The following is a 54,526-nucleotide window of genomic DNA, read 5'->3' on the forward strand; positions in this document are numbered from 1 at the left end:
AGGACCAACGCCGCGACGGGCACGCCGACGGCAAGACCGACCACCAGCCGAGCGCGCCGGTCAGCAGCCCGCCCAGCAGGACCCCCGGCCGCGCCGCCCGCCGCCGAGACCGAACCCCCACACGCCGAGCGCCCGGCCGCGTGCGGCGCCGGCGGGATACAGCGCGAGCAGGACGCCAGCGCGGCCGGGGAGAGCACCGCGGCCCCGACGCCCTGCACGGCCCGCGCCGCGATCAGCGCCCCGGCGCCGGGGGAGAGCGCGGCCCCGGCCGAGCCGGCCGTGAACAGGGCCAGTCCCGCGGCGAGGGCGCGCCGCCCGCCGTACAGGTCGGCGAGCCTGCCGCCCGCGGGCAGCAGCGCCCCGAAGGCGATCAGGTACGCGTTGACCACCCACGACAACCCGGCGGGCGACAGGCTCAGGTCGTCGCCGATGGCGGGCAGCGCCACGTTGACGATCGAGGTGTTCAGCACCACCAGGAACTGCGACGACGCCAGCAGCGCGAGCGAGACACCGCGGGCGCGGACCGACACGGGCATGACACCTCGTTCCGTTGGTTAGAAGCTATAACTGGAGTATGTTCTCCTAACCTGAGAGGCGTCAAGTCGAGGCCGTCCGCCTGCGCGGCAGGTCCGTGCACGAAAAAGGCCGGACCTCCGCGAAACGGGAAGTCCGGCCCTGTGCCGAGAGGTGCCGGGTGACCGGCGGTTCTTCAGGGGGTGTAGATCTCCTGGACCTTGACGATCTTGCCGCGATAGACGGTGATGAGCGCCGGATGATGGACGTTCTTCATCCGGGAGATCAGCTCGCTCCGGGAGCACCGCTTCGATCCCAGACCGCCGTTCGTCGCCGTCACCGTGGTGCCCTTGCACCCGATGGCGCTGTAGAACACGACGTTCTTCGCCACAGGGGAGGCGTAGGCCGTGACGTCACCCTCGGGCGGGCCCTCGAAGTGCCCCTCCGTGTGGCCGGTCTTGTCCTTCACCCACCTGATCGGCTCGTATTCCGCCACCCCGGACCGGTAGTGCGTGACCCAGCCCCGCAGGATGCCGTCGTGCCGCGGCGAGATGTGCTTGGTGAAGTCGTGGTGGGGGTCGCTCTGGAACGACGTGCCGTACGCCTTGGGCGCGGCGAACTTCGGCATGGTCGCGGCGCCGGCCGGGAGCGCCGCGGCGGAGAGCAACGCGGCGGCCGCGGCGGCGGGGAGGACGACGCGGAGCGAGGTCGTGAACTTCATGTCCTGTTGGAGTACGGGCCCCGCGGAAAGGTTCACGCGGCCGGGAGCGAATCCCTGCCCGGGTCACCCTCGCTCCAGTCGGCCGGGGGGGATGCGTCAGCGGACCTCGGGCTCGTCCCGCCGCGCGCCGTCCGCCGCGGCCCTGAGCCGGGCGTTCTCCTCTTCGAGCGCCCGCAGCCGCTCCTCGACGTCCGGTGAGGCCGGTGCCGTACGGGCCCGGGCGGCCGGGGCGTCGTCCTCGTCGCCGAGCTTGCCGGTCTCCCTCTTGAGGATCCGCAGCGACTGCCCGACGGCCTTCGCGGTGTCCGGCAGCCTCTTCGCGCCGAAGAGCAGCACGAGAACCACGAACACGATCATCCAGTGAACGGGGCTGAGCGAACCCATGGCGGGGTTCTCCTCCGGTCGTCGTTTTGCCTGCTCACAGGCTATGTCATGGGTGCGCGGCCCGGCGTGCGGCGTCCGGTCGGACGACGCGCCCCAGCGCGAGCCGGACGCCGATGTGGCGTGGGCGGCCGGCGTCGCCCGCGTCGTGCCGGGCAGTGGAGATCACCACCGGAATGCGGCGGACAGGCGAAACGCGAAGGGAGGAAGCGCGGAACACCCGCCTGCTGACGCAGTGGGTCCCCCGTGTGACTGTGATGGGCAAGATCTTGGTCGGTACGGCCTCCTGGACGGACAAGTCGCTGCTCGCCTCGGGCTGGTATCCGCCCGAGCGTCCACACCCGAGGCCAGGCTCGGCCACTACGCGAACCGGTTCCCCCTGGTCGAAGTGGACGCCACCTACTACAACCCGCCGGCCCGGCGTACGGCCGAGCTGTGGCGTGACCGTACGCCGAAGGACTTCACCTTCAACGTGAAGGCGTTCTCCCTGCTCACCGGGCACCAGACCCGGCCGGCCGCGCTCTACAGGGACCTGCGGGCCGTGCTGGGGGAGCCGAAGCGCACGCTCTACCGGCGCGACCTCCCACCGGAGGTCGTCGAGGAGGTGTGGCGCCGGTTCCTCGGCGCGCTGGAGCCGTTGCACGAGTCGGGGAAACTCGGCGCGGTGCTGTTCCAGTTCCCGCAGTGGTTCCCGCCAGGCGGTGCGAACCGCCGCTACATCCTCGAATGCCGCGACCGCTGCCTGCCGATGCGCGTGTGCGTCGAGTTCCGCAACGCGGCCTGGATGGACGAGGCCACCCGGGGGGACACCCTCGACTTCCTGCGTGCCAACGACGTGCCGTACGTCGGGGTGGACATGCCGCAGGGGCATCCCTCATCGGTCCCGCCGGTGCTCGCGGCCACATCCGACCTCGCCGTCGTCCGCCTGCACGGCCACTCGGAGAAGTGGACGAGCCGCGTCATCGAGGAGCGGTTCGGCTACCTCTACTCGGAGGAGGAGCTTCGGCACTGGGCCGGCCGGATAGCGGACCTCGCCGCCCGTACGGCGACCACGCACGTGCTGACCAACAACTGCTGCGCCGACAACTCCCAGCGCAACGCCGCACGCCTGGCCGATCTGCTCGAAGAGCGGGGCGCCGACGTCGTCCGGCCGTCCGCCGGGGCGCCCTGAGACACCCGTGGTGCCCGGTGACCTGCCCGGACGGCGCAGCGGATGCGGCGCTTATTTCGATGGCACCGGGGCGACGCATGTCGTTAGTGTCGATCCGGTGATCTACGAGCACCCTCTGGCGTACCTGCTCGGTCTCGAGGGCGTCGCCTTGTTGCGTTCCTTCACCGGCCGGTTCGACCGCGGTTTCGTGGACTCGCGGATCGCGGAGATCCGCAGGCTGCTCGACGACGAGGCACTGGCGGAGGCGGCCGTGGAGGTCGCGCGCGTGGACACGACGGAGGGCTACCGCATCTGGTCCGGCTCCTATGACGGCCCGAACGGCCTGTTCGACATCGACGAGCCCATCATCGGCGCGATCGTCGGCACCCTGTCCCCGGGCGTCGCCCTGGACGCCGCCTGCGGAACCGGCCGGGTCGCGGCGTTGCTGGCCGAACGGGATCACCGGGTGCTGGGCGTGGACAGCTCGCCCGACATGCTGGCACACGCGCGTGCCCGGGCACCGCTCGGCCGGTTCCTGCTCGGGGATCTGCATGACCTGCCGGTGCCGGACGACGCCGTGGACCTGGTGGTGTGCTCTCTGGCGCTGACCCATGTCCCCGCGCTGCGGCCGGCGATGACCGAGTTCGCCAGAGTCCTGCGTCCGGGCGGGCACCTGATCATTTCCGACATGCACCCCGAAGGGGTCCGGCGAGGCTTCGTCCCGCCCGTACGGCGAGCGGACGGCGGGCCGGGACGGATCTCCACTCATCAGCACTCGATAGGCGATTACCTGCGCGCCGCGCTGTCGGCCGGATTGCAGGTGCGACGCTGCGAGGAACCCAAGGCGGAGCGTCGCCGGCCGAGCGGGGCACCGTCCACGGCGGAGGCGGTGGGCGTCTGGGAGCTCTGGCCCTGGTGCCTAGCCGACCTGGTGCCCGAGGCGGCGGAAGCCGCCAACGGCGACGTGCCGACGATGGTCGTCTGGCACTTCCAGCTTCCCGGGTGACCCTGACAGGGCCCGATGCGGGCCGCCCGGGCGTTCGGGCGGCCCGCGAGGAGCGTCAGGCGGGGTTCAGATACCAGATCTGGTCACCGGCGACGATGCCGAGGCTGCCGTCGGTGTTGCCGGTGATCGTCTGCTGCTCCAGGGTGGTGCCGCTGCCCTGCGGGCTGTCGAGCACCTTCCCGCTGAAGCGGTTGACCAGGTAGAACGTGCCGTCGGCGACCCGCCGCAACGTCCATTGCTGGCTGGTCGCGGTGCCGCAGGTCGCCTGCCTGATCTGCACGCCGTTCGCGGTGCCGGCCGAGACCAGGTCCAGGCACTTGGCGCTGTTGACGTTCACCAGGTTCCAGTACGACCCGGTGGCCTGCAGCCGCCACTGCTGGCTGGTCGCCCCCGACGGCGGGTTGTGGGTGACCAGCGTGCCGGAGGCGGTCGAGCCGCCGACCGGCTCGGCGTTGTCGCGGCTGCCCAGACCCTGCAGGTAGTAGACGCTGTTGTTGACCGGGGCGATGCCGGTGACCTGGTTGAACACCCACTGCTGGTTGGTGGCGCCGGTGTAGGTCTGCTGGGTGACCGGCGAGGGGTACGAGCCGCTCGCGGTCAGCGCCAGGCCCGACAGCCAGTCGAAGATGGCGTACGTGTTGGTGCCGACCGGCAGGTAGGCGAAGCGCATGCCGTCCTGGCCGTTGCAGATGTACTGCAGCAGCGTCGTGCCGGGGGTGGTGCCGCTGTAGGAGCTGTCGGCGCACAGGCGGCTGCCGACGTTGATGAACTGCAGTCCGGTCGTGTAGCCCATGAGCCACTTCTGGCTGGGAGTGTCGACGCGGGCGCGCTGGCTCAGCTCGGTCAGCGCCCCGGTGGACGCGCCGATGGGCTCGAGCGCCCCTCCCGTGGCCACGTTGGTGACGACGTAGGTGTTGCCGACCTTGAGATGGGGATCGCTGTCGGCCGTGCTCCCGGCGATGAGGTAGGCGCTGTTGGCGGTGTTCCAGTGCGTGGCCAGGTAGCTGCCGGCGGCCGGGGCCGCGTTGTAGTAGTCGTCCCGGTTGCAGTCGGGCAGGCGGTAGTCGTTCCACTGGAGACAGTTCCACGACGGCGTGCCGCCGTAGCACATGAGGTCCCACTGGTCCAGGCAGTGCCAGCTGCCGTCGGAGTGCGCGGCGCTCATCTGTACGGCGCCGAAGGTGTGCCCGAGTTCGTGGGCGATGGCGTTGGCGCCGAAACAGCCGGGGATGGCGTCCACGCGGGCGTAGGCCAGGCCGTTGTTGAGATTGGCGGCCCCGGTCGTCAGGTCGTCACCCTTGATCTCGCCCATGCCGCAGATCACGGTGGCCTCGGTGAGCATGAGGTAGTGCCGGTCCGTGCTGGTGTAGCCGAGGGCCTTCACGGCGTTGACGCCCGAGTCGAAGTCCGTCAGCGAACCGGCCGGGACCACGAGGTTGCGCACGACGGGAGCGCAGCCGCCTGCCACCGACGTGGTCGCGTAGCGGATGTGCCGGCTGCGGCTGGAGGTCGCCGCGGCGTCGTTGAACTGGTCGTCCGCGTCGGCCAGCCAGGCCCGGATCATGGGCAGCAGCTGCGTGTAGCGGTCGGGCATCGACGGCTCGCGTACGTACAGCACCTCCACACGCTTCCCGCTGGTGCCGTCGCCGTCGCAGGCCACCAGCTGCGGGGCCGACTGTGCCTCGGCCGCCGAGGCGGACGCGAGCGCGGCCGGGCCGGCCCGATGGCCGATCTTGGCGCCGGGGAACACGTCTGACGCGACGCGGGAGGGGCCGTCGTCCGGCGGCGCGGCGGCCGACACCCGCGAAGGTAAGACGATCAGGACGGCCGCGAGCGCCCACATTGCCGCCAGGGAGAGGGTTCGCCTGAGCTGCATTCCGATGAACTCCCATCGGTACGGATACGCCCTCTTGGGGGCGGGTTCACCGAAATGATCACATCGGCCAGGCGGACTTTTCGATCTTTGTAAGATATCTCTCAAAAGATTGACAGACACAGTCAATTCATCAACTGGTATTTCGGTTACACCGTTTTCGGTGATTCGCGAAGGCGAGGGGAGGCGAGAGGTGTCGACCCCGCGAACTGACACGGTTCAAAAATCAGACACGACTCAAGAGCTGGACAGGCTCCGCACCGCCAGGAAAAACGAGAAGTGTACGCGCGAAACCCCGGCCGTCCTGTGCCGAATCTTCGTGTCCGGGATCGGCGTTCTGCTGCTCCTCGACGGGCCCTGCATGCGCCGTTTCAGCCGCCCAGCTCGACCGCACGGCGTACGTCGCCGGCGTAGGCCTCCGGCTGTTCCCAGGCTGCGAAATGGCCCCCAGCGCGGTGTTCCACATAATCGCAAACGTTCAGGAACGCCTCGGCGTAGCTTCGCGGTTCCGGTTTGGTGTCGCGCGGAAACACGGAGAGTACGGTCGGCGTGTCGATCCGGTCAGGGAGGGCGACCGGTTCGACATAGGTGGCGAAAGAGGTGCCGATCGTGCCGGTGACCCAGTAGGCGGTGACCCAGGTGAGAAGCTCGTCCGTGGTGAAGGCCGGCCCGTCGGACCAGGACTCCAGTTTCTCGACGATCCAGGCCGCGAGGCCGGCGGGTGAGTCGCCGAGGGCGACCGCGAGCGTGTTCGGCCGCGTCGACTGCTCCGCGATGTACCCGCCCTCGGCCCGGAACCACTGCGCCGACCGGCCGAGGTAGGCCGCCGCGTCGGGCGCGAGCTTGGCCGGGTCCGCCGTGAGCGCACGCTCGCGCAACGCGGCCGCGACCAGGCAGCGGATCCTGGAGCACGCGCAACGCCAGTTCGCCCAGCACGGGTACGCGGCGACCACGGTCAAAGGCGTGGCCGACGCGGCCGGCGTGTCGCCCAACCTGATCACGCGCTATTTCGGCGGCAAGGACGGCCTCTTCCTGGCGGCGACCCGGGTGGAGATCCCGGTCTCCGCCTCCTTCGACGGCGACCGTTCCGCCCTGGGTTCGCGCCTCGCGGCGAGCATCGTCCAGCGCTGGTTCGGTGCACCCGGGGAGGATCCGCTGCTCGTGCTGCAACGCGCGTCCGGCGAACGCCCGGAGGCTGCGGAGGCGCTGGCCGCCTTCCTCGACACGAACTCGCTGGAGCCGCTGCACCGCTACCTGCGCGACACCGGCCTGGACGATGCGGACGCCCGCAGCCGAGCGGCGGCGATCGACGCCTTCGTGCTCGGCGTCTCGACCCGCCGCCGGGTCCTGCGTTCCGAACTCGGCGACCCCGCTGATCTCCAGGCCTGGCTGAGCGCCACCATCCAACGCCTCGCCGACGGGTGATGCGCGACGGCGATCCAGTCATCCGCACCCGCCCGGCCAAAGCGATCCCGGCATGGCTCGAGAGCCGTGCTGCGACCGCCCGGTGGCTGTCGGTGAGCCGCGGCGGCTGGTCGCCGGCTGAGGCCGGGCTGTCCTGAAAGTTTCGTTGCTTTTTCGGAAAAACCTGTGCGGCAGTGGCGGTCGTTCTGTCGTGAACAGCGCTGTCGTCATGCGCTCCCGATGCGGCGGATATCCCCTGCAATTTGGGTCTTGCGGTCGCCGCAATTTTTCGGTGAAGCTTCGAAAACATTCGCCTCCCGCTCGATCTGCGGATCTCTCCGGACCTGGGACAGGTCCGGGACCTCAGGAGGAAGGACGCACTGCCTTGAAAGGTCTCAAGGTCTCGGCGGCAACACTGGCGAGCCCGGTGCAGGCCGGGCCCGCACTCTCCATCCATGCCGGTCGGCCCTCCGGCGGAGGCGCCCGATGATCGGCAACGTCACTTCCCGCGGCAGGGGCCGCACCCCGGGCGGCAGCCGCGCGCTCGTCATCGGTGCCGTCGCGGTGCTTTCGCTGGGTCTCGCGGTGTTCGAGATCCCCGGTGCGAACGCCGGTGTCGGCGCGCTCGTGGGGACCGGAACGGTGCAGGCGGCCGCCGCCGGCGTCGAGGACGAGGGCGCCGACTGCGCGGTGTCCGATCCGGGAACTCTGACGGCCAACTCCAGGCTTCCCGATCCCTTCAAGAAGATCAACGGTCAGCGCATCACCGCCAAGTCGGAGTGGCGGTGCCGCCGCGAAGAGATCAAGAAACTGGCCGAACGGTATGTCTACGGCGAGAAGCACGGCAAGCCGGCCGGCGTCACCGGGACGGTTTCGAGAACCGGCATCACGGTCAACGTGTCGGACGGCGGCAGGAGCGCCTCCTTCTCGGCGAGCGTGGACCTGCCGAGTGGCACCGGGCCGTTCCCGGCCGTCATCGTCTACGGAGGGTTCGGCGCAGACACGGCCACCATCAAGGCGAGCGGCGCCGCCGTCATCAGCTACGACCCCTATATGGTCGGCAAGGAGGGCACGGCCCGCAACAACAAGCAGGGTGCCTACTACAGCATCTACGGCTCTTCGAGCAGCACCGGGCTGCTCGCCGCCTGGGCCTGGGGCGTGAGCCGCATCATCGACGTCATCGAACAGTCGGGCGGCGGCATCCTCAAGGCGGACGCGACCGGCGTCACGGGATGCTCGCGGTTCGGCAAGGGCGCCTTCACGGCCGGAGTGTTCGATCAGCGCATCGCCCTGACCATGCCGATCGAGTCGGGCAGCGCCGGTGTTCCCATCTTCCGCGGTATCGCCCAGGAGTCCGGTGCGCAGCCGCTGAGCAGCGCCTACTCCGAGCAGCCGTGGCTGGGAGACGCGTTCGGCTCCTTCACCGGCAACCCCGGTCAGCTGCCGGTGGACACCCACGAGATGGTGGGGATGATCGCCCCGCGTGGGCTGTTCATCATGGAGAACCCGCACGTCGACTGGCTGGGCGCCCAGTCGGGCAGTGTGGCCGCGCTGGCCGGGGCCGAGATCTACAAGGCGCTCGGCGCGGGAGACAACATCAGCTACTGGTCCGACGTACAGGACGGCACCCACTGCGCCACCCGGTCCGAATGGCGCACCCCTCTGCAGCAGAACATCCAGAAGTTCCTGCTGAAGACGGGCAACGCCCCCGCCGTGTTCCGGATCTCGTCCAAGAAGTCCGGCAACCTGTCGCAGTGGAGAGACTGGACGACCCCGGTCCTGACCGACTCCAGCCCGTCTCCCAGCCCGAGCCCGAGCCGCTCGCCCAGCCCCAGCCCGTCACCCAGCCCCAGCTCTTCGCCCAGTGCCAGTCCGTCACCCAGCGTGAGCCCGAGCCCCTCGCCGTCCGGCGGGGTGTCCGGAGCGTGTTCGGCGACGTTCCGGGTGGTCAACTCCTGGTCCGGCGGCTGGCAGGGTGAGGTCACGGTGCGCGCGGGGAACTCCGCCGTCAACGGCTGGACCGTGAACTGGACCTGGCCCGGTTCGCAGACCATCACCCAGATCTGGGGAGGCGTACGCTCGGGCTCCGGTGCGAACGTGACGGTGCGCAACGAGGCGTGGAACGGCTCGCTCGCGGCCAACGCGACCACGACCTTCGGCTTCATCGCCGGAGGGTCCTCGGCCACCCCGGCGGCCACCTGCACCAGCCCGTGACCCCCCTGGTCACGAGCTTGTCACGAGCGATCGAACCCCGATGATCGAGGCCCGCGGCGGCCGCGCCGCGGGCCCTCGGCATGTCCGCGCCGCGCACGACGTTCACGATCCCCGCCCGGGATCGTCCCCGCGTCGCGTGCGCTGTGCCGGGGGTGGGGCGCCGCCTCGATCACTGGCCGAAGAGCATGACGAGGCCGACGATGACGAAGTGGATGAGCACCGCGAACACCAGCACACTGGCGAAGATCCACTTGGCGGGGCCGTGCTCGAAGTGCTTGCTCTCCTTCATCGGCGGGCGCTTGGCGACGCGGTCGGCGATGCGCTCTTCGAGACTCTTCCTACGGGCCATGACACTTCCTGTGTTCTCGGTGCTGCTTAGTGCACTAACAGTTAGTGTACTAATCCAGTAGCATGGTGGCGGAGGTGCGTATGAGTGACATTGGCGACATCGCCGACCCGCTGGCGTTGGAGAACCAGGTCTGCTTCGCCCTGGCGGTCGCCTCACGATCGGTCATCGGCCTCTATCGGCCCCTGCTCGAACCGATGGGTCTGACCCACCCGCAATATCTGGTGATGCTGGCCCTGTGGCAGTACGCGCCACTGTCGGTCAAGGACCTCAGCCGGCTGCTGCAGTTGGAGCCGGCCACGCTGTCGCCGCTGCTCAAGCGCCTCGAAGCCGCCGGCCTCGTCGAGCGCCGCCGCGCCAGCGACAACGAGCGTTCCCTGGCGATCGTGCTGACCGGCGAGGGACGCGCACTGCGTCAGCAGGCCGAGAAGGTCCCGGTGGCGATCGTCGAGCGGCTGGGGATGGAGCTGACCGAACTGCAGAGTCTGCACCAGGCGCTGACCCGGGTGATCGCCGCCGCCAACGGCGTCCACCCCGCCGGACAGCGATAGAACCCGCACCTCCGGGTTCATTCCTGCGGTATGACCCGCTCTCCTTCACCCACGGGCTCCTCGAATCCCGCCAGGTACGACCGCAGGAGATCCTCGGACACCGTGACGCGGTTCGGCCCGTGCAGAGTATTGCGCGCCGCGAGCCGCCGGCGCAGGGTCTCCGGGTTCGCTTTCAGGTAGACGAGCTCCCACCGATAGCCGTGACTCTCGATCAGGGACTTGTACCGGTCGCGTGTCGCGCGCCGCCAGAAGCTGTAGTCCAGCACCACCCGTCGGCCTGCCCGCATCAGGCGCACAAGCTCCTGCCGTAAGGCCTCCTCGGCGTGGGCCTGATGGTCGGCGTACTCCTCCGGGTCGAGATGGCCGCCGTCGCGCCCGAGCCGGGCCCAGACGACCTCGTCGACGGACAGCCGGACGTAGCCGCGCCGCTCCAGCTCCTGCGCGTAGGTCGTCTTGCCCGAACCCGCGATGCCGCACATCATCACGACGTGCCGCTCCGCCTCGTCGCGAAGCGGAGGTGATCCAGGGTCACCAGGAATGCCGGCCATGTCCCGACCGTACGTCGCCGGGCTGGCGGGACTCTCACCCGCCGCCCTCTCGTACGACGTCCTCTATGCGTGCTGTCAGCCGCCCTGGTCAGAAGCCACGCACCCGAATCCAGTGCGGCGGGGGATCTCACAAGGTGACGACCTTGCCGGTGAGACGGGCCTGTTCCGCGGCCCACACCACGCGGTGGGTCATCAGGCTCTCGTCCGCGTCCGACCGCAGCAGGCCGGCGTCGCCCGAGGCCACGGCGGCGAGGAAGGCGTCCGTGAGACCCTCGTCGCCGCCCCCGTGTCCGTCGGCCGCCGAGGGGCCCTGCGCCTCGGACGTCGTCTCGTCGGCGCCTACGACGATCGTCTCCTCGGCGCCGGTGCGGAAGTCGACCACGCGTACGGTGTGGCCGTCGCCCTCGATGTAGCCGTGCGTCCCGGACAACCGCGTACGCCGGTGCTCCATGGGAGTGAACGCGCTCATCGTGAACGAGCACGTCGCGCCGTCGTCGAACTCCATCAGGACCTCCTGGTGATCGACGACGTCGTTGTCGCACGCGTACACGCACCGCCCGTACGGCCCCGTACGCAGGGCTGCCAGCACGTCCGCCTCGGTGCGCCCTGGCGTGACGGCCGACAGCGGCCAGAACTCGCTCGACGGATCGCCGAGGCATCCCAGGTAGAGCCGCGGCGCCGAGTAGGGACACGACGGCTCGATCGGGCAGTCGAGGCACCTGTCGGCGGCCCCGGCGGGCCGGTCCTCCTGGCGGAAGTGCGAAAGGGAGCCGAACGACGAGACGCGGGCGGGCGGGCGGCCGAAGAGGTGGACGAGCCAGTCGATGTCGTGGCACGCCTTGGTCAGCAGCATCGGCGCGGAGGTGTCCTGCCGCCGCCAGTGCCCGCGGACGAACGAGTGCGCCTGATGCCACCACCCCACGGGCTCCAGGTGCTGCACGTTGACGAGCCGGCCGATCCGCCCGTCCTCCATCAGTCCGCGCACCGCCCGCGTGTACGACGTGTATCGCAGCACGTGGCAGACCGCGAGCATGATGCCGTTGCGCCTGGCCGCGTCGGCGATCCTGGTCGCCTCCTGCTCGCTCGTGGACATCGGCTTCTCCAGGAGAATGTGGTAACCGAGGTCCGCCAGCGCCACCGCCGGTTCGGTGTGCAACCGGTCGTGCGTGGCGATGACCACCGCGTCGGCGACCCGGCCACCCGCCGCCAGGTCCTTCCAGTCGGCGTGCGTGCGATCCGGCGCGATCCCGAACTCCTCGACGAAGACGGCACGCCGGAGGGGATCGGGATCGGCCACGGCCACCACGCGGCCGGCGCCCGTGTGGTGCGCGCGGCGCGCGTAGGTCAGCCCTCGCAGGCCTCCGCCGACGACGGCTAGAGTCACCTCAGTCATGGAACCTTCCCCGAATCAATATCATGGAGAGCATCATTATTCGTCCCGGGATAGTCGACGGCAAGGGGGCTCGATGACTGGGGAGCCGAGCGGGGGTGACCTCTCACGGCTCAGGCAGCTCAACTCGCTTGCCGTGATCAAGGCGCTGCAGGGCGGGACGTCGCTCACGCTCACCGAGGTGGCCAAGCGCACCGGGCTGTCGCGGGCCTCCACCGAGGACGTGGTCCGCGAGCTGCTGCAGATGGGCTGGGTCACCGAGGCCGATCCCACCGCGGGCGGCGTGGGGCGCCCGGCCAGGCGCTACCGGTTCAGGGCGGAGGCGGGGCGGGTGCTCGGCATCGACATCGGCGGGCACAACGTCCGCGCCGTCGTCGCCGACCTGGACGGCGTCGTGCGGAGCGCCGCCCGCGTCCCCGTCACTCCCGAGATGGGCCGGGCCGAGCGCCTGGAGGCGGTCGACCGCGCGGCGACCGAGTGCCTGGAGGCGGCGGGTCTGACCGGCGGCGACGTGTGGGCCTCGGGCGTCGGCACCACCGGCCTGGTGGACGGCGTCGGCAGGGTGGTGCTCTCCGAGGCGCTGCCCGAGTGGACCGGGGTCGACCTGGCCGCCCACGTGCGCCGTCTCGCCCCCGGCCCGGTGCTGGTCGAGAACGACAGCAGGCTCGCCGCGCTCGCGGAGTGCTGGCGCGGCGTGGCCCGCTACGCCAAGGACATGGTGTTCCTGCTGGCCGGCCTGCGTACGGGCGCCGGCCTGGTCATCGACGGCAAGCTGCACAAGGGGTTCGCCAACGCCTCGGGCGAGATCGGCGCGCTGCCGGTGCTCGGCTGGATCCGCGCGCAGGAGCATCTGAGCGCCGCCAGCGGCGAGGCCGGCGACGTGTTCGCCGCGGCCAGGGCCGGCGACAGGGCCGCGGCCACGGCCGTGCGCCGCTACGTCAGGGACCTCGCACTCGGCACGTCCGCGCTGGTCCTGGCGCTGGACCCGCAGATGGTCGTGGTCGGCGGCGGCTTCTCGCGCTCGGCCGACGTGCTCATCGAGCCGCTCAGGCGCGAGCTCGACCGCTGGTGCATCCGGACCCCAGAGGTGCGCATGTCGGCGCTCGGCGAGGAGGGCGTGGTGCTCGGCGCCGTACGGCTGGCCCTCGACGACGTCGAGGACCGCGTGCTCGACGGCCGCACCCCGCTCGTCAGCCACCCATGAGCTCGTGAGCCATCTGTAACACAGCCACCCTTGAACAAAATTTCACAGGACTCCATCATTACTCCCACGTTCTAGGAGAGGACCGGGAGATGTGGAAGTCGGCACGACGCGGCGCTGCGCTGCTCTGTGCTCCACTGCTTGGCGCGGCGCTGCTCGCCTCCGCGTGCGGGGGCGGTGAGCAGGCCGGCTCCGGCGCGCAGTCGCAGGAGAAGGTGACGCTGTCCTACGCGGTCTGGGACGCCACCCAGCAGAGCGCGATGCAGGAACTGGCGGCGGAGTTCACCAGAACGCATCCGAACATCGCCATCGACGTCCAGCTCACGCCGTGGGCCGACTACTGGACGAAGCTCAAGGCCGCGGCGAGCGGCGGGGCGGCGCCCGACGTGTTCTGGATGAACGGGCCCAACTTCCAGCTCTACGCCTCCAACGGCGTGATCAAGCCGATCGAGGAGCAGGTCGACACGTCGGTCTATCCCAAGGCGCTGGTCGACCTCTACACCTACGACGGCAAGCTGTACGGCCTGCCGAAGGACATGGACACGGTCGGCGTCTGGTACAACAAGACGCTCTTCGACGCCGCCAAGGTGAAATACCCGGCCGACGACTGGACCTGGGCCGACTTCAAGAAGACGGCCGCCGAGCTCACCGACCCGGACAAGGGCGTCTACGCCGTCGGGGCCGAGCTCACGAGTTTTCAGGAATACCAGTACAACACCATCTACCAGGCCGGCGGCTACGTGATCTCGCCGGACGGCAGGAAGTCGGGCTACGACGATCCCAAGACCATCGAGGGCCTGAAGTTCTGGACCGACCTGCTCGCCGCCAAGCAGTCGCCCGACCTGAAGACCATGACCGACACCGCCCCGCTCCAGCTCTTCGAGGCCGGCAAGCTGGCCATGTACTGGGGCGGCTCCTGGGACGTGGCCGAGTTCACCAAGAACGACTACACCAAGGACAAGGTGGACGTCGCCCCGCTGCCGAAGGGTGAGAAGCAGGCCACGATCATCCACGGCGTCGCCAACGTGATGTCGGCCAAGACCGAGCACCCGGCCGAGGCGTGGGAGTTCGTCAAGTTCCTCGGCTCCAAGCCGGCCGCCGACATCCTCGGCAGGAAGGGCCCGATCCCGGCCTACACCGGCACCCAGGGCGCCTGGGTGAGCGCGCATCCCGAGCTGAAGCTGCAGGTCTTCCTCGACGCCGTCGCGTACGCGGTGCCGTACCCCGTCTCGAAGAACACCGCCGCCTGGCAGGAGGCGGAGCTCACCAACCTCACCAAGGCGTGGACCGGTGAGGTGCCGATCGAGAAGGCGGCCGCGGACCTGGCGGCCGGGATGAACGACCTGCTGGCCAAGGAGTGACGTGACCACCACCGCCGGATCGCGGGCCGTACCGTCGGCCCGCGCGGAGAAGGCGCGGCGGCCCCGCGCCGAGGCGCTGTGGGGGTACGCGTTCATCGCCCCCACCGGCCTCGGCCTGGCGATCTTCTACCTGTGGCCCGTCCTGCAGACCGCCTACTTCTCCTTCACGGAGTGGGGGGCGTTCGGCGGGCACACCTGGACGGGGCTCGACAACTACACCCGGCTCCTCGGCGACCCCGAGGGGGGGCGGGCGCTGCTCAACACGCTCACGTACACCGCCCTCGGCCTGGTCGGGATCCCGCTCGCGATCGTGTTCGCGGCGCTGCTCAACCGGCCGGGGCTGAGGGGCGTGAGCGTGTACCGCACCGCGTTCTTCCTGCCCGTGGTCACCATGCCGGTTGCGGTCGCGATGCTGTGGCGCTGGCTCTACAACGGCGACTACGGCCTGGTCAACCAGGTGCTCGCGACGGTCGGCATCGACGGGCCCAACTGGATCGCCGACCCGGCCACGGCCATGTACGCGCTGGTCGTCGTGGGCGTCTGGAGCAGCATCGGCTACAACCTGATCATCTTCCTGGCCGGCATGCAGGCCATCCCGAAGGAGCTGTACGAGGCGGCCTCCCTCGACGGGGCAGGGCGCGTCCGGCAGTTCTTCTCGATCACGCTGCCGATGCTGTCGCCGACCGCGTTCTTCGTCTCGATCGTCTCGGTGATCGGCTCGCTGCAACTGTTCGACCTCGTCTTCGTGATGACCGGGTCGGGCCAGTCGGCGCGGGCCAATCCGGCGTACGGGCGGCTCCAGACCGTGGTGCAGCTCTTCTACGAGCGGGCCTTCGTCACCAACGACCGCGGCTACGCGGCCGCCATCGTGATCGCGCTGCTCGTGCTCATCGCGGGGCTGACGATCCTGCAGTTCCGGCTCCAGCGAAGGTGGGTGCACTATGTCTGACCACCGCATGTCCGACCGCCGGGCCTTCGGCGTGCATGCTGTGCTCGTCGCGGCGTCGCTGGCGATGGTGGCCCCGTTCGTGTGGCAGGTCGTCACCTCGCTCAAGACGCTCAGCGACGCCACCCGGGTGCCGCCGACGTTCCTGCCGGAGGGCCGCTGGGACAACTACGCCAAGGTCTTCGACCTGCTGCCGTTCGGCGAGCAGTTCGTCAACACGGTCGTCATGGCGGCCGGGCGGGTCGTCGGGCAGGTGCTGTTCTGCTCGATGGCGGCCTACGCCTTCGCCCGGCTGCGCTTCCCCGGCAGGAACGTGCTGTTCGGGGTGTTCCTGTCGGTCCTCATGGTGCCGCCGCAGCTCTTCGTGATCCCGCAGTATCAGATCATGTCCTCGCTCGGGTGGCTCAACAGCCTCCAGGCGATCATCGTGCCCGGCCTGTTCAGCGCGTTCGGGGTGTTCCTGCTGCGGCAGTTCTTCCTCGGGCTGCCGCGCGAGCTGGAGGAGGCGGCCCGGCTCGACGGCGCCGGCCCGGTCCGGATCTACTGGTCGATCATGTTGCCGCTGGCCAGGCCTGGACTGGTGGCGCTGTCCGTGCTCGTGCTCCTGTGGGCGTGGAACGACCTGTTCTGGCCGCTGGTGGTCAACACCGACCCGGAGAAGATGACGCTGTCGGCGGGGCTGGCCTCGCTGCAGGGCCAGTATCAGACCGACTACCCGGTCCTCATGGCCGGCTCCCTGATCGCCTCGCTTCCCGTGATCGCCGTCTTCGTGTTCCTGCAACGACAGTTCATCCAGGGGATCGCGCACACCGGCAGCAAAGGCTGACCCACGGCTCCGGCCGCGCGCTCTCCGCTCACTGCGCTCACACCCCGCTCACACCGGGACGGGGGGACCCGCACCCCCGTGCAGACGGCGCCGGCGAAGCGGGTGACGGCCCATCGGCGCCGGTGCCCGGACACGAGGGGCCCGGCCCAGTCGGCGAGCGGGCGCACATCCGAACACTCCCCTCCTGCTCGAGACCGGGGCGGTTACGCCCGGGGGCGGCGGGCGGTGAAGTCGTCCGCGATGGCGTCGAACGTGGACCACCGGACGCCCTCGTGCTTGTTGATGTGCTCGATGAGGCGCTCCAGCATGAGCAGGACCTGCGGGCGCCCCGAGACGTCCGGGTGGATCGTCATGGTGAAGACGGCGTACTCCGACTCGCGGTAGACCCAGTCGAACTGGTCGCGCCACATCTCCTCGATGTCGCGAGGGTTGACGAAGCCGTGGCTGTTCGGGCTGGTCTTGATGAACATCATCGGAGGCAGGTCGTCGAGGTACCAGCTCGCCGGGATCTCGACGAGGTCGGTCTCCTGCCCGCGCACGAGCGGCTTCATCCACTCGCGGGCGTCCTTGTCGTAGTCGATCTTCGACCAGGTGTCGCCGACGCGCACGTAGTACGGCTCGAAGTCGCGGTGCATGAGCGAGTGGTCGTACTTGATGCCGCGTTCGAGCAGCAACTCGTTGGTGACCGGCGAGAACTCCCACCACGGCGCGACGTACCCCGTGGGGCGCCGGCCGGTGCGCGTCTCGATGAGGTCGATGCAGTGGTCGAGGATGGTGGACTCCTGCTCGCGGCTCATCGCGATCGGGTTCTCGTGGCTGTAGCCGTGCACGCCGATCTCGTGCCCGGCGGCCACGACCTGCTCGAACTGCTCGGGAAAGGTCTCGATGGAGTGACCCGGCCAGAACCAGGTCGACGGCAGGTCGTACTTCTTCAGCAGGGCGTTGAGCCGCGGCACGCCCACCTCGCCGGCGAACAGGCCGCGCGAGATGTCGTCCGGGGAGTCCTCACCACCGTAGGAGCCGAGCCAGCCGCCGACCGCGTCGACGTCGATCCCGAACGCTACGAAGATTTCCTTGGCCACAGCGCATCCTCTTTTCCTGGTTTCGATGGATCAGACATGGGCGGCGAGGGTCTGCCCCGTGACGGGTACGCCCTCGGAGAGCAGCAGCCTCGCCTGGTAGAGCGGCAGCCCGCCCATGCTCAGCGCCCCGGCGCGTACGAGGTCGACCCCGCCGCCGTTGCCGTACGTGGGCACGACCGGCCCCTCGGCCACCCGCGTGGACAGTCCCACGACCGTTCCCGCGGCCACCGCCTCTGCAACCCACTCCAGCAGGGCGTGGTCGGCGTTGCCGACGCCGGTCCCGGCGAGCACGACCGCCCGCGTACCGGCCCGTACGGCGGCGTCGGCCGATGGGACCGCCGTCCAGCGTCCTGAACGGCTGGGCGGCGACGGTGCGGTGCTTGCGGGCGCCCCGGGCGGCGAAGATCCGCCCGGCGAAGGAGATGAGCGCACCGCACCCGCGCGCCCCGGGGGAGGCGGCGACGGCGACCGCCTCCCGGAGGTTGCGTGGTCCGTCGCTGTCGGGCTGGTCGGCCGCCCGCTGGGCGCCGGTGAGAACGACGGGCTTGTCGCTGTCGTGGACGAGGTCCAGGAGGAAGGCCGTCTCCTCCATGGTGTCGGTGCCGTGGGCCACCACGATGCCGGTCACGTCGTCCGTTCCACCACCTCGGCCATCGCGCGCCTACGGCGGCGGCGTCGGCGATGTCGACGATGTGGCCCGTGACGTGGCCCCTGACGTGGCCCGTGGCCGTGCCGAGGCCCAGCAGCTCCTCGGGAACGGGCTTCACGTCGAGCAGGGCGAGACGGGCGCCTTCGGCGGCGAACAGCCGGGCCGTCGCGGCCCCGATCCCGCTCGACGCCCCGGTGATGAGGGCCACCTGGCCGTTGAGCTTTCCCATGTACGTTCCCCCTCAGCTCGGCCAGCGGACGGTGAGACCGCCGTCCACGACGACGCTCTGCCCGGTCACGAAGGCGATGACGCTGACGTAGGCGACCGCCCGCTTCGTCACCGGCCGGTTCCAGGGATCGCGGGCGGGCGCTCTCAGGGACGATCCCGGCGCTCCCTGCGGTGGGACAGCTCCCATTGGGGACTGCTCCTATTTGGTGGCTGGAACGCACACAAAGGTTTGTGTAGCGAGACACAAAGGTTTGTGTGAATAGCAGAGGCTTTTGTGTGTGATGTGGCGGGGCCGGCGCTTGTAGCGCGTCCCCGCAGGCGACGCAGCCGGCCGCGGGTCGCCCCGTGGTCAGGTGCATCGTATTCGCGGTGCCGGCGGTGGCCGGCCCGGTGTTTTCGTCCGCCGTGGCGAGTGCGAGACGCGACTTCCGGCGGAGTACTCGATACCAAGGCCGGGCGCGATCACGGACCGGCTCCCGCCGCTGATAATCATCGGGCCGCTCGTCTGGACGGGCTACGAAATGGTGACCACCTTGTGGTGGAAGCGCTGGTGGGCGCTCGCCCCCGGGGCGGTGGCCGGCTTGGGGGCCTTCCTCCTGGTGCGCTCGCTGATCGCGGCGTCGTTCGCCGTGGGGGTGGCGTGTGTCGCCGGCTGGGCGGTGTTCGCCGTGGTGTTCGCGCTCGGCACCCGCCTGCCACGGACCTCGTTCCCCCCGATGTAAGGCTGGCGCCAAGACGGAGCAGGCGTTGCGACGGATGACGGCCCGCTTGCGGGACGTCGAGCACGGGACATCGCCGTTCGTCTCTTCCGGGTGCTCGCGATGTGGGCCGGGCGTGCGAGATCGCGTACAGGGCCGCCGTCGGCGAGTGGCGCCGCCGCGGCGCCGCAGTGCGGGCAGCTCGTACTTGGTGCAGAAATACCTTGACCGGGCCCCATTTCCGATCTTGGTCATATCGCGGCAGAAAAACGGTATATGCGGGCGTGTCGGCGTCGTCCGGCAAGCGCGGCTGGGTATTCCCCTCGGCGCAGTGATCGGTCAGCTGACGAATCGAGGAAGGCGGGCCATGAAAAAATTCGCATATCTGGGTGGTTTCGCTGTTTCGGCGGCGTTTCTCCCTATTGCGATATCGTCGGCCGCGCAGGCCGATGTCGCTCCGGTGGCCCCGGCGCCGGCACCGATGGAGCGGCAGACGGCGGCTGTGCCTCGCACTCATGAGCCGGCGAGGGTCGCAACGCGGACGATCCTCCCTCGGTACACCGCATTCCGCCGGTTCACCACAGGGCAGCCGCGGCAATGGCAGGCAGGGTGGGATCCCTTCGCGGAGGAGGTGTTCGGACCTGAGATGCAGTTGCGGCTGGAGCCGGAGCTAGCACGCGAGGCGGCGCGCTCGGCACGGGAGGAGTCGCGCGCGGCACGGGAGGAGTCGCGCGAGAGGGCACGAAGAGCGCAGGACATGGAGGTGCTGCAAGCACTCATGTTTTATTTCTTCATGGTAAATCCTGAATATGGTTGGCATTAGACTGCGTGTCAGCCGTTTTCGGGTGGCCGCACTCGGGAACAAGGCGGCCAGTGGTGGAGCATTGCCGGGGAGAGTGGCTTTCGCAGGTGTCTCGGTCCTGCTCCGTGGTCCGCGCACCGTTTCGGCGTGCCCCCACGTCATGCGCCTGGCGGCATGAAGCCGCGGAGCCCGCCGGGCGCGACGCGGGCCTATGAGCTCCCCCCGCGAGGGTCGATGCCGCACCGATACGCCGAAGGACCCCCGGAAGTCGTCCGGAGTCCGTCGGCGAGTCGCGTGGATCACGAAGTCGGCTGGGGCCACGACCAAGCGGATTGTCGTGGTCGGACAGCGCTGCCGATCAGTCGGCCCAGGGTGTTACACCGTGTCATTTCATGCTGTTTCGTTTGCCATTCTCCCTGCCATTCCGGCGGATGACGACATCGCGTGCCGTGCCGGGGCCGGATGAGCACTCACCGGGCAACAAGGCTCACCGGTTCAGGTTCAAGTGACCTTCACCGCGTGATTGTCCACGCCGATCGCTCCTTTTGGCCGGGGCGACAGAAAAATCGTTCGCTCTCCCGTGCGCGCTGCGGCAGCATGGCCACGGCGGGTTCGGCGTTCGGGGAGGGCTGATGGCTGCGCTCGGATCGATTGAGGACGCTGAAAACGGCCCATCTATGCGCAAATCAGCCGTTTTGCTGGTGCTGCGCTACTACTGCGGCGAACTGAGGCGGCAATGGCGGGTCGCGGTGCCCGCGCTGACGTTGCCGGCCATCGGGAACATCTGCCTGTTCTACCTGGCGCCGCTGGCGGTGGCCGGGCTCGTGGGGCACCTGTCCGCCGGCGGGGACGGCACCGTCGGCGCGCTCCTGCCGTACGTGCTCGGCTTCGGCGCGATGCTGCTGACGGGCGAGGCGCTGTGGCGGGTGGGGCTGCACTTCCTGAACCGCACCGACGCGCGGGGCATCGAGCGGCTCGGCGTGGTGGGCATGGACGAATTGCTGGCCAAGGACACCGCGTTCTTCCACGACAACTTCGCCGGCTCGCTGACCAAGCGGGTGATCGGCTTCTCCTCCAGATTCGAGGAGTTCGCCGACACGCTCACATTCTCGATCATGGCCAAGGTGGTGCCCCTGGCCTTCGCCTCGGTGGTGCTCTGGCGGTATCACCCGCTGCTGGTCCTCGTTCTCGTGGGCCTCATCATCGTCACCGGCGTCCTCGTCGCTCCGCTCATCCGCCGCCGCCAGGCCCTGGTCGACGAACGCGAGGCCGCCAGGGTGCTGGTGTCGGGCCACGTCGCCGACGTGCTGACCAACATGGAGACGGTCCGCGCGTTCGCCGCCGAGAATCGCGAAGCCGCCGAATATCGGGTGAGGATCGCCGAGCAGCGCAGGTTGTCCCTTCGTTCCTGGGATTACGGCAACCTCCGGGTGGACACCGTCGTCGCCCCTCTGTCGGTGCTCACCAGCGCCGTGGGCCTGCTCCTCGCCGTGGCGCTCCGCGGTGGTCTCGGGGTGGAGGCCATCGTGGTGACGTTCACCTACTACACGAACACGATCAGCATCATGTTCGAGTTCAACCAGATTTACCGGCGCATCGAGAGCGTGCTCACCGAAGCCGCCCAGTTCACCGAGTTGCTCCTCGTGCCGCCGACCGTGGTGGATCCGGTCGATCCGCAGCCCCTGCGCCCCGCCGACGCGAGCGTCCGCTTCGAGCGGGTGAGGTTCGGGTACGCCGGCGGCCCGCCCCTCTTCGAAGACCTGGACCTCGACATCCCCAGCGGCGCCAAGATCGGGCTGGTCGGCCAGTCCGGCGGCGGCAAGAGCACGCTCACCCGGCTGCTGCTGCGTCTCATGGACGTGGACGGCGGCAGGATCCTGATCGGCGGCCAGGACATCGCCCGGCTGCGCCAAGCCGACCTGCGCAGCCTGATCGCCTACGTTCCCCAGGAACCCGCCATGTTCCACAGGTCCGTACGCGACAACCTCGCGTTCGCCCGGCCGGGCGCCACCGACGCCGAAATCTTCGAGGCCGCGCGGGCCGCGCACGTCACGGAGTTCGTCGAGTCCCTGCCGGACGGATTCGACACCCTGGTCGGCGAGCGTGGCGTCAAGCTGTCCGGTGGACAGCGGCAACGCATCGCGCTCGCGCGCGCCATCCTGCGTGACGCCCCCATCCTGCTGCTGGACGAGGCGACCAGCGCCCTGGACTCCGAAAGCGAGATCCTCGTCCAGGAAGCCTTGTGGCGCTTGATGCAGGACCGGACCGCGGTCGTGGTCGCGCACCGCCTGAGCACCGTCGTCCGCATGGATCGGCTTGTCGTGCTCAACCGGGGACGCATCGTGGAGCAGGGCACCCACAGCGAACTGCTCCAGGCCGAAGGCCCCTACGCCCGGCTCTGGCACCACCAGTCCGGAGGCTTCCTCATCGAGGACGGCACCCCGGACGCGCTCCACCTCTGACCGAGGTCCACGGAGGCGAGCGTACGAGGAGGGCCCGCCTGTGGCCTTAACGGTCGGGGGTTTCGGGACCTCCCTCGGTGGTGTGGTCGGAGACGGATCCGAGCTTGTCGGGGTTGCTGACCACGTAGATGTCGCGCACCTGCTTCCCCTCGGGATCGAGGTCGAGCACCATCACCGCGAGGGGCGCGTCCTCCGCGAAGATCACCACGGAGGGGTCGCCGTTGACCTGGCGATACCGGACGTCCACGCCGCCACGCGCGTTGGCCACGACCACCCGGGCGACCTTGTCCCGGCCACGGATCGGACGCGGCCCGCCCGCCGCCGACTTGCCTCCGCCGTCGGGCCACAGGACGACGTCGGGCGCGAGCATCTCCATCAGCGCGGGCAGGTCACCGCCGAACGCCGCCTCGACGAAGCGCTCGGTCACCTCCCGGTGCGTACGCCGGTCGACCCGGGCGCGCGGACGCCGCGCCTGTACGTGTTCGCGCGCCCGGTGGGCGATCTGCCGGATCGCGGCCGGGCTGCGGTCCAGCATGGCGGCGATCTCGGTGTGCTGGTAGGCGAACACCTCGTGCAGGACGAACACGGCCCGCTCCAGCGGAGTGAGCGTCTCCAGGATCACCAGCAGCGCGATCGACACCGACTCCGCGCGTACGGTGGGTTCGGCGGCGTCGGGACCGGTGATCAGCGGTTCCGGCAGCCACGGGCCCAGGTAGGTCTCCTTGCGCCTGCGCAGCGCGCTCTGGTGGGCGAGGGCCTGGTTGACCGCGACACGCACCAGGTACGCGCGGTGGTTGTCGATGCCGGCCACATCTCGTGCCGCCCACGCCAGCCAGGTCTCCTGAAGCACGTCCTCGGTGTCGCCGACCGTGCCGAGCATGTTGTAGACGATGGAGAACAACAACTCGCGGTGGTCGGCGAACGCCTCGGAAGCGTCGGCCGCGGGGGTTTCACGCATCATGAGACTCCTTGCCGGTACGGATACTCCTCAAGAGCCCGTCGGGCGCGAGAGTGTGACCTCGGCTTCAGGCTGCCCGATCAGCGTGTCGCGTGCAGCACGAGGGCGGGATCGAGCGCCAGCGTGGCGACCGCCAGGCCGAGGAACACGACCGCCAGGTAGAACTGGGGCGAGAAGTCACCGACGCGCAGATGGGTGTACAGCGCGCAGACGAAGTAGAGGACGAGGCCCGCGGCGGCGGCCGTGCCGACGAGGGGCACGCCGAGCAGCCCGAGCGCGAGGCCCAGCGCGCCCAGGGCCTTCAGCGCGCCGATCGGCCACACCAGCCACGACTCCGGCACACCGGCTCGGGCGAGCGCGGGGCCGAGGGTACGCATGATCGGCGCGAGCCGGGTCATGGCCGCGAATCCGGAGAACGTGTTGAAAGCGATGGTCACCAGAGCGGTGACGACGTAGGCGGTCGGCATCGAAGGCTCATCCGTTCCGGAAGGCGTCGACGTGGTCGGCCACCCAGTCGCCGTACGTCCGTGCCGGACGGCCGAGAACCTCGCCCATCTCACCCGTCGGGGGATGCTGGTCGCGGCCGGCGTAGTGGTCGTACCGGGCCATCAGGGCGCGCACGAACGGCTCGGGCAGCCCGTTGCCGATCAGGTGCGCGGCGACGGCCCGCGGCGGGACTTCCTCGAAGCGCAGGGGCCTGCCGAGCGCGGCGGCGATCACGGCCACCATCTCCTCGTGCGACAGCGACTCCGGTCCGGTGAGCTCCAGCCGGCGGCCCGCCAGTTCGTCGGTGAGCAGTGCGCGGGCCGCGACCTCGGCCAGATCCCGCTCGTCGAGCACGGACTCCCGGAAGCCCGCGTGCACGTAGCGCACGACGTCTCCGGCGCGGATCTGCGCGCCCCACGCCTGCAGGGTGTTGCCGGCGAAGGCGCTGGCGCGCAGGCTGGTCCAGGCCAAGCCGCCGGCGACGGCCGCCTCCTCGGCTTCCTTGTTCCGGTCCCCGCGCAGGCGGGACGGCTGCAGGTCGAACGGGTCGTCGATGTTCATCGCCGACAGGGCCACCACCTTGCGCACGCCCCGCTCGGCGGCCAGGGCGAGGAGCCGGTCGGCCGAGTCGCCGAAGGCGCGCGGGTGCAGGAAGACAGCCTCGACGCCCTTGAAGTGGTCGGCGGTCGTGCCGGGCCGGGCCGGGTCGCCCTGGACTACCTCCACGCCGTACGGAAGGGCCGCGTCGCGCGGAGCGCGGCTCACGGCGCGTACGCGGGCGCCTTCGGCGACGAGTCGCTGGACGACGAGACGCCCGACGGCGCCGGTCGCTCCGGTGATGAGGATCATGGTTCTCGCCTTCGTTATCTCAGCGCGAGTTGGTGGGCAGGAAGTGACGGGCGTGTTCGGCGGCCCATTGGGCGAACGTGCGCGGCGGACGGCCGACGACCTGCTCCACGTGGTCGGTCAGCGTGGTGGCGTACTCGTTGGGCGTGCCGTACACCCGCAGCAGGCGCTCCACCAGGTCCGCCTCGTAGGCTCCGTCGATTTCGGCGAACGCGCGGAAGAGGGACAGCGGCGGACGCCGGCCCGGCACGCTCCACTCGCGGCGCACCTGGTCAGGGGTGAGCTCCTCGAACCGCAGGTCGCGGCCGGTCGCCTCGGCGAGGATCGCGACCATCCGCCGCGCGGTCAGCACCTCGGGGCCGGTGAGGTGGTAGGACCTGCCGCCGTGACCGTCCTGGGTCAGCACGGCCGCCGCGACGGCGCCGATGTCGTACTCGTCGACCGGCGGGCTCGGGCGATCGCCGTACGGCTCGCGCACCCGGCCGGTGGTCCGCAGCGACTCGCCCCAGTCGTTCAGGAAGTTGGCCATGAACTGCATCGGCCGCAGGAAGGTCCACTCCAGGCCGCTCGCCCTGACGGCCGGCTCCAGCGTGCCCTCCTGCCAGCCGCCCAGGACCGTGGCCTTACGGACCCCGGCGCGTTCCGCGAGAGCGACGATGGCGCGTCCGTTCGTGAGAGGCCGATAACCGACGCCGAAATTGATCAGGTGGACGGCGGTGACGCCGTCGAAGGCCGCCTCCAGGCCGGCGGTGTCGGTGAGGTCACCCGCCACCACCTCGACGCCGTGCGGCAGGACGGCGCGGCCGGGGTCGCGGGTCAGCGCCCGCACCTTCCGGCCGCGATCGAGAAGATGGCGGACGACCTGCCGGCCGACGGTGCCGGTGGCTCCGGTGACGAGAACGGTCATGCCGAGTGCTCCTTGTCGCCGTGGATCACGCCGTCCCGCCCGCTTGTACGCGTACGGGAACGGCCACGCCTCCTAAGAGGACCGGCGGGGAGCGAAGTGTGACGCCGCGCGCGGGGCCGCTGGCGGCGCCCTGGAGGGCCGTCGCCTCGATAAGCCGGGGAGGCTAGGGCAGTTCGGGGCGCACCAGAGCTTCGGAGAAGGGTTCTCCGGTTCTGCGGGCGTACGTCATGCGTGCGCGCACCTCGCTGAGCGAGCGCGGGCGGTAGCCAGGGCCTCCACAACAACTCTTGTGAAAGCGGACGCCCGCGTGCAGCAGCACCGAGAGCGTCCGCCAGCCTGCGTTGTCCCTACGGCGCGGCGCCGCGAAGGCGGAGCCGACGTGGATGAGCGGCTGAGCGCATCGAGGGCAGAGCCGATCGTCAAGGCCCAGTCCTGGATAGGGCTGCTTGTACGAGGCACGGCAAGGCAAGCAGACGAAGGAGGTCTTTCCATGGGCCATGCGGTCAGAGTAGGCCGATCACGCAGCAGGGTCGACAGGGTTTCAGTTGGCGGGTTCGTCCGCCGACGTGACCGGCGGGAGCGGCAGCGGGCGGTCGAGAAGGAACGTCATGAGCAGGTCGCGGTAGAGGTCGGGGCGGCCGTTGGCGATCGAATGCCCCGCGCCGCGCACGTAGACGAGGGTCGACTCGGGAAGCGTGCGCCGGTAATCGTAGGTGACCGCCCATTTCAGGTAGTCGCACTCGCTGCGCACGATGAGCGTGGGCACATGTACGGTGCGTAGCTTCGGACGCGGGTCGGGGACGGCGGCGGCGTCGGCGGACGTCATCTGATTGCTGTAGAAGCCGGGCGGGTTGCCGTGGACGGGGGCGGGCGGGCTTCCTGGGCATCCGGTGGCGTCCTTGGCCGTGAGCAGCAGGTCACGGAAGTACGTGTCGGCCTCGGCGTCGGGTACGAGCGCGTGCGCGGCAGCCGGGTTGACCTGGAGCAGGAGCGCTTGGAGGAGGAACCGGGGATCGGAAGTCAGCTCGTCGGCGCGTTCGGCCTGGGCCGGGGGGAGACGGTCCCAGGGACTGCCCGGTCCGCCGGGGAAGGCCGGGTCCCAGATCGCGCCCGGTGAGGTGAGCACGGCTTTGGCGACGTGGCCGGGATGGGCGGCCATGTACGTCGCCGACAGGCTCCCGCCCCATGACCTGCCGACGAGGACGACCTTCTCGGCGTGTATCGCGCGGCGGATCGCCTCCAGATCGGCGACGTGCCGGGCGACGGTGTAGCCGGTCACGTCGGCCAGCCGGGTGGAGCGGCCGGCGCCGACCTGGTCATAGGCGTAAACGTCGAAACCGGCCGCGGCCAGCTCCCGCCCGGCCTCCGGGACGCCCTCTCCGGGGGTCCCGGGGCCGCCGTGCAGGAAGATCACGGGCGTCGGGCGCGGCTTACCTGACGCGGCGATCTTCACGTAGGCGATGCGGGATCCCGTGGGCAGGTCCCAGTGGGAGACGCCGGGCGGGGCCGCGGCGTCGGCGGCACGGGGAAGGGGCGCATCACCGTGAGGGCCGCGGCCCCGGCCGTGACGAGCACGACGCCGGCGACGTACGGCCACAGCGCTCGCGGGCTGCCGAGCGCCTTGTCGCGGCCCGCCCGAACACCCAGGCGGTTCCCGCCGCCGCGAGGAGGCCGGCCGCGGAGAACACCGTCACCGCCGGGACGGCGGCGGCCGTCCGACGAAGGCCGCCGTCCCGGCCACGGCCGCCGCGATCACCCCGGCGAGCGACAACGCGCCGCCGGACAACAGGTTGGATCTCATGCGAGCCACGCTAGGAAGCCGAACCCGCGTCGGCCTCCTCCCGCGGAACCGTCGTCACCCCCGCCGTACGGCGGGGGGTCAGCGGCTGCCCGGGCGGATCAGGCCGGTCTCGTACGCCGTGATGGTCGCCTGGAGACGGTCGCGGACACCGAGCTTGGCGAGGATCACCGCGACGTGGTCCTTGACGGTCGAGGGGCTGATCCGGAGAACCTCGCCGATCTCGGCGTTGGTGAGACCGCGGGCGACGTGCGTCAGCACCTCGGTCTCGCGCCGGGTGAGCGTGCCGAGGACGGCGGGGTCACGAGGTTCCGGCTCGGACGCGAACCGATCGATGAGGCGTCGGGTGACCCCCGGATCGAGGAGGGCGTCTCCGGAGGCCACCACCCGGACCGCGTCGGCGACTCTCTCCGGTTCGGCATCCTTGAGCAGGAACCCGCCGGCGCCGGCTCTCAGCGCCGCGAACACGTACTCGTCGAGGCCGAACGTCGTCAGCACCACCACCCGGGTGCCCGGCGCTTCCGCGCCGATCCGGGCGGTCGCCCGCAACCCGTCCAGGCCCGGCATCCGGATGTCCATGAGGGCCACATCGGGCCGCAGCGACACAGCCAGCGCCACGGCGGCCTCCCCATCCGCGGCCTGGCCCACGACGCTCAGATCGGGTTCGGCGTCCAGGACCGCCGCGATGCCCGCCCGCACCACCGCCTGGTCGTCGGCGACCGTCACCCTGATCAAGGGAGCACCTCCGGAAGCCACACCCTCACCATTCCGTCCCCGGCGTCCGAGACGCTACCTCCGGCCGCGTCGGCCAGTGCCCGAAGGCGCCGATCCCCGCCCGCGCCGGCGGAAGGCCCCGAGACCGCAACGCCGTCGGCGCGGCAGGCCACGGTGATCTCCCGCTCATCCCGTGTGCAGCCGCGCAGCATCACCTCGGCCGCCCTGAACGCGGCGACCTCCACGCTTGGGGACGCCTCGCGGCGGGCTCCGGCGTACCGGACGGTGCCCTGGTGCCGCACGGCGAGCAGGGCGATCCCGGCGATGGTCGGGGGCGGGTCGTCGCCGCTCTGGCGGCGCAGCTCGCCGAGCGACTCCCTGAGCGCGGCCAGCCCGGCCCTGGCCTCGGCCAGCACGCTGTCCAGCCGCCCCGCGTCCGCCGCGACCACGATGGCCCTGGCATGTCGCAGGGCCGTACGGCGCAGGCCCGCCGCCAGCCGGTTCCGCTCCGCCAGCACGACCGTCGCCGTCTCGCGGCCGAGCAGATCCCGCTCCCATGCCACGGCCGCATGGCGCCGCGCACGCCTTGACCCCACCGTCAGGCCGAGCGCCCACGCCGCCGCCGACGGGACCGCGACGCCCAGGGTCAGCACCGCCCAGGCGGCCACCCGATCTCCCACGATCCCCGGCCCGCACGCCAGAGCAAGCCCGCCTGTCGCCCCCACAGCCGCCCGTGGCGAGAGCCCCCCACCGCCGGCGTGCGCGAGGGCCGTACGCGCCCACCGCGTAGAGCAGCGCCAGCTCGACCCACAGGCACCACAGGAACACGTCCCCTGCGGGCTGCTTCGTCCAGCCGAAGAGTCCGGCGGCGAGCAGGACCGGATAGACCGACAACGCCGCCGCCAGGCTGAAAAGCGGCGCCCGCCTGCGCAGGCCGAGCGGCAGGGCGTGCGCGAGGAAGAGCGGCACCAGCAGGGCGGCCTCTCCGGGGAGGCTCTCGGGCGTGTCGGCCGTCAACAGGCTCGTACCGATGGACAGCGCCACCGCGAGGATCGCAAGCGCGGCGTCGGACGCCTGCCGGCCACGCCATTCGTACGACGTCGATGACGGGCCCTCGTCAGGGATGAGCGGGAGCTCGGCGCGCACGGCCCACCCCCGGTCATCCGGCCCCGCGGACAGGAACCCTCCGCAGGCGGCCACCGCCGTCCTGAGCCCGGCGAGCCCGAATCCGCCGCCCAGTCCACGTGCCACGTCCGCGTCGTCCACGACCCGCTCGCCGGAATCGTTGACGATCGTGACGACCAGGCGGCCGGGTTCGCGGTCGACGCCGACCCGTATGGCGCCTCCCGGCGCGTACCGCAGGGCGTTGGTCAGCGCCTCGCGAACCACCCGGCATGCGACGGCGGCGATCTCAGGCGGGGCGCTCCCGGCTGTTCTGCGGTAGGTGAGACGCGGCTCTGGCCATGCCGCGACCAGGGCGTCCACGTCGGCGAGATCGGGCAGGCCGGTGCCGATGTCGCCGGTGGCCAGCCGCTCCAGTTCCTGGGTGGCCAGGCGGCCGGTCTCGGCGGCATACCGGGCCGCCTCCGCCACGAGAGCCGGGTCGGCGAGACGCAAGGCGGAGGCGGCGCCGACCGCGATGCCGGTGACGTGCTGTGGGCGGCGGTGTCGTGAAGCTCGGCGGCGAGCCGGTGCCGCTCGGCCTCGGCGGCCACGGCCGGCACATCGGGCGAGGCCGCGCGGAAGACGGCCACGGCCCGGCGTTTCGCCCGGCCGCGTCGCCGCGCCCGGCCCAGGGCCCAGGCGACCGCGGCGAGTCCGGCGGCCAGCAGTGTCACGCCGGTGACGGACCTGGGTGACTCCCCGAGGACGCTCGCCGTCCCCGCGGTCAGCACCAACGCGACCACGACGCCCCCGGCGGCCACCTCTGCCGTCTGGCGCAGGGCCAGGCCGTACAGCGCCACGGTCACGATGAGCGGCACAACCCACCACAGCCAGCCCGACAGCACGCCGAGTAAGCCTAACGACGGACAAGCGATGCAGGACCGGGAACGGGTCGCGTGCGCGTACAACCGAGAAGGGGAGAGACCGGTGGTGGCTCAGGGGGCGGCGATGGGCAATTGGAGGACGAAGCAGGCGCCGCCGAGCGGGGAGGGTTCGACCCAGACGGTTCCGTGGTGGGCTTTCGCTATGTCGCGGGTGATGGCCAAGCCGAGGCCGGTGCCGGGCCCGCCCCGCTGCGAGGTGGCTTTGAGCTGGTACATCCGGTCGAAGATGCGTTCCCTGTCCTTCTCCGGCACGCCGGGGCCGTCGTCGGACACCGCCAGCCGGGCATTGCAGCCGCTGCGGCCGACGTGGACCTGCACCTGGTGGGTGGCGTGGTGCTGAGCGTTGTCCAGCAGATTGGTGATGATCTGGCAGATCCGCGTGCGCATGGCGGTGACCTCGACACCGGGAGTGCAGACGACTTCGACCGAGATGGGGTCGTTCCGGTCCGCGACCTCCTGCCTGATCAGTTCGCACAGGTCGATCCGTTCCCAGTCGGCTTGGGCGGCGCGGGAGCGGGCGACCAGGAGAAGCGCGGTACTCAGCGCCTCCAGCCGATCGACTCCACGTAGTACCGCCTCCAGTACTCGGGGGTAGTCCGCTTCGCCGGGGCCGGAAGTCGCTTCTTCCACCGTGACGCGTATCCCGGCCAACGGGGACCGGATCTCGTGGGCGATGTTGGAGGCGAACTGCCGCTCACGATCCAGCATGTCCAAACTCGCGTTGATGTTGTCGACCAGCTGCGTCACCTCCTGCGGATCACGCTGCTGAGCGATCTGGGCGTGTTCGTCGCTGACGTTGATCTCGGCGAGGTCACCGGAGATGGCACCCACGCGTCGCAGCAGCCGGCGGACCAGCACCCGGCCCGCGACCGCAGCGGCCAGCACCATGACGAGATTCCACCACCACTTGCGAGAATCGGTGGCTCTTCCCGGACCTGCGCGCTCCAGCCGCTCGCTCAGGATTGATCTGCCCATCGGATACCCCCCACGAACCATCCCGCCGCGTAGGGCTCCTTACCCTCCCGATCACCCCTTCACCTCGGTCAATCGCCGGGAAGTGGGTCAATACGCCGTCGATCTCGTCGCGTACGTCGAGCGTCGGCACGCCCGGCTGACCGGCCTGGTCCGGCAGATCCACCAGCGCTCTCCCGGCACCTACGGTGCCCGGCGGACGCATGCCGGACTACGTCCGGGCCGGCACATCCGGTCAGCCACGGCGCGGCAGAGCTGCTCATGCGCCGGGCCGCGCTGCAAGGACTCGGCGGCCGGCCCGGATGGCGGCGGACCGAACCGGACCAGATCGCCACTCCCACCGGCTGGCTAGCGCTGTTTGAGGCGCTGCGCTTCCTTGCGCACCTCGGCCTGAACCGCCCGCTCGCGCTTCAGCCACTCGGGGTTCTCCGCCTTGATGGCGTCGATCTCGGCGGTGGTGAGCGGCCCGGTGATGCCGCCCCTGGCCAGGCCCGAGTTGGAGATGCCCAGCTTCACGGCGACGACCTGCCTGGGGTGCGGCCCGTTGCGCCGCAGATCGGCCAGCCATGCCGGCGGATTGGCCTGCAGCGCGTTCAGCTCATCCCTGGAGACGACTCCCTCCTGGAACTCGGCGGGAGTGGCCGAGAGGAGCACACCCAGCTTCTTGGCCGCGGTCGCGGGCTTCATCGTCTGGGTGGCCTTGAGCTTGGTCATGGTGTCAAGGGTAGGGCGCGAAGCCGCTTCCCCTTACATCGGTACCCTGGGGAGGTGACCGACAGGGAGTTCCGGCTGGCTTACGTGCCTGGGGTGACGCCCGCGAAATGGGTCGACATTTGGGCCGAGCGTGTGCCCGAGGTGCCACTCACCCTGGTCTCCGTCACCGCCGCCGAGGTGGTGAAGTTCCTGCACGACGGCGGCGCCGACGCCGGATTCGTGCGGCTGCCCGTGGACCGTGAAGGGCTCAGCGTGATCCCCCTCTATGTCGAGACCACCGTGGTCGTGGTGCCGAAGGATCACATGGTGGCCGCCGCCGACGAGGTGACTGTTGCCGATCTCGCCGACGACGAGGTGTTCCGTCCGATGGACGACACCCTTGAGTGGACGGCCCTGCCGGGGCTGCCGGCTTTCACGCGTCCGGAGACGACGGCGGAGGCGATCCGGCTGGTGGCGGCGGGGGCCGGGCTGCTGCTGGTCCCGCAGTCGCTGGCGCGCCTGTATCACCGCAAGGATCTGACCTATCGGCCGGTTGTGGAGACGCCGCAGTCGCAGATCGGGCTGGCGTGGCCCACGAAGGCGACGACAGAGCTGGTGGAGGACTTCATCGGCATCGTCCGCGGGCGTACGGTGAACAGCTCGCGGGGCCGTACCCCCCGCGCCTGTCCAGGGGAAGGTGCGGAAGCAGCCGAGGACTCCCGCTCCGGGCGGGTCGGGTCGCCGGGGCGCGCAAACCGGCCGGGGCAGGAAGGGCCGCCGTCCCCGCTGAACCGTGCACGGGCCGGAAGTCGTAGGGTCCTTGACCTGCGGACCGACCTGATGCGGCGGTACGGGCAAGCGCGTTGGGCGTTCGGCCGGCTGGTGCTGCTGGGCCGACTCACGACCGGTTCGGATCGGGCACAGCCGTCCCGTTGAGAGTGGTGCTGCCGGCGACGTACTGCGCCCCGTTGGGCACCGGGTCATGGAAGGTGGCGTTCACTGTGGGCGTGGGCCCGGTGTTCGCGGTGGTGAAGGTGTACTCCAGGATGTCCCCGGACTTGATCTGCGCGCCTGGGGATCCACTCGCCTTCCACGACGCTCTTGGCCGTGCTCAGGCAGGTCGGCGTCGTGAACGTCACACCGTCCAGGAAGTTGCCGGCGGTCGGGCTGCCACCCGTGGCCGACACCGACTGGAAGGCGAATCGTGTGACGGTCTGCCCTGGAGGGAGGACGTACACGCCGGTGTAGTGACCCCAGGCGGTGTTGCCGTCGGAGATGTCCGGGGACGAGGCCCCTGTCGGGGTCTGCGGTACGGTCGCGCCTGGTGCTCCGATAAGCACCTGCATCACGTCGGTGCCGAGGCGGCCACGGTGGTACAGCGACCAGGTCATCCGGGTTCCCGGGACGGTCGGCAGGTCCTGGTAGAGCGTGGAGGCATAGTTGGCGTTGAGCTCGGCGAACTGCTGCCCGTCGGCTGACGGGCCTTCACCCATGCCGCTCCGCCAGAACTCCAGTTTGCGGTCCGCGGCGGTGGTGTGCCAGCCGACGCCCGGGTTGGTGGAGGCGTCGGGGATGTTCCAGTCGGCCGTGGCCACGGGCGGCGCCTCGAAGCTGCCGTTGACCAGGTTGATCGGCTGGTAGTCACAGCCGGCGGTGACGGTGACCGTGGCGGTGCTGGTTCCGCAGGCGGTGGTGACGGTGTAGGTGAAGCTGTCGGTACCGGCGAAGCTCGGGGCGGGCGTGTTGCCGCCGAGCTGGCCCGGAGCGGCGATGCGGTGGTGCCGGCCCACGTCTTCTCTTGATCGTCCTCTGGGTCTGGCGCAACCAACCGAGATCAACTTCTCCCGGAAAGACCCACATCGGCCGAGAAATCCCGCACGCGCCTCCGGGCCTGGTCACTCGGCTTGTCCCGCTCCTCTCTTGGCGGTGGCGAAGCTGCCCACGCCGGCCTTCCTCGCTATGGATCAGGACTTCTGCCCTGAGGGCTCCCTGGTGGCGGGCGGCGACGTGCTGGTGCGGATCGCGTGGGAGCTGTGCCGACATGGCACCACCTCGATTCGCAAGAACCATTGCGGAAAAACGTCCTGAAGGCGTATTAATGAAAGAAATCTTTCGTTTTGGAGCGCCCATGGAAGCGACCAGGCCGGAACGGCGCGTACGCGTGCAAGACCCCACGACGCTGCGCGCGCTCGCCCATCCACTACGGCTGCGCCTGCTGCGCTACCTGCTGGCGGCCGGCCCGCGAACGGCGGCGCAGTGCGCCGAGGCGCTCGACGACACCGGCTCCAACTGCAGCTACCACCTGCACCAGCTCGCCCGCCACGGGCTGATCGAACGCGCGCCCGCGCAGGGCGCCAACCGGCGCGACCGGCCGTGGCGCGCCGCCGCCACCGGGCTGGACTTCCTGCCGGAGCCCGGGGACGAGCAGGGCCGGCAGGTCAACGACGCGCTGGCCTCGCTGGAACTGGACGAGGTGTTCCGCTCGCTACAGCGCTATCGGCAACAGCAGCACAAGCTGCCCGACCAGTGGCAGGAGAGCGCGACCTTCCACAACTACACCCTCTCGCTGACCCCCGAGGAACTGCGGCACCTCGCCCTGACGCTGGACGCCGTCATCCGGCCGTACCTGCGTCCGCTGCGCGAGGGGGCGCCGGGTGACGCCCGGGCGGTGAGCCTGAGCCTGCAGGCCTATCCCACACCGGAATTCATCTGACATGTTGATGCTGCTGCGCCACCGCGGATTCGTCCTCGTCTGGATCGCCGGGCTCGCCTCGAGTGTGGCGAGCTGGCTGCTGATCACTGGGTTGCCGATCTACGTCTTCGGCGTCACCGGCTCGGCGTTGGTCACCTCCGCCGTGTTCCTCGTCGAGCTGTTGTGCGGCATCACCCTGGGATCGTTCGCCGGGGCGCTCGCCGACCGCTTCGACCGGTTCCGGCTGATGAGCAGCGTCGCGCTGCTCCAGACGGTGGTGGTGATGCTGCTGGTGGTGGTGGGCGAGCCCAGCCACCGCCTGTGGATCATCTGCCTGGTCGCCGGCGTCCAGGCGGTGCTGACCCAGGCATTCGACTCGGCCCGCAACGCGGCCCTGCCGCGGCTGGTCGAGGGCGCGCACCTGGTTCGCGCCAACAGCATGGTCGCGCTCAACACCAGCGTGGGGCGCCTGATCGGCAGCTCGCTGGGCGGCTTCGCCATCACCCGGGAAGGAACCCGGTACCTGGCGATCGGCGCCGCCGTGGCGTTCGTGACGGCCGCCGCTCTGATCGCAGCCGCCCGCCGGACAGCACACCACGACGCCGCGGAACCGGCCCCGGACGGCGGCGCCACGTCGTTCTTCGCGAACTGGCGATCCGGCCCGGTGACCATGATGCGCAACCGCAGCGTCCGGGTGACGTTCCAGAGCGTGGCCCTGGGCGGCGTCGCCCAGGGCCTGTTCGTAGTGCTCTTCGTCGTGTTCGTCAGCCGCGCGCTGCACGCCGACGGCACGCTCACCGGTGTGCTGCGCGGTGTCCAGGCGATCGGCGGCGTGGCGGGCGGGCTCATCGTCGGCCTGCTCGGCGCACGCCTGAGCCCTTGGCTGCTGATGAGCCTGGGCGCCGCCTCGTTCGGCCTGCTCAGCCTGACCATCTGGAACGGCCCGGTGCTCTCGCGTCAGGTCGAGGTGTACGTCGTGCTGTTCATCCTGGTCGGCGTGCCTGGCATCGCGTACAACAGCGGCGCGTTCGCGCAGATCCAGCAGAGCGTCCCCGACAGAGAGCTGGGCCGGGCCTTCGGCGCGTTCTACGTGGTCTACAACGCGTCGCAGGGACTGGGCATGGCGGCCGCCGGCCTGCTCGGCGACGTGCTCAATGTGGTGCTCGTCCTCAACGTGCAGGCCGTGCTGTACCTGGCCTCCGGCGCGGTGGCCTACTTCGCGCTGCGCCCGGTCCGTGCCCCCGAGGGGACAACGAGCGACCAAGCGAGATCAACCGCTCCCCGCAAGGGCCGTCTCGACCGAGAAAGCCCAGCTCAGGTGGGGCGTGAAGTGGTGGGGCGCCAGGGACTCGAACCCTGAACCGACGGATTAAAAGCTGATCGACGCCCTGGGCACATGGCCTCCGAACTGGGGCCAAGTGTCCAGGGGAGTCCAGCCCGATCCACCCGCGTCCGGCGACGTTGCCGTCAACGGTTGCCGTCAGCTCGCAGGCCTCCAGGCCTGGTCACTCGGCCTTGTCCCGATCTTCAGGAGCGGTGACGAAGCTGCCCATGCCGGGCTCGGTGTGGATCAAGCCGTCTGCCCTGAGTGCCCGCATGACCTTCTGGCCGGTGGCGTTCGCGATGCCGAACTCTTCGATCAGAGCGACGAGTGATGGGATGCGCTCGCCAGGCTTGTACTCGCCGGAGGCGATACGAGTCTTGATGATCTCGTACACCTGCCGCCACCTGGGCTGATTGGCCTTGAACTCCACCACGCGAGTAACGGTAGGAAGCCATTGCACGCCGTGGCGATGGACAGCACGCTATAGCGTGCCATAGCTTTCTTTGCCTACGATGCAGCTCATGGGCCTGTGGGAGGAGAGCGAAGTGAGCAGCGAGAAGGCAGCGAGTGTCCCTGCCCTGACCGTGAACGGCTTGCGGGAGGCGTTTCCCGGCTGGAGCATCTGGCGAAGCTCGGCGGGACGGCTGTGGGCCACGCGGAACGGTCGCCTGACGAACGAGGACTACAACCGCGGCCTATGCCAGACCATCGACGGCGACGATGTCGCCCAACTGGCTCAGGAGCTTCGCCGACAAGCCGCGCTTGCTGGTGCTCTGCCCGACGGGGAAGCGCAGTGCCCTGCCGCTTGGGACACCTCGCGCTGAGCGGCGCGAGATGAACGCGAAGCTGCGGGGCCTCGTCCAGGTTCCGGCGGACCTGTTGGAGGAGCCGGATTGTCCAGGTCTTTCGCCACACCTCCGCACTGCTGTACCTGAGCCAGAGAAGCTGCTCTGGGTCTCACAGCCTCGCGGGCCATACCGAGTCGTGGACTACACCTGCGACTGCGAGGCCGTGTTCTATGAGCTGATCTCCTGTGGCGGCATCTTCCAGATTCACAAGGTTGTGCAGTCGGAACCGCCCGAGCATTCCTATGCGGGCGGCTGGCGGACTGGCGAGGCTCGTCTCTGGTGGCATTCGGTCCTGCTGGGCCGAGTTCGCTAGTGCGGTGACCACAAACGTTCACTGGGCTGAGCGACGTTACCCTCGGCAGGGTGGCGGAGAGAGAGTTCACGATCAATTTGACGCAGGATCAGGCCCTGGTGCTCTCTGACTGGCTCGACCGAGTGATCGGCACCGCGGAGTTTGACGACTTGGTTGGCGAGGACCGTGCGGTCTGGTCACCGATACACCTGATCGCCGGGACACTGGAGACCTCACTGGTTGAGGTCTTCATGCCGGACTACAGCGGACGCCTGGATGCTGCCCGGAAGCGGCTCTTGCAGACCCTCGGGGAGCTGGGTCGGTCCGTGGACAAATCGTAGCGATACTAAGACGGTGACTCATTTGGCCGTTCGTATGGGTTCGTTCACCGGCTGCTGACGGAGGCGGGTGCGTTGCTGCGGCCGCGGGGCCCGGCTGCGGAAGGTGCGCGCGGCCTAGCTGATGTGGTTCACCCAGATGCCGACTGGGATGGAGAGCAGGGCGCCGGCGATGAGGCCGACGATGAGGAGCATCCATTCGCGGCGTCGTTGGCGGGGGCGTTCGAGGCGGGCGGCTTCCTCGGCCTGAGCCGCGACGGCTTGAGCGATCCTGTTGACTTGCCAGTCGCTGAGCACCCGCGGGTCGGGGACGGTTTCGCGGATCACCCCATGGAGTTGGTCGAGGACGGCCTTGCTGGCGAGGTGCGTTATGGCGGCTAAGGGGTCCATGGCTTCCATTCTCGATGTTCGTGCTGGTTCAGGGGAGAGTCGGTCGAGCGTGGGCGTGCCGGGCTGTCGCCGCTTACACCGGCGCTACGAGCGCCGGGCCGACCATTTCGCGTCCTTCGTCGCCCTCGCTGCGGCCCTCATTTGCTACCGCCGACTCGCCAAATGAGTCACCGTCTAAAGAACGCCTGTCGGCATCGTTCTTTCGGTAAGCCCGGTGAACGTTTGTGGTCACCGCACTAGCGATCGCCTCGTACGCCGTCGTCCCACCGCGAAGCGGCAGCGGGCCGGGGACGGAGGGGCAGGCCCGGCCTCGCGTGTACCTGTACCCGGTGACCTTCCGTGCTCGCTGGTTGTCCTGCCCGCATGGCCGGGCTTGCGCCGTAGGAGCCGGTCTGCTGGGCTCTGCCTGGGGCGATGGCGGGCGAGGCGATCAGCCCCCACCACCTACGGCGCGTGCTCTTGCTCGGCGATCACCTCGGGGCCGGAGTGCCCCCGCCGGAGGCGCATTGATGCTCAGCCCTCTTCGGGCCTGTATCTGAAGACGGGGAGCGTAGCGGCCGGCGCAACGCCGTAGGCGCCCGGAGGGCCGCGAAGCGGTTGGGCCGGCGGCGGAGCGGTGGCGACGGCGCGTGTGTGGTCGGCGGGTTCGGTCGGTACGGCGTGGCGCTGCTGCGGTGGGGCGGCCCGAGCCGCCGACGTCCGGGACCGGCCGGAGAGCCGCACACCCGGACGGCGGGCGGGCGTGGGGCCGCCAGCGGCGGCGCGGAGCGCCGTCGCCTTGAACCAGTAAAGAAACTTTGAGCCCACTACACCCGAAGGGCCGCGAGTCCTCCTGGTTCGGATGTCTCGTGGTCGCTGACGGATGCGGCCTCGAAGCGGTCGCCTGGGGCTTCGATTTCGGTGAACTCCAGCGGGCGACCGTGCTGGCTGAGCATGACCCGGCGAACGACTAGCAGGGGCGTTCCGATCGGCTCCATGCCGAGATCCTCGTAGGTCTCGCCGTACGGCATCCGGGCGTGGACGGAGGCGGTCCAGCGCAGCGGCCCATGCTGCCTCTCCAAGTGGGCGTAGTAGTCCTCGGGCTCGACGTGGGATTCGATCTCCCGGCCTGAGCCTTCACCTCGGATCGTCGCGACTTGGTCGGCGAGCACGTACGAGGACAGGTGGATGCGGGCGCGGGTCTTGGTGTGCTGCCAGTAGGCGTAGCGGTAGACGACCATGGTTCCCCGGCGTACCGCCAGGATGTCGGCTCGGCTGCCCTCGGCGGTCATGAACAGCGCCGAGTTCGGCGTGACCTTGCTCTGGGCGCGTTCGGCCTCGCTGGGGACGGTGACATGTTCCCAGCCTTGCTTGGCGGGGTCGTAGGCCGGGCTCAGCAGGTCCTCGTGATCGGGCCAGCCGGTGAGGATCAGGCGGCGGTCCGGGGTCGGGCGGACGAATGTGCCGCGTCCGTGGGCGACGGTCAGCAGTCCCTCTCCGGCGAGCTGGGCGATGGCCTTGCGGATGGTCGGCCGGGAGGTGGCGTACTCGCTGGCGAGGAATGCCTCTCCCGGTAGGGCCTGGCCGGGCTGGTAGTGGTCTTCCAGTACGTCGTTGCGCAAGAGGTCGGCGATGATCCGCCAGCGGGCGGCCTCCTTCTCCTCGGCCATGTGCCGTTGTCCCTTCTTCTCGTCGCTGATGTCTTTACAAGAGGTAGCACGTCTTGGCTAACATGTCCACATGAGCAAACACGTAGCACGTCTTGGACTACGTCTAGGTCACACCGGGAGAGAGGAGGTCGCATGAACAGCAAGGAGGAACAGCACCACACCCCACACCAGCAGCCTGAATGGCTGCTCGATCTTGCACGGCTGATGAACGACCCAGGCCATGACCGCTGGCGGACGATGGTCGCGGCTACCGGAGGATGCGCCAATCCGGTGCACCTGGCGGGGGAGTCTCTCGTCGTTCACGCGGACACCGGAGAGGTCCTGCACACGTATCGCACGGCGGATGAGCCGTACGGGCGGCTGCTCGTCGCCTGCGGCAATCGCCGGTCGTCGGTGTGCCGGGCCTGCTCGCAGCTCTACCAGGCGGACACCTTCCAGCTCGTCAGGGCCGGGCTGTCGGGAGGGAAGGGCGTCCCTGCTGAGGTCAGCGCACACCCCCGGGTCTTCGTCACGCTCACCGCTCCGTCGTTCGGCCCGGTCCACACCCGAAGGGAGAAGGACGGTACGTCCCGCCCCTGCCGTCCACGCAGCCGAGACGAACCCTGTGAACACCGGCGGCCGGTCGGCTGCCACATCCGGCACGAGCCGAAAGACGAACAGCTCGGACAACCGATCTGCCCCGGGTGCTACGACTACCGGGGCGCGGTCCTCTGGCAGGCGCACGTTGGGGCGCTGTGGCACCGCTTCACGCTGGAGATCCGGCGAGAGCTGGCCAGTCAGGCGGGCCTGAGCCGCAGGGCCTTCGCGCAGCTCGTCCGGGTCTCCTTCGCCAAGGTGGCGGAGTATCAGCGTCGGGGACTCGTCCACTTCCACGCCGTGATCCGCCTGGATGGCCCTGGCGGTGCACAAGAGGCACCTCCCGAATGGGCGGACCACTCGCTGCTCTGCCGCGCCATTCCGCCAGCGGTCAAGCGGGTTCGGGCCACCACTGCGCCGAGCGCCCTCGGACGGTGGGACCTCCGATGGGGCGATCAGCTCGACATCCGGCCCATCGTCATCGGTGGCGCTGCGGAGGGCCTCAGCGAGCGTGCCGTGGCGAGTTACATCGCCAAGTACGCCACCAAGGGCGCGGAAGCGTCCGGGACCGTCGATCACCGGTTGGCCTGCCCGGCGTGCAGTGGCCGGGGGCGTGACCGCTTCGCCACCTGTCGCCGCTGCCAGGGAACCGGCCTCAAAGAGGGCCTGCACCTGGACGCCCTGCCAGTAACCGAGCACGCCCGGCGCATGATCCGCGAGTGCTGGGACCTCGGCGGCCGTCCGGAGTTCGCCGACCTACGGTTGCGGCCCTGGGCTCACATGCTCGGCTTCCGGGGCCACTTCTCCACCAAGAGCCGTGACTACTCCACCACGCTCACGAGGATTCGCGGCGAGCGCGCCATGCACCGCGCGACGGAGGCACGGGAGAAGTACGGCCTTCCGGCCGTGGGGGACGCGACCACCCTCGTCCTCGGTCACTGGCGGTTCGCCGGCATCGGCTACACCCCCGGAGAAGCGATCCTCGCCGAGCACATCCGGCAACGGGTGGAGACCGCACGGGCCATTGCCGCCGAGCGCGAGGAGGACCGGCTTGGCGGATGACTTCCTGACGGTGGAGGAGGCCGCACAGCTCCTCAAGATCGGCAGATCCACTCTCTACGACCTCCTCCGCTCCGGCGAACTGGCCTCGTTCCTCATCGGCCACCGTCGCCGCATCCCCAGATCCGCCATAGACGATCTCGTCGCCCGACTGATGAAGGAGGCTTCCTGATGCCCAAACGAACGAAGCAACCGAACGGCGCTGGCAGCGTCTACCAGCGCAGGGACGGCCGCTGGGAGGGTGCGGCCTACTTGGAAGCCCTCGACGGCACCCGGAAGCGGTTCCGGGTGTACGGCAAGACGTGGGAGGAGGCCAACGCCAAGCTCACCGAAGCTCTCGCCAACGCGCGCAAGGGCGTCCCCGTGGAGACGACCACGCTCAGTCTCGGCGACTACCTGACGTACTGGCTCGAACAGGTCGCCAAGCCGAAGGTTCGGCCGTCCACCTATCGGAGTTACGAGACGTACGTGCGGCTGTACCTGATCCCCGGGCTCGGCAAGAAGCAGCTCAAGAAGCTCACGGCCAAGGACATCCGGACGTGGCTCGTGAAGGCGTCCAAAACGTGCCAGTGCTGCCTACAGGGGCACGACGCCAAACGGCCGAAGCGGCACAAGGACCCGGCGAAGCAGCAGCGATGCTGCGCGATCGGGAAATGCTGCAACAAGGTGCCGTCGCCCCGGACGGTCCAGTACCTTCACGCCCTGCTCCGGGCCGCTCTGGCCCAGGCGGTGCGCGAAGACCTGGTGCTGCGCAACGTCGCGAAGAACGTCCAACTGGGCACGGTCGAGAGGCCCGAGATCCAGGCGCTCACCCTCGACGAGGCCAAGCAGTTCCTCCGGCAGGCACGCAAGGGCCGGTTCTACGCGGTGTACGCCGTGGCTCTGGGCGTCGGCCTCCGGCGCGGCGAGGCGCTCGGGCTCCGCTGGGATGACGTCGACCTGGACAACGGAGTGCTCCGCGTCCGACAGGCACTCCAGCGGCAGAAGGGCGAGGGGCTCAAGCTCGTGCCGCTCAAAACGCAGCGCTCTCGCCGTACGATTCGGCTCCCGGAGAACCTGGTGAAGGTCCTCAAGGAGCACAGGGCCGAGCAAGCCGCGGAGCGCCTTGCGGCCGGATCGGCGTGGAACAACCCGCACGGCCTGGTCTTCACGACGCACATTGGGACCGCCATCGAGCCGGAGAACCTCTACCGGCACTTCCGGGCCGTGTGCGACGCAGCGGGCATCCGGCGGGTACGACTGCACGACCTCCGGCACACCTGCGCCACGATCCTGCTCGCACAGGGAGTGGACACCCGGACCATCATGGAGATCCTCGGCCACAGCACGATCGTGCTGACCATGAACACCTACGCCCACGTGCTACCCGAGCACCAAGCGACAGCACTCGACAAGCTCGAAAAGGCGCTGGGAGGTCTCGCTTAGAGAGAGCTTGAGTGGACGAGGGTCCGCCCGCCGATGCCGGGGATGGCAGGCGATGATCTGTTGCGGCAAAGTCATACCAACCACCTCGCCGGAGTCCTCAACATGAACAATCCAACATCGTTCACCGACCGTGAGAACTGGTCCGGTGAATGGTATGAACTGGCCATCGAGATCGGCGACACCAGCGATGAACGCCTTCAAGGGGCGCTGTCGGCACTCTGGCGAGCGGCCGCCATCGAGGGCTGCTACGGCCATCGCGATCGTGAGCCCGAGGAGCAGGACGAGGTCGCCTGCACCGTCTCATCACTGGCCGAATTCGGATTCCTGCTAGGTACGATCACCCTTCCGACCGGTCATCGGGTTGTGTGCGGATGCGTGGCTGTTCGTGAGGACGGCTGCTCGGACTGGCTCGACTTCTACCTACCGGTGGGCGCGCTCGATCGCATTGACGAGCGGTTCGGAAGCTACCGTTTCGATCAGGCCGACGGAGAGGCAGTCTTCGGTTGGCGGCGCACGTACGACGACTGGCTGGCCGACATCGGAACCAGCGTCTATCAGGAGGTCCCGTTCCGACTCGGCTTGATCGGCTTCGAAACGTCAGGCACCATCGACGCGCGTGAACTGAACGGCACCCCGCCCGAAGAGCGCTGGATGGGATACCTGTTGCCGGCTGACGGGGTCCTTCGCTACCTGGCCGCCAATGGGTGACCGACGTTGCCGTCAACCGTAGCCGTCAACAGCCCTTAACGATCATCTTCGCAGAGCTGTTTTCGCAGGTGGGGCGCCAGGGACTCGAACCCTGAACCGACGGATTAAAAGTCCGCAGCTCTGCCATTGAGCTAGCACCCCTTGGTCGTGTCCTCCGGACCTCGCCCGCGTCGCGGTGTGATCCGCAGAACACTCCCCAAGATGCAGGGTACAGAGAGTACCGCGTCTTCGGCGACGCGATTGTCCCCGATCGCGGTGAACAGAGGCGTCAGCGGAAGGCGTCGAGGCCCGTGAGCGCCTTGCCCAGCGTCAGCAGGTGCACTTCCTGGGTGCCCTCGTACGTGAGCACGGACTCCAGGTTGGTCATGTGCCTGATGACCGGATACTCCAGCGTGACCCCGTTGGCCCCGAGCACCGTACGCGCCTCGCGGGCGATGTCCAGCGCGGCCCGGACGTTGGCCAGCTTGCCGAAGCTGACCTGGTGGGGCTTCAGCTTTCCGGCGTCCTTGAGCCGGCCCAGGTGAAGGGCGGTGAGCCCGGCCTGGCCGAGCGAGACAGCCATCCAGGCCAGCTTCTCCTGCGTGAGCTGGAAGGCGCCGATCGGCTTGCCGAACTGCACGCGCGTGGTGGCGTAGTCCACGGCCGCCTCCAGGCAGGCCCGGCCCGCTCCGACCACGCCCCACAGGATGCCGTACCTCGCCTCCGTGAGGCACGACAGCGGGCCCTTCAGCCCCGCGACGCCCGGAAGCACCGCGGAGGCGGGCAGCCGTACGTCGTCGAAGTACAGGGAGGCCGTGATCGAGGCCCGCAGCGACAGCTTGCGGTGGATCTCGGCGGACGAGAAGCCGGGGGTCGAGGTGGGGACGACGAAACCGCGGATGCCCTCGTCGGTCCGCGCCCACACGACGGCCACGTCGGCGATCGAGCCGTTGGTGATCCACATCTTGGCGCCGTTCAGGATCCAGTCGCCGGACGGGTCCTGCTTGGCGGTGGTGCGCATGCCGGCGGGGTCGGACCCGTGGTCGGGCTCGGTCAGGCCGAAGCAGCCGATGGCCTCCCCTGACGCGAGCCGGGGCAGCCACTCCTCCTTCTGCTCGTCCGAGCCGTACTTCCAGATCGGGAACATCGCCAGCGACCCCTGCACGGACACGAACGACCGCAGCCCCGAGTCGCCCGCCTCGAGCTCCCGGCAGGCCACGCCGTACGAGACGGCGTCGAGCCCGGCGCAGCCGTATCCCTCCAGGTGCATGCCGAGGAGGCCGAGCGAGCCCAGGGCCGGGGCGAGTTCCCGAGCGGGGAACGTGCCCTGCTCGAACCACTCGCCGACGTGGGGGAGGACCTTGCCGGAGACGAGTTCCCTTACGGAATCCCTGATCAAGCGGTGCTCGGGGTCGAGCTGGTCGTCGAGTTCGAGGAGGTCGTCCATGGCGTCAGGGTATCCGGGCCCCCTCGGGGTAGGGCCAGGGGGAATCCCGATGTGCGCCCACCCCCCGGAGAGGCACTGTGGAGGTATGAACGAGATGAACACCAACGGTTCGGTCAAGCAGCTCCGCCGCACTCGGAACGGCAGGATCGTCGCCGGGGTGTGCTCGGGTGTCGCCGAGTACACCGGCATCGACGCCAACATCCTGCGCCTCGGGCTCGCCGTCGCGAGCTTCTTCGGCGGCCTCGGCGTCGGCATCTACGCCGTCGCCTGGCTCCTCCTCCCCGAGGAGGACAAGAACACCTCCATCGTCCAGGACCTCATCGACAAGAACAAGGACGGCCGGGTCTGGCAGGACGCCAAGGCCAAGTGGGACAACGTCCAGCAGGGCTGGAACCAGGGCCGCTCCACCGGCACCTCCTACCCCCCGCAGGCCCCGAGCTACGAGCAGCACCCGTACGGCCGGCCCTCCGCCGGCGACTCCCAGAACCAGGGTCCGCAGGCCTGACTCAGGTAGCGGCGGCCCGGACCTTGGCGATGATCTCCCTGCGCGACTCGGTCCAGAGCATGGCGAGCACGGCGGCGGCGCACAGCCCGGCCACGCCCGCCAGCGTCACAACCGGCTCTGGGCCGAGCCGCTGGGCGGCTGCGCCTCCCACGAGGATGCCGACGCCCTGGGCGGCCAGCAGGCCCGACTGCACCAGCCCGAACGCCGCGGCTCGTCCCGACGCCGGGACGCACTGGACGAAGGCCGCGTTGGCCGCGAGCTGGTAGGCCCCGCCGATGCCGGACAACACCCACAGGACGAGCACGCCCTCCAGCGGCGGCCGGATCACGCACAGCACGAGCGGAGCGCAGGTCAGCATGGCCAGCCAGCCCATGCCCCGCAGCCGCCCGGACGGCGTGACGAACCGCCCGAAGAAGAACGCACCGGCGACCGTGCCCGTCGGCATGGCCGCCATCAGCAGACCCGTGATGACCGGAACGGGTAGCCTCCCGTCGGCGAGCGCCGCGGCGTACGGCACCGCGATGCCCTCGGGGATCACGTAGAACCCGCACAGCCAGGCGAACAGCACGAGCGTGCGTAGCCGCCGTTCGCCGAACACCAGGCGCGCGCCGGACAGCGTCATCCGCCACATGGACGGCCGCTCGCCGTCCTCCCGCGCCGGCGCCGGGCGGTGCCGCACTCCCGCGACGATCACCAGGGCCGATCCCAGGAACGTCGCGCAGTCAAGCGCCAGCGCCCGATAGGGCCCGAGCACCGCGATCGCCGCGCCGCCGGCGGCGAACCCCAGCATCTGCACGGCCTGGTTGGTCACGTTCTGCAGGGCCGACCCCACGACGTACCGGTCGCCCTCCAGGACCTCGGGCAGCAGCGCCGCGCGGGCCGCGGAGAACGGCGCGCCGAGCAGCACCACGCAGAAGACCAGCGCGCACAGCACGGGAAACGGCGTGGCGGGCAGGGCCATCGCGGCGAGCATCAGGGCGCGCAGCGCGTCGCACCAGAGCATGACCCGCCTGCGCGGGTATCGGTCGGCGAGCCCCGCCAGCAGGGGTCCGCCGAGGATGGGCGGCAGGTAGGTCAGCGCGTAGACGGCGGCCGTGGCCAACGGCGACGCGGTCCGGCTGTACACCAGCACCGCGAGCGCCACCTGGGCGAGCTGGTCGCCCAGCAGCGACATGCCCTGTCCGAGCCACAGGGCCCGGAACTCGGGGATCGCGGCCACCTCCCGGTAGGTGGTGCGCACCTCCGGGGGACGGCGGTGCCGGCCGGACAGCCTGCCGGGCTTGGTGGCCGCCATCTCACTCCGCAGAGGTCGCTCCGCCGGGCGTGGCCGCCGGTATCCGCTGCGGCGACTTGATCTGACAGACCGTGGTCAACATGTCACTTACAGTGCCCGTCGGATGCGACTTTTGCAACCCGCTGACGTTCCCATTTCGCGCGGCGCGAACGCCGACCGCCGCCCTGACGAGCGGAAACGCCCGGATGTCACCAGCCGAGCTCGTGCAGCCGTTCGTCGTCGATGCCGAAGTGATGGGCGATCTCGTGGACGACGGTGACGCGGACCTCCTCGACCACGTCGTCCTCGGTCTCGCAGATCTCCAGCGTCGGGTTCCGGTAGATCTCGATGCGGTCCGGGAGAACCCCCGAGTACCAGTCGCCCCGCTCGGTCAGCGGAATGCCCGTGTAGAGCCCCAGCAGGCCGGGCTCGGGCGGGTCGTCCACCACCACGACCACGACGTTGTCCATGACCTTGGCCAGATCCGGGGGGATCGTGTCGAGCGCCTCGGCCACGAGCTCCTCGAACCTCTTCAGCGGGACGTCGATCACGTGCTCATCGTGTCACCGCGAGGCGGCCGTGCGGTAGCGCCGTACGGCGAGCGGTGCGAACACCGCGATGATCAGCAGCGACCAGCACAGCGACGCGGTCACCGGGTGCTGGAGCGGCCAGGAGGCGGCGGCCGAGCGGGGGTTGCCGAACAGCTCCCGGGCGGCCGAGACGACGGCGCTCATCGGGTTCCAGTCCGCGATCGCCCGCAGCCACCCGGGCAGCCCCTCCAGCGGCACGAACGCGTTGGCCAGGAACGTCATCGGGAACAGCCAGCCGAACGTCGCGGCGTCCGCCTGCGCGCCGTTCTTCACGAACAGCCCGATGTACGTGCCCAGCCAGATCATCGCGTACCCGAACAGGGCGAGCAGCGCGAAGCCGGCGAGCGTCTCCAGAGGGGTGCCGTGAGGACGCCATCCCGCGATCAGCAGGCCGCAGACGGCCATCATCGCGAGCGACAGCCAGTCCTTGGACAGGTCCGCGAGGCTACGTCCGGCCAGCAGGGCCCCGCGCGCGATGGGCTGGGCGCGGAAGCGGTCGATGATGCCGCGCGCCATGTCCTCGGCGACCGACGTGGCGGCGGCGACCGCGGACAGCGCCATGACCTGCATGAAGATTCCGGGCATCAGGTAGTTCCGGTAGTCGCCCCCGCCGGGCAGGCTGATCGCGCTGCCGAAGACGTACCCGAACAGGACGGTCATGATGACCGGGGCGACCAGCTCGGCGGCGATCTGGCCGGGCTGGGCGCGCAGTTGCGAGTAGCTGCGCCCCGCGATGACGAACGTGTCACTCAGAGCCCAGCGCAGCCGTTCCGCCCTCGTGGCGGGGGGTTCCACGGTGATCACGCCGCCTCCTTCTCCCTGGCGGGCGCGTCCGTGAGCGCCAGGAACACCTCGTCCAGCGTCGGCCTGCGCAGCCCCAGGTCCTCCACGCCGACCCCGGCGGCGTCGAGGGCCGCGGCGACCCTGACCAGGGAGGCGGCGCCGTCCGATACGGGCACGACGAGCCGCCGTTCGGCGGCGTCGATCTCGGGCTCGCCGGCAAGCACGCCGCGCACCGCCTCGACGCCGGGAGCCAGGTCCGCGGCGTCGCGGAAGGCGATGCTCACCCGGTCGCCGCCCACCTTCGCCTTGAGCGCGGACGGCGACCGGCCGCGACCACCCGCCCGGCGTCCATGACGGCGATCCGGTCGGCCAGGTGGTCGGCCTCGTCGAGGTACTGCGTGGTGAGCAGCAGGGTCGTCCCCTCGGCGACGAGCGCGCGCAGCTCGTCCCACAGCGCGAGACGGCTGCGGGGGTCGAGGCCGGTGGTCGGCTCGTCCATGAACAGCACCGGCGGGGAGACGATCAAGCTGGCGGCCAGGTCGAGCCTGCGCCGCATGCCGCCCGAGTACGTCCGCACCGGACGGTTCGCCGCCTCGGTCAGGCCGAATCGCTCCAGCAGCTCCTCGGCCCTGCGGCGGGCCGTACGGCGGGGCAGGTGGTAGAGCCGGCCGAACAGCTCCAGGTTGCGGCGTCCGGTCAGCAGCTCGTCCACGGCCGCGTGCTGGCCGGCGAGGCCGATGCGGTAGCGGAGCCGTTCGGCGTCCCCGACCACGTCGCAGCCGGCCACCCGGGCCGAGCCGCCGTCGGGGCGCAGCAGCGTCGTGAGGACGCGCACCATCGTCGTCTTGCCGGCGCCGTTGGGCCCGAGCAGGCCGCACACCGAGCCGCGCGGCACGTCGAGGTCGACGCCCCGCAGCGCCTCGGTCGTGCCGAACCGCTTGCGTACTCCTTCCGCATGGATCACGGGCGCTCCTTAACAGAGTTAAATTTAACAATGTTAAGGATGCATTGAACGCCGTTAAGCTGTCAACCGTGGCACTCGAACGCGACACGATCGTCAGGACCGCCATCCGGCTTCTCGACGAGGTGGGGCTGGAGAAGCTGACCCTGCGCAGGCTCGCGGCCGAGCTGGGCGTGCAGGCTCCCGCCCTCTACTGGCACTTCAGGAACAAGCAGGAACTCCTGGACGAGATGACCGAGGCGATCTCCGCGCAGGAGCCGCTGCGGCCGCTCGCCGAGGAGAGTCGTGGGAGGAGTGGCTGGCGGAGTGGTGCAGGGGTCAGCGCCGCGCGTTCAAGTCGCACCGCGACACCGCGCGCCTCACCGCCGGCACCCACCCTGGCACGGCCACGTTGCAGACGGTCGAGACCATCCTGGAGTCCCTGCAGCGGGCCGGATTCACCCGTACGGACGCAATGTGGGGTCTCGGCACGCTCGCGAGCTTCCTCGGCGGATTCGTGCTCGAGGAGCAGGCCGACCAGGAGCGGGGAACGAAAGACCCGGCCCTGTTCGAGGAGGCGCTGGAGAGCCTCGCGCCGTACCCGAACGTGCGCGCGGTCATGGCAGAGACCGGCGGCCCGCAGACGGACGCCTCCTTCGAGTACGGCATAGCGCTGATTTTGTCCGGTATGCGGGCACGTCTTGAGGCCAAGCCGGACGTTCGGTAACCGGAACACCGTGTTCTGGTAACCAAAAAGGCCGCGTCTTCGGGTAGTCAGGAAGGGATGGAGAACTCGCGGTTGAGGGCGTTCGCCCGGAAGACGGTCGGCAGTCGGCTCGCCCATGCGTCGGCCCGTGTGCTGGTGGTCGTGCTGGCAGCGGTGATCGGTGGATGGCTCGGGATGGCGTTCGGCGCCAAGGTGGACACAGCGGTCGGGCCCGCCGACATCGGGATGTCCCTGACCCCGTCCTGGAGCGGGGAGACCGTCATCGACGTACGGCCCCTCGGGACACTCAGCTTCGACAGCCACAACGGCCCGCTGCGGCTCGACCTGACGATCGAGGCGGTCCACCCGGACGTGGCGGAGGAGATCCTCAAGAACCCCCGGTGGGCCGACCGGCTGCCGACGACCATCGAGGCCGACGTCATCTCCGGGCTGCGGAGCCTCGCCGTGCGCGCGGCGCTGTTCGCCGTCGCCGCCGGGTTCCTCACCGGCCTGGTCGCCTTCCGGCGGCTGTCACGGGCGGCCTGGACCGCGGCGGGCTCGCTGGCGATGGTCGTCGTCCTCGGCGGCGTCTCGGCGCTGACGTTCAACCCCCGCTCGATCTCCGAGCCCCGGTACACCGGCCTGCTCACGGGCGTGCCGTCCCTGGTGGGCAGCGCCCAGTCGATCGTGACCAAGTTCTCCGAATACCGCGGCCAGCTCGCCAAGCTGGTGACCAACGTGTCCCAGCTGTACGAGGCGGGGTCGAACCTGCCGATCTTCGACCCCGATCCGGGCACCATTCGCGTGCTGCACGTCTCCGACCTGCACATCAACCCGCTGGGCTGGAATGTGATCAAGTCGCTGAAGGACCAGTTCAAGGTCGACCTGATCATCGACACCGGCGACATCAGCGACCACGGGACCAAGGCCGAGAACGAGTTCGTCAAGGAGATCGGCTCGCTCGGCGTCCCGTACGTCTACGTGCGCGGCAACCACGACTCGATGACGACCCAGCGGGCGGTCGAGAAGCAGAAGAACGCGATCGTGCTGGACGGCACCGCCGCCACGGTCAAGGGGCTGAGCATCTACGGCATCGGCGACCCGAGGTTCACCCCGGACAAGTCCGTACAGGCGGCGGGGGACGAGAGCAAGAGCCTCCTCGACCTCGGGCGGGCCAACGCGGCCAAGCTGGCGCCGCGCGAGTGGCCCAGGTCCGCCTCCACCTCCGCCCCGGACAAGATCGCCGCCGACATTGTGGCCGTCCACGACCCGACCGTGGGCCGGGGCCTGTCCGGGTATGTGCCGCTCGTGCTGGCCGGGCACGTCCACGCGCGGTCCACCGAACTGCTGCCCTCGGGCACCCGTCTGATGATCCAGGGGTCCACCGGAGGCGCCGGCCTGCGCGGCCTGGAACACGACGAGCCGACCCCGCTGACCGCCTCGGTGCTCTACTTCGGCAAGAAGAGCCACCGCCTGGAGGCCTGGGACGACATCACCGTCGGCGGCCTGGGCGAGCAGTGGATCCAGTGTGAGCGTCATATCGAGCCGGACCCTGGCCGTACAATTTCTCCCGAGTCGCCGCAGGCACCGTCGCCGACGGCAACCCGCAGCGGCTCGACGTCGCCGACCGCTTTGGCATCAGGGGCAAACGTCCCCTATGCTTCAGAGGTCTCCGACGGAAGGCGTCACGGAACAGGGCGAAAGCCTTGAGCCCCCATCGTCTAGCGGCCTAGGACACCGCCCTTTCAAGGCGGCGGCACGGGTTCGAATCCCGTTGGGGGCACGTGGAGCGCGTCGAGCGCACCGGATGACGGAAGGTCGAAGACCTCCCGGAAGCTGGTAAGCTAGGCGAGCCGAACAACACGGGGAAGCGAAAGCCCCCCGGACATAAAGGTCCTGTAGAGCAGTTTGGAGTGCTCGCCACCCTGTCAAGGTGGAGGTCGCGGGTTCAAGTCCCGTCAGGACCGCGTACGGCGGCAGCCGCCGAGGTCAGGTAGCTCAGTTGGTACGAGCGTCCGCCTGAAAAGCGGAAGGTCGGCAGTTCGACCCTGCCCCTGACCACCACCCTTGAACAGCCCAAACGCCCCGAGCAAATCGTGCTCGGGGCTTTTTTGATCTCCAGTGACAGCAACGTCGCTTTGCGCTCGGTGCTGAGTTGACCAGGCTGGCGCATGGTGCGGCCAGCGGGCCACTCTGCAGCAACTCTTCGAACGTGACGCTGATCATGGTGGCCGGTGACCAGGACGGGTGCGCCGACTTCATCTGCGCCATGACGCCGGCGACGTGGGGGCTCGCCATCGACGTACCGCTCTTGGTGCCGTAGCCGTCGGCCCCCGTCCGGTTGTTCCACGGCGGACGCTCACGAAAGCCCAGCTCATTCGATGAACTGGGCTTTCACTGGTCACTTCTAAACGGTCGCTGCCGCGCTCGCCACCCGCCGCGGACGGATGCCAAGCGCCAAGCCGATCAGGCCGGCGGTCATCAACGCACTCACCACGAGCTTGGGCGCCACATCGCTGGAGACGAAGTCGAGCACCTGACCGCCGGTGAGAACGAGTGGCACCCACAAGGACACGAGGCCGGCTCGCCACGCAGCGAAGGCCAGTACGAGGAGCCCGACCATCCAACCCAGGATCCAGACCGCAAACGACGCCACCACCAGCGCGTCCTTCTCGAGAGCATCGACGACCGGCCGGACCGCCTCCGTCTTCACGCCCCCTCCGGCGAGGGCCCCAAAAAAGGCGTTGTAGTGCCACAGGTGGATCGTCGAAAAGTAGAGGGCGGGAACGGCAAAAGCTCCGCCGATGGTGGCGACAAGGCGCTTGCGGCGCCCGACCGCCACGATCAGACCTGCCATCGCCGGCAGGAGCAGCAGATGCGTCAGCGCGAAGAGGATCGTCTCGATCCGCCAGGCACCGAGGCCGGAGGCGGCCACGTCGACGTTCGCCGCGGTCTCGGACACTTGATCAGGAAACATCAACCAGTAGAAGGCGTTCGCGACGCCGTAAAGAACGCCGCCACCGGCCATCGCGGCCGCCGCGAAACGCCGGCCGTACGGCCGGGTGGTCTGGTCACTCATCGAGATCTCCCGTCGTGATCTGTTGACAACGCAAGACGCTAGGAGCCTCGTACCGCTCCGGTCGTCGGCCGGGATGTGGACCGGCGGGTGGATGTCATCCGCCGCCCACTCCACCCATGGGTGGACGCCGTGTCGCGGGCGGCTCGAATACGCTCCCGGCCATGGCATGGGTTCGGGACATTGGACGGCGCAGGGGGGACCTCGCCACCGTCGCAGCCGGCCTCGCGCTGTTCGGGTTCGGCTTGGCCGAGCTCTACGTGCCGCTGCCCCCGTACGTCGATGGTGAGGGTCCCGATATCACCGCGCTGTCCGGCGCCTGGACGGCTGTGCTGACCGTGCTGCTCGCGGGTTACGGCCTCGCGGTCGCGGCCTGCAGGTCGTATCCACGGGTTGCGGTGGTCCTGGCCGGCGTCTGCTTCACCGCGCAGAGTTTCACGCCGCTCCTCCCGGAATGGCCGGTCGTGCCGCTCCTGGCATTGGTCGTAGCCTGCTTCGGCTGCGTCGCCGTCGGCGGCCGCCACGGACCGGTCATCGGGGGCGTCTCCTACTTCGTTTCGCTCGGCATCGAGACCACGGTTGCGGACGACCCTGACTGGGCCTTCATCGTCTTCGTCGCGCTCGCGGTCATGGGGCCGGCTTACGCTGTTCGCATGCGGCGAGCGCAGGCGGAACGTCTGGTCGCGTTGGCCATCGAACGGGAGGCCGCCGCGCGCCTCGACGAGCGGCTACGGGTGGCCCGCGAACTACACGACATCGTCTCGCACGGCGTGACCGTGATGGTGCTGCAGGCCGGAGCCGCCCAGGCCGTGCTTGACTCAGACGCGCGGCAGGCCCGCGAGTCGCTGGACGCGGTGCAGGATGTCGGCCGCGACGTCGTCATCGAGCTGCGCCGGTTGCTCGTCGTCCTCCGTGGCGCTGAGGGCGGTACGGAGCGGCTTCCTTCGCTACGGCACCTCGACCCGCTACTGGCCGGAGTGCGGGCCGCCGGTGGACAGGTCGACGTCACGGTTAACGGCGACCTCGGCAGGGTGCCCGCAGCCGTCGACGTCAGCGGCTACCGGGTGCTGCAAGAGGCCCTGACCAATGCGGCCAAACACGCGCCGGGTGCCACGGTCTCGGTCTCGATCGATGTCGGACGCACAGATCTGCGGGTGCGCGTCGTCGACAATGGTCCGCGGGCCGGCCGCCGAAGCGACGGCAGCGGCTACGGGTTGACCGGGATCAGCGAGCGTGTGGAACTCTTCGGGGGAACGGCCAGCAGCGGTCCTCGGGAAGGCGATGGGTTCGAGGTGCGCGTCGAGTTGCCCCTGAGCGCGAAATCCATGGCACCCGCGCTGACGGAAACGGGGGCACCGGGGTGACGCGCGTTCTCATCGCTGACGACGAGGCGCTCATACGCGGCGGTCTGCGGATGATCCTCGGCACTCAGCCCGACATCGATGTGGTCGCAGAGGCTGCGGACGGCGAGCAGGCGGTGTTGCTCACCGCCCGACACCAACCGGACGTTGTGCTGATGGACATCCACATGCCCCGGCTCGACGGCATGGCCGCGACCGAGCAGATCTTGGCGGACCGCCCCGGCCGCCGAGTCGTCATGCTGACCACGTTCGACCTCGACGAGTACGTCTACCGGTCGTTACGCGCCGGCGCCTGCGGATTCCTGCTGAAGACCACTCCGCCGAAAGAACTGGCGAGCGCGCTGCGCGCTGCCGCACGTGGAGACGTGCTGCTCTCACCGGAGATCACCCGCCGCCTGATCGACCACTACACCGCGATGGCTCCGCCGGTCAGCGCCCCCGGACTGGCACACCTGACCGGCAGGGAGACCGAGGTGCTGCGGTTGATGGCTCGGGGGCTGTCCAACCGTGAGATCGCCGGGGAACTCTTTCTCGGCGAGGCGACCGTGAAGACGCACGTCAACCGCATCTTGGCCAAGCTCGGCGTGCGGGATCGCGTGCAGGCGGTCGTGCTCGCCTACGAAGCCGGTGTGGTGCGGCCTCGACGCGAGGCGCGCACATAACGGATCTTGCCAACGCTGTTGCTGACGACGGCCCGGGACTACCACGGACGGGTCTGGACTCGCCGAGGCCGGACATCCCTTCTGAGCAGGTGCTCGTGTCGACGGTGGACGCCTGTAGACATCTCCGAC

57 protein-coding genes, 4 tRNA genes and 7 pseudogenes are annotated in these 54,526 nt (G+C 69.7%); 33 read left to right on the plus strand and 35 right to left on the minus strand.

Translation table 11 applies throughout. The annotated features are described in order from the left end of the window. The 3 genes from B1L11_RS14570 to tatA form a co-directional block, all read right to left on the minus strand. A partial coding sequence (locus B1L11_RS14570; RefSeq protein ID WP_143737268.1) for an MFS transporter occupies positions 1–536 on the minus strand: 536 nt, incomplete at its 3' end. Between the two features lie 173 nt (positions 537–709). Then, positions 710–1,234, minus strand: coding sequence for a hypothetical protein (locus B1L11_RS14575; RefSeq protein ID WP_079314978.1), 525 nt, complete (start codon positions 1,232–1,234; stop codon positions 710–712). Between the two features lie 96 nt (positions 1,235–1,330). Beyond that, positions 1,331–1,618: a Sec-independent protein translocase subunit TatA gene (gene tatA, locus B1L11_RS14580; RefSeq protein WP_079314979.1), complete on the minus strand. Its 288-nt coding sequence runs from the start codon at positions 1,616–1,618 to the stop codon at positions 1,331–1,333. Positions 1,619–2,003: 385 nt separating this feature from the next. Here tatA and B1L11_RS14585 point away from each other — a divergent pair, with 385 nt between their 5' ends. After that, positions 2,004–2,786 carry a DUF72 domain-containing protein gene (locus tag B1L11_RS14585; RefSeq protein ID WP_256862544.1) on the plus strand — a complete coding sequence of 261 codons (783 nt, stop codon included), beginning with the start codon at positions 2,004–2,006 and terminating at the stop codon, positions 2,784–2,786. 97 nt (positions 2,787–2,883) lie between these two features. After that, positions 2,884–3,771 carry a class I SAM-dependent methyltransferase gene (locus B1L11_RS14590; protein WP_079314980.1) on the plus strand — a complete coding sequence of 296 codons (888 nt, stop codon included), beginning with the start codon at positions 2,884–2,886 and terminating at the stop codon, positions 3,769–3,771. A 55-nt stretch (positions 3,772–3,826) separates the two neighbouring features. Here the strand turns inward: B1L11_RS14590 and B1L11_RS14595 are convergent, their stop codons facing one another. Both B1L11_RS14595 and B1L11_RS14600 read right to left on the minus strand, forming a co-directional pair. Further along, positions 3,827–5,647: an RICIN domain-containing protein gene (locus B1L11_RS14595; protein ID WP_079314981.1), complete on the minus strand. Its 1,821-nt coding sequence runs from the start codon at positions 5,645–5,647 to the stop codon at positions 3,827–3,829. A 368-nt stretch (positions 5,648–6,015) separates the two neighbouring features. Further along, on the minus strand, positions 6,016–6,522 hold the full coding sequence (locus B1L11_RS14600; RefSeq protein ID WP_218671125.1) for a hypothetical protein: 507 nt from the start codon (positions 6,520–6,522) through the stop codon (positions 6,016–6,018). Between B1L11_RS14600 and B1L11_RS14605 the strand changes: the two genes are divergently transcribed. Together B1L11_RS14605 and B1L11_RS14610 are read left to right on the plus strand one after the other, a co-directional pair. Further along, positions 6,503–7,069 (plus strand): TetR/AcrR family transcriptional regulator, encoded by a 567-nt coding sequence (locus B1L11_RS14605; protein ID WP_079314982.1) that lies wholly within the window; start codon positions 6,503–6,505, stop codon positions 7,067–7,069. The two genes, B1L11_RS14600 and B1L11_RS14605, sit on opposite strands and share 20 nt — an antisense overlap. A 465-nt stretch (positions 7,070–7,534) precedes the next feature. Further along, on the plus strand, positions 7,535–9,262 hold the full coding sequence (locus B1L11_RS14610) for a cellulose binding domain-containing protein (RefSeq protein WP_079314983.1): 1,728 nt from the start codon (positions 7,535–7,537) through the stop codon (positions 9,260–9,262). Between the two features lie 169 nt (positions 9,263–9,431). Here B1L11_RS14610 and B1L11_RS14615 read toward each other — a convergent pair whose 3' ends face one another. Then, entirely contained in the window at positions 9,432–9,611 is a 180-nt protein-coding gene (locus B1L11_RS14615; protein ID WP_079314984.1) for a hypothetical protein, read from the minus strand. A gap of 80 nt (positions 9,612–9,691) precedes the next feature. Here B1L11_RS14615 and B1L11_RS14620 point away from each other — a divergent pair, with 80 nt between their 5' ends. Next, positions 9,692–10,159 (plus strand): MarR family winged helix-turn-helix transcriptional regulator, encoded by a 468-nt coding sequence (locus tag B1L11_RS14620; protein ID WP_079314985.1) that lies wholly within the window; start codon positions 9,692–9,694, stop codon positions 10,157–10,159. Positions 10,160–10,176: 17 nt separating this feature from the next. Here the strand turns inward: B1L11_RS14620 and B1L11_RS14625 are convergent, their stop codons facing one another. Together B1L11_RS14625 and B1L11_RS14630 are read right to left on the minus strand one after the other, a co-directional pair. Beyond that, on the minus strand, positions 10,177–10,707 hold the full coding sequence (locus B1L11_RS14625) for an ATP-binding protein (RefSeq protein WP_079314986.1): 531 nt from the start codon (positions 10,705–10,707) through the stop codon (positions 10,177–10,179). Between the two features lie 127 nt (positions 10,708–10,834). Continuing rightward, entirely contained in the window at positions 10,835–12,100 is a 1,266-nt protein-coding gene (locus B1L11_RS14630; protein WP_079314987.1) for a Gfo/Idh/MocA family protein, read from the minus strand. Between the two features lie 73 nt (positions 12,101–12,173). Here B1L11_RS14630 and B1L11_RS14635 point away from each other — a divergent pair, with 73 nt between their 5' ends. The 4 genes from B1L11_RS14635 (at position 12,174) to B1L11_RS14650 (ending at position 16,431) form a co-directional block, all read left to right on the plus strand. Continuing rightward, a complete protein-coding gene (locus B1L11_RS14635; RefSeq protein WP_079314988.1) occupies positions 12,174–13,301 on the plus strand; it encodes an ROK family transcriptional regulator in 1,128 nt (375 codons plus the stop codon). 89 nt (positions 13,302–13,390) lie between these two features. Further along, the gene (locus B1L11_RS14640; RefSeq protein ID WP_079314989.1) at positions 13,391–14,659 is read left to right on the plus strand and encodes a sugar ABC transporter substrate-binding protein; all 1,269 of its coding nucleotides are present in this window, start codon (positions 13,391–13,393) and stop codon (positions 14,657–14,659) included. A 1-nt stretch (position 14,660) separates the two neighbouring features. Beyond that, the gene (locus B1L11_RS14645; RefSeq protein ID WP_079314990.1) at positions 14,661–15,608 is read left to right on the plus strand and encodes a carbohydrate ABC transporter permease; all 948 of its coding nucleotides are present in this window, start codon (positions 14,661–14,663) and stop codon (positions 15,606–15,608) included. Next, the gene (locus B1L11_RS14650) at positions 15,601–16,431 is read left to right on the plus strand and encodes a carbohydrate ABC transporter permease (RefSeq protein WP_079314991.1); all 831 of its coding nucleotides are present in this window, start codon (positions 15,601–15,603) and stop codon (positions 16,429–16,431) included. The genes B1L11_RS14645 and B1L11_RS14650 overlap by 8 nt, the downstream gene beginning before the upstream one ends. 203 nt (positions 16,432–16,634) lie before the next feature. Here the strand turns inward: B1L11_RS14650 and B1L11_RS14655 are convergent, their stop codons facing one another. From B1L11_RS14655 to B1L11_RS50810, 4 genes and pseudogenes are all read right to left on the minus strand, one after another. Continuing rightward, complete coding sequence (locus B1L11_RS14655; protein WP_079314992.1) at positions 16,635–17,513, minus strand: polysaccharide deacetylase; 879 nt, start codon at positions 17,511–17,513, stop codon at positions 16,635–16,637. A 30-nt stretch (positions 17,514–17,543) separates the two neighbouring features. Then, positions 17,544–17,945 carry a hypothetical protein gene (locus B1L11_RS50805; protein WP_256862545.1) on the minus strand — a complete coding sequence of 134 codons (402 nt, stop codon included), beginning with the start codon at positions 17,943–17,945 and terminating at the stop codon, positions 17,544–17,546. After that, positions 17,845–18,141: pseudogene (locus tag B1L11_RS54820) on the minus strand (asparaginase domain-containing protein); the annotation flags it as partial. The pseudogene B1L11_RS54820 and the gene B1L11_RS50805, both read right to left, overlap by 101 nt. Positions 18,142–18,238: 97 nt before the next feature. Further along, positions 18,239–18,391 (minus strand): annotated as a pseudogene (locus B1L11_RS50810) (SDR family NAD(P)-dependent oxidoreductase); the annotation flags it as partial. Positions 18,392–18,911: 520 nt separating this feature from the next. Between B1L11_RS50810 and B1L11_RS14670 the strand changes: the two are divergent. The 3 genes from B1L11_RS14670 to B1L11_RS14680 all read left to right on the plus strand — a co-directional run bounded on the left by B1L11_RS14670 (position 18,912) and on the right by B1L11_RS14680 (position 22,352). After that, positions 18,912–19,112: a hypothetical protein gene (locus B1L11_RS14670; protein ID WP_079314993.1), complete on the plus strand. Its 201-nt coding sequence runs from the start codon at positions 18,912–18,914 to the stop codon at positions 19,110–19,112. A 184-nt stretch (positions 19,113–19,296) separates the two neighbouring features. Continuing rightward, positions 19,297–19,911 (plus strand): hypothetical protein, encoded by a 615-nt coding sequence (locus B1L11_RS45220; protein ID WP_143737270.1) that lies wholly within the window; start codon positions 19,297–19,299, stop codon positions 19,909–19,911. A 656-nt stretch (positions 19,912–20,567) separates the two neighbouring features. Beyond that, on the plus strand, positions 20,568–22,352 hold the full coding sequence (locus tag B1L11_RS14680; protein WP_218671127.1) for an ABC transporter ATP-binding protein: 1,785 nt from the start codon (positions 20,568–20,570) through the stop codon (positions 22,350–22,352). A gap of 46 nt (positions 22,353–22,398) precedes the next feature. On the opposite strand, the gene sigJ is transcribed toward B1L11_RS14680, so the two are convergent. The 11 genes and pseudogenes from sigJ to B1L11_RS14735 form a co-directional block, all read right to left on the minus strand. Continuing rightward, a complete protein-coding gene (gene sigJ, locus B1L11_RS14685; RefSeq protein WP_256862546.1) occupies positions 22,399–23,313 on the minus strand; it encodes an RNA polymerase sigma factor SigJ in 915 nt (304 codons plus the stop codon). 77 nt (positions 23,314–23,390) lie between these two features. Then, positions 23,391–23,777 (minus strand): DoxX family protein, encoded by a 387-nt coding sequence (locus tag B1L11_RS14690; RefSeq protein WP_079314996.1) that lies wholly within the window; start codon positions 23,775–23,777, stop codon positions 23,391–23,393. Positions 23,778–23,784: 7 nt separating this feature from the next. Then, complete coding sequence (locus tag B1L11_RS14695; protein WP_079314997.1) at positions 23,785–24,645, minus strand: NAD(P)H-binding protein; 861 nt, start codon at positions 24,643–24,645, stop codon at positions 23,785–23,787. A gap of 19 nt (positions 24,646–24,664) precedes the next feature. Further along, entirely contained in the window at positions 24,665–25,549 is an 885-nt protein-coding gene (locus B1L11_RS14700; protein WP_079314998.1) for an SDR family oxidoreductase, read from the minus strand. Positions 25,550–26,090: 541 nt separating this feature from the next. Further along, positions 26,091–27,002 (minus strand): alpha/beta hydrolase, encoded by a 912-nt coding sequence (locus tag B1L11_RS14710; RefSeq protein ID WP_179155149.1) that lies wholly within the window; start codon positions 27,000–27,002, stop codon positions 26,091–26,093. Between the two features lie 426 nt (positions 27,003–27,428). Further along, positions 27,429–28,082 carry a response regulator transcription factor gene (locus B1L11_RS14715; protein ID WP_218671128.1) on the minus strand — a complete coding sequence of 218 codons (654 nt, stop codon included), beginning with the start codon at positions 28,080–28,082 and terminating at the stop codon, positions 27,429–27,431. Beyond that, positions 28,079–28,729, minus strand: a complete 651-nt coding sequence (locus B1L11_RS14720) for a hypothetical protein (protein WP_079315001.1) — start codon at positions 28,727–28,729, stop codon at positions 28,079–28,081. Before B1L11_RS14720 ends, B1L11_RS14715 begins: the two co-directional genes overlap by 4 nt. A gap of 517 nt (positions 28,730–29,246) precedes the next feature. Then, positions 29,247–29,546 (minus strand): annotated as a pseudogene (locus tag B1L11_RS54825) (ATP-binding protein); the annotation flags it as partial. Next, entirely contained in the window at positions 29,432–30,070 is a 639-nt protein-coding gene (locus B1L11_RS14725) for a histidine kinase (RefSeq protein ID WP_079315002.1), read from the minus strand. The pseudogene B1L11_RS54825 and the gene B1L11_RS14725, both read right to left, overlap by 115 nt. 90 nt (positions 30,071–30,160) lie before the next feature. Then, positions 30,161–30,997, minus strand: coding sequence for a HAMP domain-containing sensor histidine kinase (locus tag B1L11_RS14730; RefSeq protein WP_179155150.1), 837 nt, complete (start codon positions 30,995–30,997; stop codon positions 30,161–30,163). 432 nt (positions 30,998–31,429) lie between these two features. Then, positions 31,430–31,795, minus strand: a complete 366-nt coding sequence (locus B1L11_RS14735) for a DUF5997 family protein (protein WP_079315004.1) — start codon at positions 31,793–31,795, stop codon at positions 31,430–31,432. Positions 31,796–31,849: 54 nt separating this feature from the next. Here B1L11_RS14735 and B1L11_RS14740 point away from each other — a divergent pair, with 54 nt between their 5' ends. Then, positions 31,850–32,710 carry a LysR family transcriptional regulator substrate-binding protein gene (locus B1L11_RS14740; protein ID WP_143737271.1) on the plus strand — a complete coding sequence of 287 codons (861 nt, stop codon included), beginning with the start codon at positions 31,850–31,852 and terminating at the stop codon, positions 32,708–32,710. On the opposite strand, the gene B1L11_RS54830 is transcribed toward B1L11_RS14740, so the two are convergent. Continuing rightward, positions 32,673–32,822: a hypothetical protein gene (locus B1L11_RS54830; protein WP_372974675.1), complete on the minus strand. Its 150-nt coding sequence runs from the start codon at positions 32,820–32,822 to the stop codon at positions 32,673–32,675. The two genes, B1L11_RS14740 and B1L11_RS54830, sit on opposite strands and share 38 nt — an antisense overlap. Further along, positions 32,755–33,564 (minus strand): Ig-like domain-containing protein, encoded by an 810-nt coding sequence (locus B1L11_RS50815; RefSeq protein WP_256862547.1) that lies wholly within the window; start codon positions 33,562–33,564, stop codon positions 32,755–32,757. Before B1L11_RS50815 ends, B1L11_RS54830 begins: the two co-directional genes overlap by 68 nt. A gap of 136 nt (positions 33,565–33,700) precedes the next feature. On the opposite strand from B1L11_RS50815, the gene B1L11_RS46830 reads away from it, so the two are divergent. From B1L11_RS46830 to B1L11_RS14755, 3 genes are read left to right on the plus strand one after another with little or no spacing between them, the layout of a single operon-like run. After that, entirely contained in the window at positions 33,701–33,862 is a 162-nt protein-coding gene (locus B1L11_RS46830; protein ID WP_179155151.1) for a hypothetical protein, read from the plus strand. A 40-nt stretch (positions 33,863–33,902) separates the two neighbouring features. Beyond that, complete coding sequence (locus B1L11_RS14750; protein ID WP_079315006.1) at positions 33,903–34,487, plus strand: winged helix-turn-helix domain-containing protein; 585 nt, start codon at positions 33,903–33,905, stop codon at positions 34,485–34,487. Positions 34,488–34,494: 7 nt separating this feature from the next. Then, complete coding sequence (locus tag B1L11_RS14755; protein ID WP_218671129.1) at positions 34,495–35,826, plus strand: MFS transporter; 1,332 nt, start codon at positions 34,495–34,497, stop codon at positions 35,824–35,826. 145 nt (positions 35,827–35,971) lie between these two features. Here the strand turns inward: B1L11_RS14755 and B1L11_RS14760 are convergent, their stop codons facing one another. Further along, the gene (locus B1L11_RS14760) at positions 35,972–36,223 is read right to left on the minus strand and encodes a winged helix-turn-helix domain-containing protein (protein WP_256862548.1); all 252 of its coding nucleotides are present in this window, start codon (positions 36,221–36,223) and stop codon (positions 35,972–35,974) included. 88 nt (positions 36,224–36,311) lie between these two features. Between B1L11_RS14760 and B1L11_RS14765 the strand changes: the two genes are divergently transcribed. The 3 genes and pseudogenes from B1L11_RS14765 to B1L11_RS50820 form a co-directional block, all read left to right on the plus strand. Next, positions 36,312–36,614 (plus strand): hypothetical protein, encoded by a 303-nt coding sequence (locus tag B1L11_RS14765; protein ID WP_079315008.1) that lies wholly within the window; start codon positions 36,312–36,314, stop codon positions 36,612–36,614. 387 nt (positions 36,615–37,001) lie between these two features. Continuing rightward, entirely contained in the window at positions 37,002–37,271 is a 270-nt protein-coding gene (locus tag B1L11_RS14770; RefSeq protein WP_079315009.1) for a hypothetical protein, read from the plus strand. A 27-nt stretch (positions 37,272–37,298) separates the two neighbouring features. Then, a pseudogene (locus B1L11_RS50820) lies at positions 37,299–37,355 on the plus strand (helix-turn-helix domain-containing protein); the annotation flags it as partial. Positions 37,356–37,385: 30 nt separating this feature from the next. Here the strand turns inward: B1L11_RS50820 and B1L11_RS14775 are convergent. Continuing rightward, the gene (locus tag B1L11_RS14775; RefSeq protein WP_079315010.1) at positions 37,386–37,667 is read right to left on the minus strand and encodes a hypothetical protein; all 282 of its coding nucleotides are present in this window, start codon (positions 37,665–37,667) and stop codon (positions 37,386–37,388) included. Positions 37,668–37,719: 52 nt separating this feature from the next. On the opposite strand from B1L11_RS14775, the pseudogene B1L11_RS50825 reads away from it, so the two are divergent. Continuing rightward, positions 37,720–37,824 (plus strand): annotated as a pseudogene (locus B1L11_RS50825) (IS5/IS1182 family transposase); the annotation flags it as partial. Between the two features lie 640 nt (positions 37,825–38,464). On the opposite strand, the gene B1L11_RS14780 reads toward B1L11_RS50825, so the two are convergent. Further along, a complete protein-coding gene (locus B1L11_RS14780) occupies positions 38,465–39,307 on the minus strand; it encodes a GntR family transcriptional regulator (protein ID WP_079315011.1) in 843 nt (280 codons plus the stop codon). Between the two features lie 132 nt (positions 39,308–39,439). Here B1L11_RS14780 and B1L11_RS14785 point away from each other — a divergent pair, with 132 nt between their 5' ends. From B1L11_RS14785 to B1L11_RS14800, 4 genes are read left to right on the plus strand one after another with little or no spacing between them, the layout of a single operon-like run. Then, positions 39,440–40,945, plus strand: a complete 1,506-nt coding sequence (locus B1L11_RS14785) for a replication initiator (RefSeq protein ID WP_143737273.1) — start codon at positions 39,440–39,442, stop codon at positions 40,943–40,945. Beyond that, the gene (locus B1L11_RS14790; protein WP_079315012.1) at positions 40,935–41,114 is read left to right on the plus strand and encodes a helix-turn-helix domain-containing protein; all 180 of its coding nucleotides are present in this window, start codon (positions 40,935–40,937) and stop codon (positions 41,112–41,114) included. Before B1L11_RS14785 ends, B1L11_RS14790 begins: the two co-directional genes overlap by 11 nt. Next, positions 41,114–42,367, plus strand: coding sequence for a site-specific integrase (locus B1L11_RS14795; RefSeq protein WP_079315013.1), 1,254 nt, complete (start codon positions 41,114–41,116; stop codon positions 42,365–42,367). Before B1L11_RS14790 ends, B1L11_RS14795 begins: the two co-directional genes overlap by 1 nt. Positions 42,368–42,409: 42 nt before the next feature. Further along, positions 42,410–43,075 carry a hypothetical protein gene (locus tag B1L11_RS14800; RefSeq protein WP_218671130.1) on the plus strand — a complete coding sequence of 222 codons (666 nt, stop codon included), beginning with the start codon at positions 42,410–42,412 and terminating at the stop codon, positions 43,073–43,075. A gap of 69 nt (positions 43,076–43,144) precedes the next feature. Here the strand turns inward: B1L11_RS14800 and B1L11_RS14805 are convergent. Both B1L11_RS14805 and B1L11_RS14810 read right to left on the minus strand, forming a co-directional pair. After that, a tRNA-Lys gene (locus B1L11_RS14805) sits at positions 43,145–43,216 on the minus strand. A gap of 127 nt (positions 43,217–43,343) precedes the next feature. Further along, entirely contained in the window at positions 43,344–44,501 is a 1,158-nt protein-coding gene (locus B1L11_RS14810; protein ID WP_079315014.1) for an acyl-CoA dehydrogenase family protein, read from the minus strand. 85 nt (positions 44,502–44,586) lie between these two features. Between B1L11_RS14810 and B1L11_RS14815 the strand changes: the two genes are divergently transcribed. After that, on the plus strand, positions 44,587–45,006 hold the full coding sequence (locus tag B1L11_RS14815) for a PspC domain-containing protein (protein ID WP_079315015.1): 420 nt from the start codon (positions 44,587–44,589) through the stop codon (positions 45,004–45,006). A 1-nt stretch (position 45,007) separates the two neighbouring features. Here B1L11_RS14815 and B1L11_RS14820 read toward each other — a convergent pair whose 3' ends face one another. The 4 genes and pseudogenes from B1L11_RS14820 to B1L11_RS14835 form a co-directional block, all read right to left on the minus strand. After that, positions 45,008–46,300, minus strand: a complete 1,293-nt coding sequence (locus B1L11_RS14820) for an MFS transporter (protein WP_079315016.1) — start codon at positions 46,298–46,300, stop codon at positions 45,008–45,010. Positions 46,301–46,488: 188 nt separating this feature from the next. Next, positions 46,489–46,830 (minus strand): metallopeptidase family protein, encoded by a 342-nt coding sequence (locus tag B1L11_RS14825; protein ID WP_030512067.1) that lies wholly within the window; start codon positions 46,828–46,830, stop codon positions 46,489–46,491. Positions 46,831–46,842: 12 nt separating this feature from the next. Further along, positions 46,843–47,673: an ABC transporter permease gene (locus B1L11_RS14830; protein ID WP_256862549.1), complete on the minus strand. Its 831-nt coding sequence runs from the start codon at positions 47,671–47,673 to the stop codon at positions 46,843–46,845. Then, positions 47,670–48,616: pseudogene (locus B1L11_RS14835) on the minus strand (ATP-binding cassette domain-containing protein). The gene B1L11_RS14830 and the pseudogene B1L11_RS14835 overlap by 4 nt, the downstream one beginning before the upstream one ends. 68 nt (positions 48,617–48,684) lie before the next feature. Here B1L11_RS14835 and B1L11_RS54835 point away from each other — a divergent pair. From B1L11_RS54835 to B1L11_RS14865, 6 genes and pseudogenes are all read left to right on the plus strand, one after another. Then, positions 48,685–48,834 (plus strand): annotated as a pseudogene (locus B1L11_RS54835) (TetR family transcriptional regulator); the annotation flags it as partial. After that, positions 48,807–49,319: a TetR/AcrR family transcriptional regulator C-terminal domain-containing protein gene (locus tag B1L11_RS14845; RefSeq protein ID WP_079315017.1), complete on the plus strand. Its 513-nt coding sequence runs from the start codon at positions 48,807–48,809 to the stop codon at positions 49,317–49,319. The pseudogene B1L11_RS54835 and the gene B1L11_RS14845, both read left to right, overlap by 28 nt. Before the next feature lie 57 nt (positions 49,320–49,376). Continuing rightward, positions 49,377–51,008 (plus strand): metallophosphoesterase, encoded by a 1,632-nt coding sequence (locus B1L11_RS14850; RefSeq protein WP_079315018.1) that lies wholly within the window; start codon positions 49,377–49,379, stop codon positions 51,006–51,008. Beyond that, a tRNA-Glu gene (locus B1L11_RS14855) sits at positions 51,009–51,081 on the plus strand. A 109-nt stretch (positions 51,082–51,190) separates the two neighbouring features. Then, positions 51,191–51,265, plus strand: a tRNA-Asp gene (locus B1L11_RS14860). A gap of 20 nt (positions 51,266–51,285) precedes the next feature. Continuing rightward, positions 51,286–51,362 (plus strand) — tRNA-Phe (locus tag B1L11_RS14865). A 343-nt stretch (positions 51,363–51,705) separates the two neighbouring features. Here the strand turns inward: B1L11_RS14865 and B1L11_RS14875 are convergent. Then, a complete protein-coding gene (locus tag B1L11_RS14875) occupies positions 51,706–52,377 on the minus strand; it encodes a hypothetical protein (protein WP_143737275.1) in 672 nt (223 codons plus the stop codon). A gap of 161 nt (positions 52,378–52,538) precedes the next feature. Here B1L11_RS14875 and B1L11_RS14880 point away from each other — a divergent pair, with 161 nt between their 5' ends. Both B1L11_RS14880 and B1L11_RS14885 read left to right on the plus strand, forming a co-directional pair. Beyond that, a complete protein-coding gene (locus B1L11_RS14880) occupies positions 52,539–53,738 on the plus strand; it encodes a sensor histidine kinase (RefSeq protein WP_179155153.1) in 1,200 nt (399 codons plus the stop codon). Continuing rightward, positions 53,735–54,397, plus strand: a complete 663-nt coding sequence (locus B1L11_RS14885) for a response regulator transcription factor (RefSeq protein WP_079315021.1) — start codon at positions 53,735–53,737, stop codon at positions 54,395–54,397. The genes B1L11_RS14880 and B1L11_RS14885 overlap by 4 nt, the downstream gene beginning before the upstream one ends. Positions 54,398–54,526: the final 129 nt, after the last annotated feature.

The organism is Microbispora sp. GKU 823 (assembly GCF_002027145.1).
GTDB classification, from domain to species: Bacteria; Actinomycetota; Actinomycetes; order Streptosporangiales; family Streptosporangiaceae; genus Microbispora; species Microbispora siamensis.

Excerpts from the sequence above, each read along its gene's own strand:
- B1L11_RS14575 (WP_079314978.1), bottom strand. The coding sequence starts at position 1,234 with ATGAAGTTCACGACCTCGCTCCGCGTCGTCCTCCCCGCCGCCGCGGCC.
- tatA (WP_079314979.1), bottom strand. The coding sequence starts at position 1,618 with ATGGGTTCGCTCAGCCCCGTTCACTGGATGATCGTGTTCGTGGTTCTC.
- B1L11_RS14595 (WP_079314981.1), bottom strand. The coding sequence starts at position 5,647 with ATGCAGCTCAGGCGAACCCTCTCCCTGGCGGCAATGTGGGCGCTCGCG.
- B1L11_RS14610 (WP_079314983.1), top strand. The coding sequence starts at position 7,535 with ATGATCGGCAACGTCACTTCCCGCGGCAGGGGCCGCACCCCGGGCGGC.
- B1L11_RS14615 (WP_079314984.1), bottom strand. The coding sequence starts at position 9,611 with ATGGCCCGTAGGAAGAGTCTCGAAGAGCGCATCGCCGACCGCGTCGCC.
- B1L11_RS14620 (WP_079314985.1), top strand. The coding sequence starts at position 9,692 with ATGAGTGACATTGGCGACATCGCCGACCCGCTGGCGTTGGAGAACCAG.
- B1L11_RS14625 (WP_079314986.1), bottom strand. The coding sequence starts at position 10,707 with ATGGCCGGCATTCCTGGTGACCCTGGATCACCTCCGCTTCGCGACGAG.
- B1L11_RS14630 (WP_079314987.1), bottom strand. The coding sequence starts at position 12,100 with ATGACTGAGGTGACTCTAGCCGTCGTCGGCGGAGGCCTGCGAGGGCTG.
- B1L11_RS14635 (WP_079314988.1), top strand. The coding sequence starts at position 12,174 with ATGACTGGGGAGCCGAGCGGGGGTGACCTCTCACGGCTCAGGCAGCTC.
- B1L11_RS14640 (WP_079314989.1), top strand. The coding sequence starts at position 13,391 with ATGTGGAAGTCGGCACGACGCGGCGCTGCGCTGCTCTGTGCTCCACTG.
- B1L11_RS14650 (WP_079314991.1), top strand. The coding sequence starts at position 15,601 with ATGTCTGACCACCGCATGTCCGACCGCCGGGCCTTCGGCGTGCATGCT.
- B1L11_RS14670 (WP_079314993.1), top strand. The coding sequence starts at position 18,912 with ATGGTGACCACCTTGTGGTGGAAGCGCTGGTGGGCGCTCGCCCCCGGG.
- B1L11_RS14680 (WP_218671127.1), top strand. The coding sequence starts at position 20,568 with ATGCGCAAATCAGCCGTTTTGCTGGTGCTGCGCTACTACTGCGGCGAA.
- sigJ (WP_256862546.1), bottom strand. The coding sequence starts at position 23,313 with ATGATGCGTGAAACCCCCGCGGCCGACGCTTCCGAGGCGTTCGCCGAC.
- B1L11_RS14690 (WP_079314996.1), bottom strand. The coding sequence starts at position 23,777 with ATGCCGACCGCCTACGTCGTCACCGCTCTGGTGACCATCGCTTTCAAC.
- B1L11_RS14695 (WP_079314997.1), bottom strand. The coding sequence starts at position 24,645 with ATGATCCTCATCACCGGAGCGACCGGCGCCGTCGGGCGTCTCGTCGTC.
- B1L11_RS14700 (WP_079314998.1), bottom strand. The coding sequence starts at position 25,549 with ATGACCGTTCTCGTCACCGGAGCCACCGGCACCGTCGGCCGGCAGGTC.
- B1L11_RS14730 (WP_179155150.1), bottom strand. The coding sequence starts at position 30,997 with ATGGTGCTGGCCGCTGCGGTCGCGGGCCGGGTGCTGGTCCGCCGGCTG.
- B1L11_RS14735 (WP_079315004.1), bottom strand. The coding sequence starts at position 31,795 with ATGACCAAGCTCAAGGCCACCCAGACGATGAAGCCCGCGACCGCGGCC.
- B1L11_RS14750 (WP_079315006.1), top strand. The coding sequence starts at position 33,903 with ATGGAAGCGACCAGGCCGGAACGGCGCGTACGCGTGCAAGACCCCACG.
- B1L11_RS14755 (WP_218671129.1), top strand. The coding sequence starts at position 34,495 with ATGCTGCTGCGCCACCGCGGATTCGTCCTCGTCTGGATCGCCGGGCTC.
- B1L11_RS14765 (WP_079315008.1), top strand. The coding sequence starts at position 36,312 with ATGGGCCTGTGGGAGGAGAGCGAAGTGAGCAGCGAGAAGGCAGCGAGT.
- B1L11_RS14775 (WP_079315010.1), bottom strand. The coding sequence starts at position 37,667 with ATGGAAGCCATGGACCCCTTAGCCGCCATAACGCACCTCGCCAGCAAG.
- B1L11_RS14780 (WP_079315011.1), bottom strand. The coding sequence starts at position 39,307 with ATGGCCGAGGAGAAGGAGGCCGCCCGCTGGCGGATCATCGCCGACCTC.
- B1L11_RS14785 (WP_143737273.1), top strand. The coding sequence starts at position 39,440 with ATGAACAGCAAGGAGGAACAGCACCACACCCCACACCAGCAGCCTGAA.
- B1L11_RS14795 (WP_079315013.1), top strand. The coding sequence starts at position 41,114 with ATGCCCAAACGAACGAAGCAACCGAACGGCGCTGGCAGCGTCTACCAG.
- B1L11_RS14800 (WP_218671130.1), top strand. The coding sequence starts at position 42,410 with ATGGCAGGCGATGATCTGTTGCGGCAAAGTCATACCAACCACCTCGCC.
- B1L11_RS14810 (WP_079315014.1), bottom strand. The coding sequence starts at position 44,501 with ATGGACGACCTCCTCGAACTCGACGACCAGCTCGACCCCGAGCACCGC.
- B1L11_RS14815 (WP_079315015.1), top strand. The coding sequence starts at position 44,587 with ATGAACGAGATGAACACCAACGGTTCGGTCAAGCAGCTCCGCCGCACT.
- B1L11_RS14820 (WP_079315016.1), bottom strand. The coding sequence starts at position 46,300 with ATGGCGGCCACCAAGCCCGGCAGGCTGTCCGGCCGGCACCGCCGTCCC.
- B1L11_RS14850 (WP_079315018.1), top strand. The coding sequence starts at position 49,377 with ATGGAGAACTCGCGGTTGAGGGCGTTCGCCCGGAAGACGGTCGGCAGT.
- B1L11_RS14875 (WP_143737275.1), bottom strand. The coding sequence starts at position 52,377 with ATGAGTGACCAGACCACCCGGCCGTACGGCCGGCGTTTCGCGGCGGCC.
- B1L11_RS14880 (WP_179155153.1), top strand. The coding sequence starts at position 52,539 with ATGGCATGGGTTCGGGACATTGGACGGCGCAGGGGGGACCTCGCCACC.